The 54,291-nt window shown below is 74.8% G+C and carries 52 protein-coding genes and 1 pseudogene (1 of these 53 only partly in view); 26 read left to right on the forward strand and 27 right to left on the reverse strand.

All coding sequences use genetic code 11. The features are described 5' to 3' along the window. The 3 genes in view from ACIGW2_RS20080 to ACIGW2_RS20090 are tightly spaced (at most 38 nt apart) and all read right to left on the reverse strand, a layout consistent with a single transcriptional unit that may run on beyond the window. Positions 1-5: the beginning of a polysaccharide deacetylase family protein gene (locus ACIGW2_RS20080; RefSeq protein WP_399844781.1), read on the reverse strand. Its footprint begins 877 nt before the window's first position; 5 of the gene's 882 nt are visible here — the first part of the coding sequence; the start codon lies at positions 3-5; its stop codon lies off the left edge, out of view. Positions 6-43: 38 nt separating this feature from the next. Continuing rightward, positions 44-919 carry a PPK2 family polyphosphate kinase gene (locus ACIGW2_RS20085; protein WP_399844782.1) on the reverse strand — a complete coding sequence of 292 codons (876 nt, stop codon included), beginning with the start codon at positions 917-919 and terminating at the stop codon, positions 44-46. 27 nt (positions 920-946) lie between these two features. Then, complete coding sequence (locus ACIGW2_RS20090) at positions 947-1,573, reverse strand: TetR family transcriptional regulator (RefSeq protein WP_399844784.1); 627 nt, start codon at positions 1,571-1,573, stop codon at positions 947-949. Between the two features lie 94 nt (positions 1,574-1,667). Here ACIGW2_RS20090 and ACIGW2_RS20095 point away from each other — a divergent pair, with 94 nt between their 5' ends. Continuing rightward, positions 1,668-2,711, forward strand: coding sequence for an oxidoreductase (locus tag ACIGW2_RS20095; protein ID WP_399844786.1), 1,044 nt, complete (start codon positions 1,668-1,670; stop codon positions 2,709-2,711). Between the two features lie 36 nt (positions 2,712-2,747). Here the strand turns inward: ACIGW2_RS20095 and ACIGW2_RS20100 are convergent, their stop codons facing one another. From ACIGW2_RS20100 to zapE, 3 genes are all read right to left on the reverse strand, one after another. Continuing rightward, positions 2,748-4,148, reverse strand: coding sequence for an alkaline phosphatase PhoX (locus tag ACIGW2_RS20100; protein ID WP_399844788.1), 1,401 nt, complete (start codon positions 4,146-4,148; stop codon positions 2,748-2,750). Positions 4,149-4,271: 123 nt separating this feature from the next. After that, entirely contained in the window at positions 4,272-4,697 is a 426-nt protein-coding gene (locus ACIGW2_RS20105) for an OsmC family protein (protein ID WP_356069808.1), read from the reverse strand. 33 nt (positions 4,698-4,730) lie between these two features. Continuing rightward, positions 4,731-5,810 carry a cell division protein ZapE gene (gene zapE, locus ACIGW2_RS20110; protein ID WP_391653454.1) on the reverse strand — a complete coding sequence of 360 codons (1,080 nt, stop codon included), beginning with the start codon at positions 5,808-5,810 and terminating at the stop codon, positions 4,731-4,733. Between the two features lie 78 nt (positions 5,811-5,888). On the opposite strand from zapE, the gene ACIGW2_RS20115 reads away from it, so the two are divergent. From ACIGW2_RS20115 to msrB, 4 genes are all read left to right on the forward strand, one after another. After that, entirely contained in the window at positions 5,889-6,701 is an 813-nt protein-coding gene (locus ACIGW2_RS20115; RefSeq protein ID WP_391653453.1) for a pyrimidine reductase family protein, read from the forward strand. A gap of 107 nt (positions 6,702-6,808) precedes the next feature. Beyond that, complete coding sequence (locus tag ACIGW2_RS20120) at positions 6,809-7,279, forward strand: indole-3-glycerol phosphate synthase (RefSeq protein WP_356069815.1); 471 nt, start codon at positions 6,809-6,811, stop codon at positions 7,277-7,279. A gap of 123 nt (positions 7,280-7,402) precedes the next feature. Continuing rightward, a complete protein-coding gene (murC, locus tag ACIGW2_RS20125) occupies positions 7,403-8,794 on the forward strand; it encodes a UDP-N-acetylmuramate--L-alanine ligase (protein ID WP_391653452.1) in 1,392 nt (463 codons plus the stop codon). A 12-nt stretch (positions 8,795-8,806) separates the two neighbouring features. Beyond that, positions 8,807-9,214 (forward strand): peptide-methionine (R)-S-oxide reductase MsrB, encoded by a 408-nt coding sequence (gene msrB, locus ACIGW2_RS20130; protein WP_361580968.1) that lies wholly within the window; start codon positions 8,807-8,809, stop codon positions 9,212-9,214. 64 nt (positions 9,215-9,278) lie between these two features. On the opposite strand, the gene ACIGW2_RS20135 is transcribed toward msrB, so the two are convergent. Next, positions 9,279-9,764: a Fur family transcriptional regulator gene (locus tag ACIGW2_RS20135; RefSeq protein WP_391653451.1), complete on the reverse strand. Its 486-nt coding sequence runs from the start codon at positions 9,762-9,764 to the stop codon at positions 9,279-9,281. A 147-nt stretch (positions 9,765-9,911) separates the two neighbouring features. Between ACIGW2_RS20135 and katG the strand changes: the two genes are divergently transcribed. Together katG and ACIGW2_RS20145 are read left to right on the forward strand one after the other, a co-directional pair. After that, positions 9,912-12,137 carry a catalase/peroxidase HPI gene (gene katG / locus ACIGW2_RS20140; RefSeq protein WP_391653450.1) on the forward strand — a complete coding sequence of 742 codons (2,226 nt, stop codon included), beginning with the start codon at positions 9,912-9,914 and terminating at the stop codon, positions 12,135-12,137. Between the two features lie 118 nt (positions 12,138-12,255). Then, positions 12,256-12,516 (forward strand): hypothetical protein, encoded by a 261-nt coding sequence (locus ACIGW2_RS20145; RefSeq protein ID WP_399844793.1) that lies wholly within the window; start codon positions 12,256-12,258, stop codon positions 12,514-12,516. Positions 12,517-12,570: 54 nt separating this feature from the next. Here ACIGW2_RS20145 and ACIGW2_RS20150 read toward each other — a convergent pair whose 3' ends face one another. The 3 genes and pseudogenes from ACIGW2_RS20150 to ACIGW2_RS20160 form a co-directional block, all read right to left on the reverse strand. Then, positions 12,571-13,344: an SDR family NAD(P)-dependent oxidoreductase gene (locus ACIGW2_RS20150; RefSeq protein ID WP_399844929.1), complete on the reverse strand. Its 774-nt coding sequence runs from the start codon at positions 13,342-13,344 to the stop codon at positions 12,571-12,573. Next, positions 13,344-13,589: a DUF397 domain-containing protein gene (locus ACIGW2_RS20155; RefSeq protein WP_399844795.1), complete on the reverse strand. Its 246-nt coding sequence runs from the start codon at positions 13,587-13,589 to the stop codon at positions 13,344-13,346. Before ACIGW2_RS20155 ends, ACIGW2_RS20150 begins: the two co-directional genes overlap by 1 nt. Then, positions 13,586-14,409: pseudogene (locus tag ACIGW2_RS20160) on the reverse strand (helix-turn-helix domain-containing protein). The gene ACIGW2_RS20155 and the pseudogene ACIGW2_RS20160 overlap by 4 nt, the downstream one beginning before the upstream one ends. A 137-nt stretch (positions 14,410-14,546) precedes the next feature. Between ACIGW2_RS20160 and ACIGW2_RS20165 the strand changes: the two are divergent. Further along, positions 14,547-14,978, forward strand: coding sequence for an ATP-binding protein (locus ACIGW2_RS20165; protein ID WP_399844797.1), 432 nt, complete (start codon positions 14,547-14,549; stop codon positions 14,976-14,978). Here ACIGW2_RS20165 and sigJ read toward each other — a convergent pair. Continuing rightward, positions 14,973-15,950, reverse strand: a complete 978-nt coding sequence (gene sigJ / locus ACIGW2_RS20170; RefSeq protein WP_399844800.1) for an RNA polymerase sigma factor SigJ — start codon at positions 15,948-15,950, stop codon at positions 14,973-14,975. The genes ACIGW2_RS20165 and sigJ overlap by 6 nt on opposite strands. 90 nt (positions 15,951-16,040) lie before the next feature. Here sigJ and ACIGW2_RS20175 point away from each other — a divergent pair, with 90 nt between their 5' ends. Beyond that, entirely contained in the window at positions 16,041-16,406 is a 366-nt protein-coding gene (locus ACIGW2_RS20175; protein WP_392173600.1) for a DoxX family protein, read from the forward strand. On the opposite strand, the gene ACIGW2_RS20180 is transcribed toward ACIGW2_RS20175, so the two are convergent. Further along, positions 16,403-17,179, reverse strand: coding sequence for a class I SAM-dependent methyltransferase (locus ACIGW2_RS20180; RefSeq protein WP_391653443.1), 777 nt, complete (start codon positions 17,177-17,179; stop codon positions 16,403-16,405). The genes ACIGW2_RS20175 and ACIGW2_RS20180 overlap by 4 nt on opposite strands. Before the next feature lie 222 nt (positions 17,180-17,401). Between ACIGW2_RS20180 and ACIGW2_RS20185 the strand changes: the two genes are divergently transcribed. Then, positions 17,402-18,151 carry an SDR family oxidoreductase gene (locus ACIGW2_RS20185; protein ID WP_391653442.1) on the forward strand — a complete coding sequence of 250 codons (750 nt, stop codon included), beginning with the start codon at positions 17,402-17,404 and terminating at the stop codon, positions 18,149-18,151. A gap of 30 nt (positions 18,152-18,181) precedes the next feature. Here the strand turns inward: ACIGW2_RS20185 and ACIGW2_RS20190 are convergent, their stop codons facing one another. From ACIGW2_RS20190 to ACIGW2_RS20210, 5 genes are all read right to left on the reverse strand, one after another. Then, positions 18,182-18,535 carry a hypothetical protein gene (locus ACIGW2_RS20190; RefSeq protein WP_399844804.1) on the reverse strand — a complete coding sequence of 118 codons (354 nt, stop codon included), beginning with the start codon at positions 18,533-18,535 and terminating at the stop codon, positions 18,182-18,184. Between the two features lie 115 nt (positions 18,536-18,650). Next, positions 18,651-19,781, reverse strand: coding sequence for an ABC transporter permease (locus ACIGW2_RS20195; protein ID WP_399844931.1), 1,131 nt, complete (start codon positions 19,779-19,781; stop codon positions 18,651-18,653). Positions 19,782-19,903: 122 nt separating this feature from the next. Then, complete coding sequence (locus ACIGW2_RS20200; protein ID WP_399844806.1) at positions 19,904-20,593, reverse strand: ABC transporter ATP-binding protein; 690 nt, start codon at positions 20,591-20,593, stop codon at positions 19,904-19,906. After that, a complete protein-coding gene (locus tag ACIGW2_RS20205; RefSeq protein ID WP_399844808.1) occupies positions 20,590-21,795 on the reverse strand; it encodes a peptidoglycan-binding protein in 1,206 nt (401 codons plus the stop codon). The genes ACIGW2_RS20200 and ACIGW2_RS20205 overlap by 4 nt, the downstream gene beginning before the upstream one ends. After that, complete coding sequence (locus tag ACIGW2_RS20210) at positions 21,792-22,328, reverse strand: hypothetical protein (protein ID WP_391653438.1); 537 nt, start codon at positions 22,326-22,328, stop codon at positions 21,792-21,794. The genes ACIGW2_RS20205 and ACIGW2_RS20210 overlap by 4 nt, the downstream gene beginning before the upstream one ends. Before the next feature lie 222 nt (positions 22,329-22,550). Between ACIGW2_RS20210 and ACIGW2_RS20215 the strand changes: the two genes are divergently transcribed. Both ACIGW2_RS20215 and ACIGW2_RS20220 read left to right on the forward strand, forming a co-directional pair. Next, positions 22,551-23,204: a response regulator transcription factor gene (locus ACIGW2_RS20215; RefSeq protein WP_399844811.1), complete on the forward strand. Its 654-nt coding sequence runs from the start codon at positions 22,551-22,553 to the stop codon at positions 23,202-23,204. Between the two features lie 12 nt (positions 23,205-23,216). After that, the gene (locus ACIGW2_RS20220; protein WP_391653437.1) at positions 23,217-24,467 is read left to right on the forward strand and encodes a sensor histidine kinase; all 1,251 of its coding nucleotides are present in this window, start codon (positions 23,217-23,219) and stop codon (positions 24,465-24,467) included. Between the two features lie 86 nt (positions 24,468-24,553). Here ACIGW2_RS20220 and ACIGW2_RS20225 read toward each other — a convergent pair whose 3' ends face one another. Further along, entirely contained in the window at positions 24,554-26,695 is a 2,142-nt protein-coding gene (locus ACIGW2_RS20225; RefSeq protein ID WP_399844813.1) for an ABC transporter ATP-binding protein, read from the reverse strand. A gap of 110 nt (positions 26,696-26,805) precedes the next feature. Between ACIGW2_RS20225 and ACIGW2_RS20230 the strand changes: the two genes are divergently transcribed. Then, positions 26,806-28,821 carry a S9 family peptidase gene (locus ACIGW2_RS20230; RefSeq protein ID WP_399844815.1) on the forward strand — a complete coding sequence of 672 codons (2,016 nt, stop codon included), beginning with the start codon at positions 26,806-26,808 and terminating at the stop codon, positions 28,819-28,821. A 451-nt stretch (positions 28,822-29,272) separates the two neighbouring features. Here ACIGW2_RS20230 and ACIGW2_RS20235 read toward each other — a convergent pair whose 3' ends face one another. Both ACIGW2_RS20235 and ACIGW2_RS20240 read right to left on the reverse strand, forming a co-directional pair. After that, a complete protein-coding gene (locus tag ACIGW2_RS20235) occupies positions 29,273-30,505 on the reverse strand; it encodes a cupin domain-containing protein (RefSeq protein WP_391653434.1) in 1,233 nt (410 codons plus the stop codon). A 4-nt stretch (positions 30,506-30,509) separates the two neighbouring features. Then, entirely contained in the window at positions 30,510-30,656 is a 147-nt protein-coding gene (locus ACIGW2_RS20240) for a hypothetical protein (RefSeq protein WP_356069862.1), read from the reverse strand. Positions 30,657-30,987: 331 nt separating this feature from the next. Here ACIGW2_RS20240 and ACIGW2_RS20245 point away from each other — a divergent pair, with 331 nt between their 5' ends. Further along, positions 30,988-31,731 (forward strand): helix-turn-helix domain-containing protein, encoded by a 744-nt coding sequence (locus ACIGW2_RS20245; protein ID WP_391653433.1) that lies wholly within the window; start codon positions 30,988-30,990, stop codon positions 31,729-31,731. Between the two features lie 19 nt (positions 31,732-31,750). On the opposite strand, the gene ACIGW2_RS20250 is transcribed toward ACIGW2_RS20245, so the two are convergent. Continuing rightward, positions 31,751-32,167 carry a VOC family protein gene (locus ACIGW2_RS20250; RefSeq protein ID WP_391653431.1) on the reverse strand — a complete coding sequence of 139 codons (417 nt, stop codon included), beginning with the start codon at positions 32,165-32,167 and terminating at the stop codon, positions 31,751-31,753. Between the two features lie 415 nt (positions 32,168-32,582). Between ACIGW2_RS20250 and ACIGW2_RS20255 the strand changes: the two genes are divergently transcribed. Continuing rightward, positions 32,583-33,203 carry a nucleoside/nucleotide kinase family protein gene (locus ACIGW2_RS20255; RefSeq protein WP_391653678.1) on the forward strand — a complete coding sequence of 207 codons (621 nt, stop codon included), beginning with the start codon at positions 32,583-32,585 and terminating at the stop codon, positions 33,201-33,203. An 81-nt stretch (positions 33,204-33,284) separates the two neighbouring features. Here the strand turns inward: ACIGW2_RS20255 and ACIGW2_RS20260 are convergent, their stop codons facing one another. Continuing rightward, positions 33,285-34,064: a hypothetical protein gene (locus tag ACIGW2_RS20260; protein WP_391653429.1), complete on the reverse strand. Its 780-nt coding sequence runs from the start codon at positions 34,062-34,064 to the stop codon at positions 33,285-33,287. A gap of 108 nt (positions 34,065-34,172) precedes the next feature. On the opposite strand from ACIGW2_RS20260, the gene ACIGW2_RS20265 reads away from it, so the two are divergent. The 5 genes from ACIGW2_RS20265 (at position 34,173) to ACIGW2_RS20285 (ending at position 38,659) form a co-directional block, all read left to right on the forward strand. Continuing rightward, positions 34,173-34,748, forward strand: a complete 576-nt coding sequence (locus ACIGW2_RS20265) for a tetratricopeptide repeat protein (protein ID WP_391653428.1) — start codon at positions 34,173-34,175, stop codon at positions 34,746-34,748. Positions 34,749-34,765: 17 nt separating this feature from the next. Then, positions 34,766-35,659 (forward strand): LysR family transcriptional regulator, encoded by an 894-nt coding sequence (locus tag ACIGW2_RS20270; RefSeq protein ID WP_391653427.1) that lies wholly within the window; start codon positions 34,766-34,768, stop codon positions 35,657-35,659. Between the two features lie 57 nt (positions 35,660-35,716). Continuing rightward, the gene (locus ACIGW2_RS20275) at positions 35,717-36,670 is read left to right on the forward strand and encodes a hypothetical protein (protein WP_391653425.1); all 954 of its coding nucleotides are present in this window, start codon (positions 35,717-35,719) and stop codon (positions 36,668-36,670) included. Positions 36,671-36,803: 133 nt separating this feature from the next. Continuing rightward, on the forward strand, positions 36,804-37,424 hold the full coding sequence (locus ACIGW2_RS20280; RefSeq protein WP_391653424.1) for an isochorismatase family protein: 621 nt from the start codon (positions 36,804-36,806) through the stop codon (positions 37,422-37,424). An 80-nt stretch (positions 37,425-37,504) separates the two neighbouring features. After that, positions 37,505-38,659: an aminopeptidase P family protein gene (locus tag ACIGW2_RS20285; protein ID WP_391653422.1), complete on the forward strand. Its 1,155-nt coding sequence runs from the start codon at positions 37,505-37,507 to the stop codon at positions 38,657-38,659. Between the two features lie 26 nt (positions 38,660-38,685). Here ACIGW2_RS20285 and ACIGW2_RS20290 read toward each other — a convergent pair whose 3' ends face one another. Next, positions 38,686-39,618, reverse strand: a complete 933-nt coding sequence (locus tag ACIGW2_RS20290; protein WP_399844821.1) for a helix-turn-helix domain-containing protein — start codon at positions 39,616-39,618, stop codon at positions 38,686-38,688. Between the two features lie 172 nt (positions 39,619-39,790). On the opposite strand from ACIGW2_RS20290, the gene ACIGW2_RS20295 reads away from it, so the two are divergent. Both ACIGW2_RS20295 and ACIGW2_RS20300 read left to right on the forward strand, forming a co-directional pair. After that, positions 39,791-41,611 (forward strand): ABC transporter ATP-binding protein, encoded by a 1,821-nt coding sequence (locus ACIGW2_RS20295; protein ID WP_399844823.1) that lies wholly within the window; start codon positions 39,791-39,793, stop codon positions 41,609-41,611. Beyond that, positions 41,608-43,341, forward strand: a complete 1,734-nt coding sequence (locus tag ACIGW2_RS20300; RefSeq protein WP_399844825.1) for an ABC transporter ATP-binding protein — start codon at positions 41,608-41,610, stop codon at positions 43,339-43,341. Before ACIGW2_RS20295 ends, ACIGW2_RS20300 begins: the two co-directional genes overlap by 4 nt. Before the next feature lie 33 nt (positions 43,342-43,374). Here the strand turns inward: ACIGW2_RS20300 and treZ are convergent, their stop codons facing one another. After that, positions 43,375-45,126 carry a malto-oligosyltrehalose trehalohydrolase gene (treZ, locus tag ACIGW2_RS20305; RefSeq protein WP_391653418.1) on the reverse strand — a complete coding sequence of 584 codons (1,752 nt, stop codon included), beginning with the start codon at positions 45,124-45,126 and terminating at the stop codon, positions 43,375-43,377. A 50-nt stretch (positions 45,127-45,176) separates the two neighbouring features. After that, a complete protein-coding gene (locus ACIGW2_RS20310; protein WP_399844828.1) occupies positions 45,177-46,151 on the reverse strand; it encodes a GNAT family N-acetyltransferase in 975 nt (324 codons plus the stop codon). A 181-nt stretch (positions 46,152-46,332) separates the two neighbouring features. Here ACIGW2_RS20310 and ACIGW2_RS20315 point away from each other — a divergent pair, with 181 nt between their 5' ends. The 3 genes from ACIGW2_RS20315 (at position 46,333) to ACIGW2_RS20325 (ending at position 48,809) form a co-directional block, all read left to right on the forward strand. Next, the gene (locus ACIGW2_RS20315) at positions 46,333-46,890 is read left to right on the forward strand and encodes a DUF1707 and FHA domain-containing protein (RefSeq protein ID WP_356067180.1); all 558 of its coding nucleotides are present in this window, start codon (positions 46,333-46,335) and stop codon (positions 46,888-46,890) included. A 180-nt stretch (positions 46,891-47,070) separates the two neighbouring features. Further along, positions 47,071-48,096: a cytochrome P450 gene (locus ACIGW2_RS20320; protein ID WP_399844831.1), complete on the forward strand. Its 1,026-nt coding sequence runs from the start codon at positions 47,071-47,073 to the stop codon at positions 48,094-48,096. A 74-nt stretch (positions 48,097-48,170) separates the two neighbouring features. Beyond that, complete coding sequence (locus tag ACIGW2_RS20325; protein ID WP_399844833.1) at positions 48,171-48,809, forward strand: nitroreductase family protein; 639 nt, start codon at positions 48,171-48,173, stop codon at positions 48,807-48,809. An 11-nt stretch (positions 48,810-48,820) separates the two neighbouring features. Here ACIGW2_RS20325 and ACIGW2_RS20330 read toward each other — a convergent pair whose 3' ends face one another. Further along, positions 48,821-49,267, reverse strand: a complete 447-nt coding sequence (locus tag ACIGW2_RS20330; RefSeq protein ID WP_361581044.1) for an SsgA family sporulation/cell division regulator — start codon at positions 49,265-49,267, stop codon at positions 48,821-48,823. A 145-nt stretch (positions 49,268-49,412) separates the two neighbouring features. Between ACIGW2_RS20330 and ACIGW2_RS20335 the strand changes: the two genes are divergently transcribed. Next, entirely contained in the window at positions 49,413-51,635 is a 2,223-nt protein-coding gene (locus tag ACIGW2_RS20335) for a hypothetical protein (protein WP_399844836.1), read from the forward strand. A gap of 101 nt (positions 51,636-51,736) precedes the next feature. Here the strand turns inward: ACIGW2_RS20335 and treY are convergent, their stop codons facing one another. Next, positions 51,737-54,088 (reverse strand): malto-oligosyltrehalose synthase, encoded by a 2,352-nt coding sequence (treY, locus tag ACIGW2_RS20340; protein ID WP_399844837.1) that lies wholly within the window; start codon positions 54,086-54,088, stop codon positions 51,737-51,739. Positions 54,089-54,291: the final 203 nt, after the last annotated feature.

Genomic DNA, 54,291 nt, shown 5'->3' on the forward strand with positions numbered 1-54,291 from the left:
GACATTCTTCGTACAGGAATGGTCACCCAAGGAAATTATCTGATCACCCGGCGAGCAGTCGTCTTCGGCACTCCGCCACGTCGAACCCCGCCTCCGGATAGCGCGGGTCCAGCTCCTCCAGGTGTTCCAGCAGGAGCGTGCTGATCGCCCAGTTGCGGTACCACTTGTGGTCCGCCGGGACCAGGTACCAGGGGGTGCGGGCGGTGGCGCAGCGTTCGAGGGCGGTCTCGTAGGCGTGCTGGTACGCGGGCCAGAGGGCGCGGTCCTCGATGTCGCCCGGGCTGAACTTCCAGTGCTTCTCGGGGTTGTCCAGGCGCTCCAGGAGGCGGGCGCGCTGTTCCTCGTAGGAGATGTGGAGGAAGACCTTGATCATCGTGACGCCGTCGTCGGCGAGGGAGCGCTCGAAGCGGTCGATCGCGGTGTAGCGGTCCTCGATCTCCTGCGGCGGGGCGAGTTCGCGGACCCGGGCGACGAGGACGTCCTCGTAGTGGGAGCGGTCGAAGATGCCGATCTCGCCGGGCTCGGGGAGGGACCGGGTGACCCGCCAGAGGAAGGGGTGGGACCGCTCCTCCTCGGTCGGGGCCTTGAAGGCGCGGATGCGGCAGCCCGAGGGGTTGAAGTGGCCGATGACGTGCTTGACCGTGCCGCCCTTGCCGCTGGTGTCCATGCCCTGGAGGACCAGGAGGAGCCGTCGGCGGTCGCCCGCGGTGCTCGCCGCGTAGAGGCGTTCCTGGAGGTCGGCGAGGCGCGGGGCGAGGACCGCGGTGGCCGCGACGCCGGTCTTCTTGTCGTCCGGGCCGCCGGGCCTCGCGCCCGCGTCGTACGAGGAGAGGTCGATCCGCTCGCCGACGGGCAGCCGGAGCCGCTCCCGCAGGGACGTTTCCTCCCGGTCCTCCCGGCCGTGCTTCCTCTTTGGCATCCGCCCGCCCTTCCCGCCCGTCTCGTGCTACCGATCCTGCGCGTCCAGCGCCGGTCCCACCACCGCGAAGGCCCGGTCGAGCAGGTTCAGCGGGTCCTCGGCCGCGTCGCTGGCGCCCCAGCGTTCCAGCGCCGTGTGGAAGGCGACCAGCGCGGTGCCGGCGGCGAGCCGTGGGTAGAGGTCGGCGGCCGGGTCCACGCCCTCGCGGCGGGCCAGCTCGCCCGCCAGCGCCTCGCGCCACTCCGCCTGCCGCTCCAGGAAGCGGGCCAGGAGCGCCGGCGTGCGCAGGATCAGCTGGACCACCCGCAGGGCGCGGGCCGCGTGGTCGGGGTGGCGGTCGGTGCAGGCGAGCAGGGGGACGGCCAGGGCGTGCCGGAGCGCGGCCGACGGGGGCTCGCCGGCCGGGCGGGACGCGAGCGCCGCGTGGATGTCGGTGCCCATCCCGGACAGGAAGCGCACGACCACGTCCTCCTTGGAGGCGAAGTAGCGGAAGAAGGTGCGCTTCGACACGCCGGCCTCGGCCGCGATCTCGTCCACGGTGACCGCGTCGAAGCCCCGGAGCGCGAGGAGCTGGAGCGCCGCCTCGGACAGTTCGTCCGCGACGAGGAGCCGCTTGCGCTCGGCCAGGCTGACGGGGGTGTCGGAGGTCGTCATGCCCCGATCCTAGCGCCCGCCTGTCACTCGACGAAGAAGGTGACCCTTCATGTCGTACTTGACACTGAGTGACACGAGCGGCAGCGTGTGTCGCATGACCGAACCGTCGAACGAGACCGAACCGTCGAACGAGACCGGAGCGTCGAACGAAACCGGAGCGTCGAACAAGAACGCGCCGTCGAACAAGACCACACCGTCGAACGCGCCCGACCCGTCGAAGTGGAACGCCGACCGCATCCCCGACCTCACCGGCCGCGTCTTCGTCGTGACCGGCGCCAACAGTGGCCTCGGCCTCGCCACCACCCGCGCCCTCGCCCGCCGCGGCGCCGACGTCGTCCTCGCCGTCCGCGACGAGGCCAAGGGCCGCGCCGCCGCCGACGCGATCACCCGCGAGCTGCCCGGCGCCCGCCTCGACGTGCGCCGGATCGACCTCGCCGACCTCGGCTCCGTCCGCGCCTTCGCCGCGAAGCTGCGCGCCGAGCGGCCCCGGCTCGACGTCCTCGTCAACAACGCCGGCGTCATGGCCCCGCCCCGCACCCTCAGCGCCGACGGCCACGAGCTCCAGTTCGCCGCCAACCACCTCGGCCACTTCGCCCTCACCGGGCTGCTGCTCGACCACCTCGCCACCACCGGCCACGAGCCCCGGGTCGTCACCGTCAGCAGCATCCAGCACCGCAAGGGCACCCTCGACTTCAGCGACATCCACGGCGCCCGCCGCTACTCGCCGACCGGCCACTACAGCCAGTCCAAGCTGGCCAACACCGTCTTCGGCCACGAGCTGCACCGCCGCCTGACCGCCGCCGGCAGCCCCGTCTCCAGCGTGCTCGCCCACCCCGGCTACACCGCCACCAACCTCCAGAACGACACCCCGGTCGCCCTCGTCCGCTGGCTCTACGGGCGGATCCTCGGCCCGCTGCTCGCCCAGGCCCCGGAGACCGGCGCCCTGCCGCAGCTGTACGCGGCGACCGCGCCCGGCGTGGAGAGCGGCGCCTTCTTCGGGCCGGACGGGCCCGGCGAGCTGCGCGGCGCGCCGAAGCCGGTGGCCTACGCACCGGCGGCGACCGATCCGGAGACCGGCCGCCGCCTGTGGGAACTGTCCGAGGAGCTGACCGAGGTCCGCTACCCGGCCCTCGCCTGACCCGTCAGCCGGTCAGCCGCTCAGCCGACCGTCTGGTCAGCCGACCGGTGGCCGGTACCAGGGACCGGTCACCGCGAACGTCGTCCCCGGCGTGTAGCAGTTCACGTACATCGTCGAGCCGTCCGGCGAGAACGTCACCCCGGCGAACTCGCCCCACTCCGGGGCGTCCGGCGTGCCGATGTTCTGCGCGCCGCGCGCCACCGGGTACACCTCGCCCTTCCGGCTCACCCCGAACACGTGCTGCGCGCCGTCCCCGTCCTCGCAGACCATGAGCCCGCCGGTCGGCGCCAGACAGATGTTGTCCGGCGACTCGCCGGGCAGCCGCACGTCCGTGTCCGGGCCGAAGACCACGACGAGGGTGAGCCGGCGCCGGGCCGGCTCGTACTTCCACACCTGTCCGAAGTGGGTGGCCGCCGAGCCGTCCTTGGTCCGGGCGAAGGAGGACACGAAGTACACGGCGCCCCCGGTCCGGGGGTCGCCGCCCCAGTAGCACCCCTCCAGCTTCTGCGCGTGGGTGATCCCGCGCGGGCCGAAGTCCTGGTGCCGGATCGGCGTGCCGGTGGCCAGCGGGTCCGGTACGGGCACCCACTCGATCCGCTCGAAGCACGTGCCCGGCTCCCTCACCGCCGACAGGTCGGGCACCCCCGGCACCCGCATCGCCTCCAGGGCACCGCCCGCGCGCAGCGAACCGGTGCCGCCGAGCGGCTTCTTGGGCAGGAAGCGGTAGAAGAGGCCGAAGGGGTGCTGGAAGGCGTCCTCCGTCTCGTAGACGATGCCGCTGTCCGGGTCGACGGCGACGGCCTCGTGCTGGAAGCGCCCCATCGCGGTCAGCGGCACCGCGCCGGTGCGGCGCGGATCGGCGCCGTCCACCTCGAAGATGAAGCCGTGGTCCTTGGTGTAGCCGTTGGTGCCGGCCCGGTCCTCGGTCTCCTCGCAGGTCAGCCAGGTGCGCCACGGGGTGGGCCCGCCCGCGCAGTTGACGGCGGTGCCGGCGACGGCGACCCGTTCGTCGAGCACCTCGCCCCGCCCGTCGAGGGTGAGGACCGTGCAGCCGCCCTTGGCGGCCGGGTCGTAGGTCAGGCCGTCGACGACCGGGACGCCGATCCTGCCGGTGACCCGGTTCTCGTGGTTGCGCACCAGGTGCACCCGGCCGCGGCGGCCCGGGAAGGCGCCCATGCCGTCGTGGTTGCTGGGGACGGGCCCCTCGCCGGAGCGGAGCGGGTCGCCCTGCCGGGACAGCACCTTGTACGAGAAGCCGGCGGGCAGGTCCAGCAGCCCGGCCGGGTCGGGGACCAGCGGGCCGTACCCGGCGTGGCCCCCGGAGAGCGGGGCGGCGACGGCGGTGCCGGCGAACAGTTCGGAGAGCGCGCCCGTGAAGGCGATGCCGGCGACGGACGCGCCGGTCCGGGCCAGGATCTGACGTCGTGTTGCGGACATGGAGGCAACCCACTTCCTGTTGGCGGACAGGTGTGTGACGCGTGACCCGCATGTGTGTACCACGCACAGTGGTGACACGTGAACCACGCGGGTCGCACGTCGCCTCGCGAGAACGCCCGCGTATCAGGCCAGTTCGGCCGTCAGCGTGATCGTCGTGCCCGTGAGCGCCTGGCTCACCGGGCAGTTCTTCTTCGCGTCCTCCGCCAGCGCCTGGAACTGCTCCGCGTCCAGGCCCGGCACCTCGCCGCGCACGGTGAGGTGGACGCCCGTGATGCCCTCACCGGGCTGGAAGGTGACGTCGGCCTTGGTCTCCAGACGGGTCGGCGGGTTGCCCGCCTTGGCGAGGCCGTTGGAGAAGGCCATCGAGAAGCAGGAGGAGTGCGCGGCGGCGATCAGCTCCTCGGGGCTGGTCCGGCCCTCCGGCTGCTCGGCGCGGGACGCCCAGGTGACGTCGTAGGAGCCGAGGTTCGAGGAGTCGAGGGTGACGACGCCCTTGCCCTTGAGGAGGTCGCCCTCCCAGACGGTGTGGGCGTGACGCACGGTGGCCATGTGTATCCCTTTCGATCGGGTATGGCCCCCAAGCTACTCGGCGACGAGCCCCTTCGCGTCCCGCGCGAGGGCGGTGAGCCGGGAGATCGCCCGGAAGTACTTCTTCTTGTACCCGCCGTTCAGCATCTCGTCGCTGAACAGCTTGTCGAAGGGCAGCCCGGAGGCGAGCACCGGTATCTCGCGGTCGTAGAGCCGGTCGGCGAGGACCACGAGCCGCAGCGCGGTCGACTGGTCGGGCACCGGCCGCACGTCGGTGAGGCAGACCGCGCTCAGCTCGTCCGTCAGCGCCCCGTACCGGCTCGGGTGAACCCTGGCCAGGTGTTCGAGCAGGTGCGGGAAGTCGTCGAGGGAGGCGCCGGGCGTGGCGTACGCGGTCTTGGTGACGGTCTCGTCGTCGTACGGCGCGGGGGCCTCCGGCAGGCCGCGGTGGCGGTAGTCCTCGCCGTCGATCCGCAGCGGGCGGAAGTGCGCCGACAGGCCCTGGATCTCGCGCAGGAAGTCGGCGGCGGCGAAGCGCCCCTCGCCGAGCTTGCCGGGCAGCGTGTTGGAGGTGGCGGCGAGCGCCACGCCCGCGTCGACCAGCTTGCCGAGCAGGGTGGAGACCAGGACCGTGTCGCCCGGGTCGTCCAGCTCGAACTCGTCGATGCACAGCAGCCGGTGCCCGCTGAGGGTCTGCACGGTCTGCTGGAAGCCGAGCGCGCCCACCAGGTTGGTCAGCTCCACGAAGGTGCCGAAGGCCTTGAGCGAGGGCTCGGCCGGGGTGGCGTGCCAGAGGGAGGCGAGCAGGTGGGTCTTGCCGACGCCGTAGCCGCCGTCCAGGTAGACCCCGCGCGGGCCGGTCGCCGCGGGCTTCTTCGGCGCCCGGGAGAACCAGCGGCGCTTGCCGGCGCCGGTGGCGTGCGCGCCGCCGAGGCCCTCGGCGAAGTCGCTCAGGACCTTGACCGCCTCGATCTGGCTGGGCTGGTTCGGGTCCGGGATGTACGTGTCGAAGCGCACCGCGTCGAACCGCGGCGGCGGCACCATCTCCGCCACCAGCCGGTCGGCGGGGACGTGGGGCTCTCGGGAGCACAGCGAGAGCGGGGCCGTCGCCTCGGTGGAGGCGGCTTCGGTCATGGCACGGGTCGACACAGTTATCCACTGTAAGCGCCGTGTCAGACTGCCGGGATGCGACGCCTGCTTCCTGTGACGGACATGACAGCCCACGATGCGACGGTCCGCGACGCGCCGGCCCACGACACGCCGGCCCCCGACACGAAGTCCGACGACACGCCGGCCGGTGACCGCGAGTGGTCGCTCGACGAGCTCGCCGACGCCTACGCCTACCCTCCGGAGGCGGCCTCCGGGCGCTGGCTGCGGGCCAACATGGTCTCCTCGCTCGACGGCGCGGGCCAGCACGACGGGCGCTCGCAGCCGCTCTCCTCCGAGGCCGACATGAAGATCTTCGGCACCCTGCGCGGGCTCGCCGACGTCGTGGTGGTCGGCGCCGAGACGGTGCGGAGCGAGGGCTACCGCCCGGCCCGGGCGAGGGACGCCTTCGCGGCCCGCCGGGCGGCGGCCGGCCAGGGCCCGGCCCCGGTGATCGCCGTGGTGACCGCCTCGCTCGACCTGGACTTCTCGCTTCCGCTTTTCACCGAGCCACTGGTCCCCACCCTCGTCCTGACCGGGGCCGGATCCTCCGCGGAGCGCCGCGCCGAGGCCGAGCGGGCGGGCGCCGAGGTGGTGATCGCCGGTGACGACCGGGGCGTCGATCCGGAGCGCGCGGTGGCGGCCCTCGAAGAGCGCGGGCTGCGCCGCCAGCTGACCGAGGGCGGGCCGCGCCTGCTCGGGCAGTTCGTGGCCGCGGGGGTGCTCGACGAGCTGTGTCTGACCCTCTCCCCGACCATGACGGCGGGCACCGCGCAGCGGATCGCCGGAGGACCTTCCGTCGCGGTTCCGAAACGCTTCGCCGTGGCGTCGGTGCTGGAGCAGGACGGCTTCCTCTTCACCCGCTACCGTCGGATCTGACAATCGGCGGAATTTGTCGTTCCGCTTAGCGTCCGCTGGGCAGAATCACTCTCGAAATCCCCGTGGGGCCACGGGGAAGGATGGTTTCCGCAGAAGGGCTCCCTGAGGTGTTCACAAGCGTTCTGATGATCGAGAAGCCCCTCACGTCCACCGACGTGGACTTCGTCACCACGCTCCACGGTGACGAGGGCGTCTCGTTCATCGTTCTGATGCAGCCGCGTGGTGACCAGGCCGATGTACTGCTGCGCGCCATCGACGACGTCGCGATGGGCGAACTGAAGGAGGCGGCCCGCGAGGGCGACGAGCCGGAGGGCAAGGAGGCCCGGCCGCTCGCCGAGCAGGCCCTGGAGGTCTCCCTGCAGGGGCTCAGAGCGGCGGGCTGCGAGGCCGTCGGACAGGTGGTCGAGGACCACCCCCTGGACCGGATGAAGACCGTGGTCGAGGACTCCGGGGCGGACGAGGTCATCGTGCTGACCGCCCCGCACTACGTGGAGGAGTTCTTCCACCGCGACTGGGCCTCCCGGGCCCGCCACAAGGTCGGCGTGCCGGTCCTGAAGCTGTTCGCACACAGCGACTGACCGTCACCCGGTGGAGGGGCCCGGCGCCCCGCCCGGCCCCTCCACCCCGAGCCACTAGGCTTGGCCCTCAGGCAACGAGGCCCAACGAGGCACAACGAGACACGCACCCGGGGAGAGAACCGCATGGCACCCGCCATCCCTGCCGCCATGGAACGGCCGCACTTCATCGGCATCGGCGGTGCCGGCATGTCGGGCATCGCGAAGATCCTCGCCCAGCGCGGCGCGAAGGTCGCGGGCAGCGACGCCAAGGAGTCCGCGACCGCCGAGGCGCTGCGCGCCCTGGGCGTCACCGTGCACATCGGCCACGCCGCCGAGCACCTGGCCGACGACGCCTCCGCCGTCGTCGTCTCCAGCGCCATCCGCGCCGACAACCCCGAGCTGGCCCGGGCCGCCGAGCTCGGCATCCCGGTCGTGCACCGCTCCGACGCGCTCGCCTCCCTCATGGACGGCCTCAGCGCGATCGCCGTCGCCGGCACGCACGGCAAGACCACCACCACCTCGATGCTGGCCGTCGCACTCACCGAGCTCGGCCTCGACCCCTCGTACGCCATCGGCGGCGACCTCGCGGGCCCCGGCACCAACGCCCGGCACGGCGAGGGCGAGGTCTTCGTGGCCGAGGCCGACGAGAGCGACCGCAGCTTCCAGAAGTACGACCCGAGCGTGGCGATCGTCCTCAACGTCGAGCTGGACCACCACGCCAACTACGCCTCCATGGACGAGATCTACGAGTCCTTCGAGGCCTTCGCCGCCAAGATCCGCCCCGGCGGCACCCTGGTCGTCGGCGAGCACGCGGGCGCCCGCGAGCTGGCCCGCCGGGTCGCCGGACGCGAGGGCCTGAGCGTCCTCACCGTCGGCGAGGACGAGGGCGCCGACGCCCGCATCCTGAAGATCGTCCCGAACGGGATGAAGAGCGAGGTCACGGTCTCCCTCGACGGCGCCGAGCACGTCTTCACCGTCTCCGTGCCCGGCCGTCACTACGCCCACAACGCCGCCGCCGCCCTCGCCGCCGGCTCCCGCGCGGGCATCGACCCGGCCGCGCTCGCCCAGGCGCTCACCGCCTACACCGGCGTGGGCCGCCGCCTCCAGCTCAAGGGCGAGGCCGCGGGCGTGCAGGTCATCGACTCGTACGCGCACCACCCCACCGAGATGACCGCCGACCTGGAGGCGATGCGCGGCGCCGCCGGGGCCTCCCGCCTGCTTGTGGTCTTCCAGCCGCACCTGTTCTCCCGCACCCAGGAGCTGGGCCGGGAGATGGGCGAGGCCCTGGCGCTCGCGGACGCGTCCGTGGTCCTGGACATCTACCCGGCCCGGGAGGACCCGATCCCGGGCATCACCAGCGAGCTGATCGTCGCCGCGGCCCGCGCGGCCGGCGCCGACGTCACGCCCGTGCACGACAAGGCGGCCGTCCCGGACGTGGTCGCGGGAATGGCGAAGCCCGGCGACCTGGTTCTGACCATGGGCGCGGGCGACGTCACCGACCTGGGCCCGAGGATCCTGGACCGGCTTTCGCAGTAGGGAGCGCACATCATGGCGTACGAGGTCGAGAAGACCGACGAGGAATGGCAGGCCCAGCTGACGCCGTCCGAGTACCAGGTGCTGCGGCTCGCCGGCACCGAGCCGGCCTTCCGCGGCGAGTACACGGACACCAAGACCAAGGGCGTCTACAGCTGCCGGGCGTGCGGCGCCGAGCTCTTCACGTCCGAGGAGAAGTTCGAGTCGCACTGCGGCTGGCCGTCCTTCTACGACCCGAAGGACAGCGAGGCGGTCGAGCTGGTCGCCGACACCTCGCACGGCATGATCCGCACCGAGGTCCGCTGCGCACGCTGCGGTTCCCACCTCGGACACGTCTTCGAGGGGGAGGGTTACCCCACCCCCACCGACCAGCGGTACTGCATCAACTCGATCTCGCTCCGGCTGGAGCCGAGCGAGAGCTGAGCCCCCGCACGGGCACCAGCACCAGCACCACCCGAGCCGATCGGCGCGCCCCGCGCCGGTCGGCTCAGCCGTTTCCGGCCACGGAATCCCCGCCGTCCGGACCGCCGCCGCCCGTACCGCCGTCAGGGCCGCCGTCCGCCGCCCCGCAGACCGGGCACAGGCCCCGGTAGGTGACCTCCACCGCCGTCACCGTGAAGCCGAAGCGCTCCGCCGCCGGCAGGCCGTCCAGGAGGTCGCCCTCGGGGTGCACGTCGCGGACCGTGCCGCAGCCCGCGCAGACCAGGTGCTGGTGGGCCGTGTGGGCGTTGGGGTCGTAGCGCTTGGCGCGGCCCACGCTGGAGACCTCGATCACCTCGCCGAGCGAGACCAGCTCGCCCAGCGTGTTGTACACCGTCGCGCGCGAGATCTCGGGCAGTCTCGCGGTGGCGCGGGCGAGCACTTCGTCCGCGGTCAGGTGGATGTGCTCGCCGTCGAGGACCTCGGCGACCACGCGCCGCTGGGCGGTCATCCGCCAGCCGCGTCGGCGAAGCCGTTCCAGCAGGTTGCTCATGGTCACCAGCCTTGCTGCGCGAGTCGTGCGGCGCGAGAAATCCGTATGAGTCCGGCTGTCATCTTGACTTGGACTCCGTCCAGCATAGGATCGACTCCAGTAGTAGCCAAGAGGGTGCAAGCCGGAATGGTGCGGAAGGAAAGCCCGATGTCTGAGCAGAATCACGATCCCCTCGTCACCGAGGACGAGACGGCGGCGGAAGCCAAGGGCGGCTGCCCGGTCGCGCACGGCCGCGCTCCCCACCCCACGCAGGGCGGCGGCAACCGGCAGTGGTGGCCGGACCGGCTGAACCTGAAGATCCTCGCCAAGAACCCGGCGGTGGCGAACCCCCTCGGCGAGGAGTTCGACTACGCGAAGGCCTTCGAGGCCCTGGACCTCCAGGCCGTGAAGCGGGACATCGCCGAGGTCCTCACGACCTCGCAGGACTGGTGGCCGGCCGACTTCGGCAACTACGGCCCGCTGATGATCCGCATGGCCTGGCACAGCGCCGGCACCTACCGGATCAGCGACGGCCGCGGCGGCGCCGCCGGCGGTCAGCAGCGCTTCGCCCCGCTGAACAGCTGGCCGGACAACGCGAGCCTGGACAAGGCCCGCCGCCTGCTGTGGCCGGTCAAGAAGAAGTACGGCAAGTCCATCTCCTGGGCCGACCTGATGATCCTCACGGGCAACGTGGCCCTGGAGACCATGGGCTTCAAGACCTTCGGCTTCGGCGGCGGCCGCGTCGACGAGTGGGAGCCGGACGAGGACGTCTACTGGGGCCCTGAGACCGAGTGGCTGGGCGACGCCCGCTACAGCGGCGACCGTGAGCTGGAGAACCCGCTCGCGGCCGTCCAGATGGGCCTCATCTACGTCAACCCGGAGGGCCCCAACGGCAACCCGGACCCGATCGCCGCGGCCCGCGACATCCGCGAGACCTTCGGCCGCATGGCGATGAACGACGAGGAGACCGTCGCCCTCATCGCCGGTGGCCACACCTTCGGCAAGACCCACGGTGCCGGCCCGGCCGACAACGTCGGCGCCGACCCGGAGGCCGCGCCGATGGAGCAGCTCGGCCTCGGCTGGAAGAGCTCGTACGGCACCGGCGTCGGCAAGGACGCCATCACCTCCGGTCTGGAGGTCACCTGGACCGAGACGCCCACCCAGTGGGGCAACGGCTTCTTCAAGAACCTCTTCGAGTACGAGTACGAGCTCACCAAGAGCCCGGCCGGCGCCCACCAGTGGGTCGCCAAGGACGCCCCGGAGGTCATCCCGGACGCGTTCGACCCGGAGAAGAAGCACCGCCCGACGATGCTCACCACCGACCTGTCGCTGAAGCTCGACCCGATCTACGGGCCGATCTCCCGCCGGTTCTACGAGAACCCGGAGGAGTTCGCGGACGCCTTCGCCCGCGCCTGGTACAAGCTCACGCACCGCGACATGGGCCCGGTCGTGCGCTACCTCGGCCCCGAGGTCCCCAGCGAGGAGCTGCTCTGGCAGGACCCGCTGCCGGCCGCCACCAGCGAGCCGATCGACGCCGCCGAGGCCGCCGCCCTCAAGGAGCAGATCCTCGCGTCCGGCCTGTCGGTGACCCAGCTCGTCTCCGCCGCCTGGGCCGCCGCGTCCTCCTTCCGCGGCAGCGACAAGCGCGGTGGCGCCAACGGTGGCCGTATCCGTCTGGAGCCCCAGCGCAACTGGGAGGTCAACAACCCGGACGAGCTCGCCCAGGTCCTGCGCGTCCTGGAGGGCGTCCAGGAGTCCTTCAACGCCAAGGGCGGCAAGCAGGTCTCGATCGCCGACCTCGTGGTCCTCGCGGGCTCCGCGGCCGTCGAGAAGGCCGCCAAGGACGCCGGCGTCGACATCGAGGTGCCGTTCTCCCCGGGCCGCGTCGACGCCTCCGCCGAGCAGACGGACGTCGAGTCCTTCGCCGCCCTGGAGCCCACCGCGGACGGCTTCCGCAACTACCTGGGCAAGGGCCACCGCCTCCCCGCCGAGTACCTGCTCGTCGACAAAGCGAACCTGCTCACCCTCTCCGCCCCGGAGATGACCGTCCTGGTCGGCGGTCTGCGCGCGCTGGGCGTCACCCAGCCGCAGACCTCCCTCGGTGTCCTCACCGAGACCCCCGGCAAGCTGACGAACGACTTCTTCGTCAACCTGCTCGACCTGGACATCGCGTGGAAGTCCACCACGGACGACCAGTCCACCTTCGAGGGCCGCGACGCCTCCGGCGCGGTCAAGTGGACCGGCACCCGTGCCGACCTGGTCTTCGGCGCCAACGCCGAACTCCGCGCCGTCGCCGAGGTCTACGCCTCGGACGACGCCAAGGAGAAGTTCGTGACGGACTTCGTCGCGGCCTGGGCCAAGGTCATGGACCTGGACCGGTTCGACCTGCGCTGAGTGTTCCTCGGCCGGTGAAGCACCGGTGAGCGGGCCCCGGGCGGTTCCTCCGCCCGGGGCCCGCTCGCGTGTCCCTGACAGAATGGGGCGCCGCAGAGGAGAGGAAGAGGAAGACCCGATGGTGCAGCTCAGCCCCGACGAATTGGCCGCCGAGTTCCAGGAGGCGGTCGTCGAGCTCTACTTCGCGCGCAAGCGCATCGCGAACCTGGAGGCCGAGAACACGGCCCTCCGCGCCCGCCTGACCACCGTGCCGCCGCAGGAGATGCCGGCCGAGCTCGCCCCCGCGGCCGCCGAGCACGGCCCCGCCGCCGACCCGGCCGAGGCCGGCGGCGAGCAGTGGTTCTCCGGCGGACAGGCCCCCGGCGAGCCGGGGCAGTAGCACCACCGGCCCACCGGGCCCGTCACCGCCGGGCCCGGGCCGGGGCGGGCGCCGTCAGTGGACGGACAGCCCGCCGTCCACGAAGACCGCCTGCCCCGTGACGTACGCGGAGGCCGGGCTCGCCAGGAACACGGCGGCGCCCTCGAAGTCCTCCGCCAGGCCGTTGCGTCCGATCATCGTCCGGGCGGCCAGCGCGGCGACCCGCTCGGGATCGGCGGACAGACGCTCGTTCAGCGGGGTCATCACGAACCCGGGCACGAGGGTGTTCACGGTCACGCCGTACGGGGACCAGGCCTCGGCCTGCGAGCGCGCCAGCGACTCCAGGCCGCCCTTCGACACCCCGTACGCCCCCGACTGGACGAAGGCGCGGTGGGCCTGCTGGGAGGTCACGTGGATGATCCGGCCGAAGCCCCGATCGGCCATTCCGGGCCCGAAGCGCTGCCCCAGCAGGAACGGCGCCTCCAGGTTCACCGCCATCGTCCGGTCCCACACCTCGTCGGTGAGGTCGGACAGCGGCGGCCGGAGGTTGATCCCGGCCGAGTTGACGAGGATGTCCGGCTCACCGCCGAGCGCCTCCACGGCCGCTTCCGCCGCCGCCCGCACGCCCTCCCGGCTGCCGAGGTCCCCGCTCACCCAGGCTGCCGTGCCGCCGAGCGCGGCCAGCTCGTCCACCGTCTCCTTCAGCTCGGCCTCGCGCCGCGCCACGATCACGACGGACGCCCCGGCCCGGGCGAGCGCCCGGGCGATGGCCCGCCCGATGCCCGAACTGCCGCCGGTGACGAGGGCCTTGCGCCCGGAGAGAGAGAACAGCTCGTCCAGATAGGCCATTACAGACTCTCGCAACCGTCGACGAACGCGCTCCAGGCGGCCGGCGCGAGCGCGAGCTGCGCGTCCTCGGGCCGCTTGGAGTCCCGCACGTGGACGGTGGTGGGGCAGGCGGCGACCTCGACGCAGTCGTCGCCGGATCCGCCGCTGTAGCTCGACTTGTGCCAGGAGAGGGCCACTTCCACGCAGTCGCCGCTGCCGCCGCTGCTGTAGCTGCTCTTGAACCAGGCCAGGTCAGTGGTGCTCATGTCGCTCCTCGCATCTGCCGCAACAGGCTCTGGGAGTCTTCCAGGGTAAGAGCCTGTGACCGCATCCTGGCATACCGCATCTGGAGGATGCCGACGACTTTGGCGTCGGAGATGAGCACCCCGCTTTCCTGGCCCTCGGAGTACGCGTACCAGCGGTTCTCGGCAGTCTCAAGTAACCGCATGGACCCATCGAGACCCGCGTGATGACCCCGACTCTGCTCCATCACCTGGATCTCGACGTTGCGGCGCTCGGACATCTTCAGAATGTGCTCGATCTGCTGCCGGTGGACCTCGGGGCCGCCGGTCTCCCTCCGCAGCACGTGCTCCTCGATGATGAAGCTGTACGCGGTGTTGACCCGGTCGGTGAGCAGCTTCTGCCGCTTCACGCGGGCGACGAGATTCTCCTCGATTTCCGCGTCGCCCATCGGCGGCAACTGCCCCTCGAACAGCGTCCGCTGATAGCCCTCCACCTGGAGCAGGCCGGGTACGAGTCGGTTCTCTACGTGTAGAGGCACAGCGCCTTCGCCTCCTTCTCCGCCCACCGGCGGAACCAGTTCGCCAGGCCCGGCTCGCGCGAGAGGTGCTTCGCGGCACCCTTGATCACCCCGAACGCGTCGAAGAACTCCTCCGACCGGTCCACGAACTTGGGCGACGGGAACCGCCGCCCCTGTTCGACGGACGAGACCGTCTCAACGGAGTACCCCACCTGCGGGGCGAACTGCTCCTGCGTCAGCCTCGCCCGCTTGCGGAACGCCTTGACCACCTCCCCGAACGCCTTCAGGCTGTCCGAGGTCTCCGGCTCCGCGTCGCCGTCCGTCATCACGCACCTCCCTCGTGCTTGGTGCGCACATCGTCACGGGCCGTGATGAGTACTGTCTACCCTCCGAGGTCGTACGCTTGCGGAGCGTACGAGTTTCTGACCTGGGGGCGGGCAGCGAAAGTCGCCACATTGACCCCATGACTCCCCCTCAGACCCGCGAAGAGCCGGTCACCGTACGTGTGTTCACCCAGCGCTTCTCCTCCACCCCGCGCGGCGCCCGACTGTCCCGGCTGCTCGCCCAGCACCAGCTCGACCGCTGGGGCCATCCGCACGACGGCGCACTCTCCGCGACCGTTGCGCAGATCGTCGCCGAGCTCGCCGCGAACGCGGTGACCCACGGGCGGGTGCCCGGCCGGGACTTCCAGCTGACGCTCTCGTACACCCCGGGCCGACTGCTCGCCGTGGACGTCTCCGACACCCGCGCCGAGCGCCGGCCCGCGCTGCTCGCCCCGGCCTACCTGTCCGACTCGGGGCGCGGACTGCTCCTCGTCGACGCGCTCGCGAGCCGCTGGGAGATCCTGGACCGCGTGCCCGTGGGCAAGACGGTCCGGGCCGAGCTCGACCTATGAGCGGCGCTCGCCGCGCTCGCGCGGCAGCAGACCCTGGTCCGAGACCGGGCCGAGGTGGCCTAGCTTGTCGGGGTTGGTGAGGGAGTGGACCGCGCCCACCCTGCCGTCCTCGGCGAGGGACAGCTCGACCACGCTGAGGACCCGGTCCTCGGCGTCGTAGAGGACCACGCCGGGCGCGCCGTTGACCCACGCCGGGCGCATGGTCGCGCCGAGGGCGCGCAGCCGGCGGAAGCCGGCCACGAGCAGGGCCGCGGTCTGCTGCGGGTCGTGGACCGTGCGGCTGATGGCCTGCGCCTTGCCGCCGCCGTCGCCGTGGAAGACGACGTCCGGGGCGAGCATGCCGAGCAGCGCGTCGAGGTCGCCGCCCTCGGCGGCGGTGAAGAAGCGCCGGGCCAGCTCGTCGCCCTCGGCCCGCCGCTCCGGGGCGTGGGCGGGGCGGGTGGTCGCGTCCGCCGGGATGCGGCGGCGGACGCGGGCGACGATCTGGCGGCAGTTCGCCTGGGACTTGCCGGTCATCCGGGCGATCTCGCCGTACTCGTGGCCGAAGACCTCGCGCAGCACGAACACCGCCCGTTCCATCGGCGAGAGCGTTTCGAGCAGCACGAGCAGGGCCGTCGAGATCGCGTCGGTCAGCTCGGCGTGCTCGGCCGGGCCGCCCGGGGCGTCGGCGAAGGCCACCAGCGGCTCGGGCAGCCAGTCGCCGACGTACGTCTCGCGGCGCACCCGGGCCGAGCCGAGGTGGTTGATGCTGAGCCGGGTGACGGCGGTGGTCAGATACGCCTTGGGCGCGGTGATCGTCGTGCCCGCCCGCTCGGCCTTGGTCATCCCGAGGAAGGCGTCCTGCACGAGGTCCTCGGCGTCGCCGACGGAGCCCGTCATGCCGTACGCGATCGAGAAGAGCAGCGGCCGGTAGCTCGCCGCCGCCGTCTCCACCGGAGTCCCCGCCGGGGTCCGTACCGGGGTGTGCGCCATTTTTTCTCTCCTCCGTGTCACAGCGCGGGGACGTCCTCTGTCCAAGAGGGCGACAACGGATCGGGACGTCTCCGGAAGAGAGTGAACCCCATGAACATCGCGCTGTGGATCGTGACCGGACTGCTCGCCGTCGCCTACTTCCTCGGCGGCAGCTACAAGTTGATCACGCCGAAGGAGAAGATCACGGCCGGCGGGCCCAACTGGGCCTGGGCGGAGAGCTTCCCGCCGGCCGGCCTCAAGGGCATCGGGGCCCTGGAAGTGCTCGGTGCCCTCGGCCTCGTCCTGCCGGCGGTGCTGGACATCGCGCCGGGGCTGGTCCCGGTCGCGGCCACCGGGCTCGCGCTGATCATGGCCGGAGCGGTGGCCGTGCGCCTGCGCCGCCGCGAGGTCGCCATGACGGCCCTCGACCTGTTCTTCCTGGCGCTGTTCGTCTTCGTCGCCTGGGGCCGCTTCTAGTCCTCCCTGCCCTCCCCGCCCTCCCCGCCCGCCGCGCGGCAGCGCAGCAGCTCCAGCGGCGGGTTGGCGGCCAGGTCGTCCCAGAAGCCCGCGGGGTGGGCGCGGCGGCCGGCCTCCGAGACCTCCAACGGCGCCCACTCCAGCCTTCGGAAGCCGGCCGCCCGCAGCGCGTGCTCGTAGACCTCGCGGCGCGGGGCGGCGCCCACGAAGGAGATCGGGGGGTCGAGCAGCGCGGTGATCCGCACCCGCGGCCCGGTCTCGATCTCCTCGCCGGTCGCCTCGCACAGGAAGCCGTACTTGGCGAGGGACGGGCCGTCGAAGCGGAAGTCGGGCGACTGGCAGAGGACGAGGAACTCCCCGCCCGGTACCAGGTTGCGGTGCACGCCGCGGCACATGCGCTCCATCGCGGCCACGTCCGGCGCGTAGTTGAGCAGCTGCACCCCGAGGGCCAGGTCGTATTTCCGCTCCAGGTCGCCGAGTTCGGCCACGTCGCCGACCGCGTAGCGCAGGCCGAGCGGCTCGGCCTCCTCGAAGGCCCGCGCGGCGGCGACCATCTCGCCGGAGATGTCGACGCCGAACACCTCCGCCGCGCCGCGCCGCTTCAGCTCCCGGCTGTAGAAGCCGGTGCCGGAGGCCAGGTCGAGCACCGTCTTCCCGCGCACGTCCCCGACCAGGGACAGGAAGCTCGGCACCTCCCCGTACCGGGCCAGCGGCAGGGACTTGAAGCCCTCGAACGCCTCGCCGATCTCGTCGTACTGCTGCCGTACGCTCATGGTGTGCCTCCCCGTGGTCGGTGACGCCGAAGCCGACGCCCGCCGCTGCGCCCGACGGCTCCCGCCGGGCCGCGTTCGGCAGTCTCTCCAAGGTCCGGCCCCTCGCCGTACGGGAGGAACGCACGAAGATCGGGGGGTGCGGCCGGGGGATGTCACATTTCCGCGGTCGCGGTCCGTCCGGTTCTCGTCGGACGATGCGAACGGAGAAAGCGAGGCATCGCGATGAGCGAGACGCACACCATCCTGGTCACCGGCGGCACCGGCACCCTGGGCCGGCTCGTCACCGAGCGGCTGCGGGCGGCGGGGCACGAGGTGCGGGTACTGAGCCGCAGCGCCCGGCCCCACGCGGTCGACCTGCGCAAGGGCGGGCCCGGCCTGGACGCGGCACTGGCCGGCGTCGACACCGTCGTGCACTGCGCCAGCAGCCCGCGCGGCGGCGACGAGGACGCCGCCCGCAACCTGGTGGCGGCGGCCGTGCGGGCGGGGGTGACCCATCTGGTCTACATCTCGATCGTCGGCGTCGACCGGGTCCCGCTGCCCTACTACCGGGCCAAGCACGCGGTCGAGCGGATCGTCGAGCGGTCCGGCATCGGCTGGACCGTCCTGCGCACCACCCAGTTCCACGACCTGGTCCACCAGGTCCTCGCCACCCTCGCGAAGTCCCCGGTCATGCCGGTCCCGTCCGGCGTCGCCGACCAGCCCATCGAGGTCGCCGAGGTCGCCGACCGGCTCGCCGCCCTCGCCGTCGGCGCACCCGCCGGCCGGGTGCCCGACATGGGCGGCCCCGAGGTGCGCGACTTCGCCGACCTGGCCCGCGCCTACTTCGCCGCGACCGGCCGCCGCCGCCCGCTGCTGCCCGTACGCCTCCCGGGGAAGACCTACCGGGGCTTCGCGGCGGGCGGCCACCTGGCGCCCGAACGGGCCGTGGGGAAGGGCACGTTCGAGGACTTCCTCGCGACCAGGCCCGCGTAGGCGCCCCGCCGCCGGCGGGCGGGGCGCCGCTCAGCGGAAGGTGTGGACGACCTCGATCGTGCCGACGATGTGCGCGTTGAACTCGTCCAGCTCCTCCGCCGGGACCCACAGCTCCAGGATCGTGCGGCCACCGGCCTGCTGGACCGGGTAGCGGGCCAGGAAGGCGGTGTCGACCTCGAAGCGGGTCACGTACCCCACGCCGCTGTGCCGCACGTTCCAGTCGCGGGCGATCCGGATCGCGTAGTCCTCGTTGAGGACCGGGTAGAAGATCGGCTGCTCGGGCAGCCGGGGCGGCCACGCCTTCCACTCCAGGGCGCGCACCAGCTCCAGCTCCTGCGGGCCCGTGGGGCGCCAGAGGGTCGTGGTCGCGCGGCGGCTGCTCATGGTCTCGCTCTCGGGTACGGGTACGGGGCCGGGGTGTCGGTCCGGGCCGGTACGGATACGGGGAGTCGTGACCGTACCGGCCCGGGGGCGGGCCGGACCAGCGGGTTTCCGGGGCTCAGACCGACCCCAGGGCCTCCGTCGGGGTCAGGCGGGCCGCGCGGGAGGCCGGGTAGAGGCCGGCCGCCGTGCCGATCAGAGCGGCGGCGGCCACGCCCGCGAGCAGGACGTCGACCGGCAGGACCAGCGGCCAGTCCTGGGAGACCGACCAGGCGGCCGTGACCAGCGCCCCGAGCAGCACCCCGGCCGTGCCGCCCGCGCCCGACAGGGCGACCGACTCGGCGAGGAACTGCAGCCGGATCTGGCCGCGGCCCGCGCCCAGCGAGCGGCGCAGGCCGATCTCCGGGCGGCGCTCCAGGACCGAGATCACCATCGTGTTGGCCACCCCGACCCCGCCGACGAGCAGCGCCACCGCCCCGAGGCCCAGGAAGAGCGAGGTGAACGCCGACTTCGCGGCCAGCTGCGCCTCCAGGGCGTCGGAGGGCCGGCTGACCCGGGCGTCCTGCGGGTTCTCCGGGTTCGCGGTGGCCGCGAGGACCGCGCGGACCGCCTCCACGGACTCGTCCGGGGAGCGCTCGTACACCGTCGTCGGATGCCCCTCGAAGCCGAAGAGGCTGGTGGCGGCCTCCCAGCCGATCAGCGCCGAGCGGTCGATCTCGGGCGCGAGCGCCACCGGATCGAGGATGCCGATCACCGTGAACCATCGTTCGCCCAGATAGACCTGACGGCCCGTCCGTTCGATGCCGAGCCGCTGCGCGGCCACCGCGCCGAGCACGACCGCCGGATAGCGCCCGGTCGCCGCGTTCAGGAACTCGCCGTCCCGGACCGTGCCGCCGACCGTGCCGAGCAGGTCCGTGCGGGCCGCGGCGACCCCGATGCCGCCGCCCGCGAGCGGGTCGATCCGGTCGGTGCGGCGCACCGTCACGCCCGGCAGCGCGCCCGTCCCGGTCACGGACTCGACCGGGCCGATCCGGCCCACCATCTCCACCGCGTCCTTCGGCAGCCGGGCCTCCTCGCCGAACAGGTCGCGTCCGGGGGAGACCGTGAGCAGATTCGTGCCCAGGCGGCTGATCCGGTTCATCAGCTCGGCCTGGCCCGCGTTGCTGATGCCGAGCACGGCGACCATCGCGGCGATGCCGATCGCGATGCCGAGCGCGGACAGCACCGCCCGGGTCGGCCGGGCCCGCATGCCCACCAGGCCCACCCGCACGACGTCGGCGACCGGGAGCCGCGCGGGCCGGGGGAGGGGCGTGGTGGCGCCGGCGGGGCCGTGGGCGGTGGCCGCGCCGGGACCGGCGGGCGTACGGGGGCTCACCCGGCCACCTCCAGGGCCGAGTCCGCGCGGATCCGGCCGTCCAGGACCTCCACCCGGCGCGGCAGGCGCGCGGCGAGCCCCGGATCGTGGGTGATGACGACGATCGTCGTGCCCCGCGCGTTCAGCTCGCGCAGCAGGTCGAGCACCCCGGCCCCGGCCGCCGAGTCGAGGTTGCCGGTCGGCTCGTCCGCGAGGATCACCGAGGGGCGGATCGCCACCGCCCGGGCGATCGCCGTCCGCTGCCGCTCGCCGCCCGACATCTCGTGCGGGCGGTGGTGCAGCCGGTGCCCGAGGCCCACCTGGCGCAGCGCCGCCTCCGCGAGCGCGCGGCGCCGACGGGCCGGGATGCCGTGGTAGAGCAGGCCCTCGGCGACGTTGTCGACGGCCGTGCGGCCCGGCGACAGGAAGAACTGCTGGAAGACGAAGCCGATCCAGCGCGCCCGCACCGCCGAGATCTGACGGTCGCTCAACTCGGCCACGTCGTGCCCGCGCAGCAGCACCCGCCCGGTGGTGGGGCTGTCCAGGGTGCCCATCAGGTGCAGCATCGTCGACTTCCCCGAGCCCGAACGGCCCACGACCGCGAGGAGTTCGCCCTCCCGTACGGTCAGATCGGCGTCCCGCAGCGCGCGCACCCCGCCGGGATACGTCTTGGAGACCCCTTCCAGGGTGATCACGGGCTCGCTCATGCCAGCGGGACCTCCACCTTCATGCCCTCGCGCAGCCCCGCGCCCGAGACCTCCACCCGGCCCTGCGCGAACACCCCGAGCGTCACCGGCACCAGCCGCCCCTCCGGGGTCTCCACCGCGTAGCCGCCCTCGGCGAGGGCGAGCAGAGCCGGCACCGGCACCGCGAGCACGTCCTCGCGCCGCTCGCTGGTGAAGTCCACCTGCACCGGCGCCCCGTCCAGGGTGCCGACGTCACCGGGCTTCGCCAGCGTCACCTCCACCGGCACCGTCGCGTCCGCCGCCGACCCCGAAGCCCCGCCGCCCCCGGCCCCGTCGGCACCCGCCGTCCCCGACGGGCGGCCCTCGCCGGACCGCGACGCCGAGCGGGCCACCGTGCCCACCCGGGACACCTTGCCGGACGTGGTCCGCCCGCCCGGCAGCCGTACGGTGACGGGCGCCCCGGCCCGCGCGAGCTGCTGGCGGCCCACCGGCATGTCCACCGTCACCACCCGGCGGGTGGAGGACAGCCGCAGCAGCGGGTCCTCCGCCGGGGCGCCGACGATGCCCGGGATCTCCGTCACCCGGACCGCGTCCGGCTGCACCAGGACGTCCCCCGGCACCACCTTCCCGGTCCGCTCCAGGCCGCGGGCCTCCTGCCAGTCCCGCACCGCCTCCGCCGTCCCGGACGTGAAGTCTCCGTCGTCGGCCAGCTCCGGGCCGTACCCCAGCGCCTTCAGGTTCCGCTTCAGGACCCGCACGTCCGGGCCGTCGTCCACGCCCTCCTCCAGCGTGCGGTAGAGCGGGGTCGCGCCGAGGAACAGCGGGACGTCCACGCCGTCGACCGCGTACGCCCGTCCGCCGCGCGCCACCGTCGCGCCCACGTCCGGCAGCCAGGTCACGATGCCGCCGCCGCGCGGGGCGCTCACCGTGTGGTCGCCCGCGTAGCCGAGGGTGCCGTCGATCCGCTCGCTCTGCACCAGGTCGGTGCGCACCACCGGCGCCGTGCCGGTGCGCGGCCCGGCCGCCGGCGCCTCCGGCCGGTCGTCGCGGCCCGCGAGCACCACCCCGCCGGCCGCGACCGCGCCCAGGACCACCACCGCCGTGCCGAGCAACAGGCTCCGGCGGCCCCGGGACCGGGTCCGCGACCCGTCCGCCGGCTCCGCCCCGTCGAGCACCGGCGCGGGCACGGCTCCCGGCACCGGCGAGGTCTCCGCGTCCGTCATCGGACCGACGCCCGGCACTCGGTGATCGCTTCCCGCGCCTTCGGGTCGTTCGCCGCGCCGCTCAGCTGGAGCGGCTTGCCCGGCTCCGGATCGGCCACGTCCAGGCCCTTCTCGCGCAGACAGCGGGCCAGCCGCACCGCCTTGTCCTGCGCGGAGGCGTCGGTGTTCTCCTTGCCGCCCGCGCCGAGCAGCCCCTGGCACGCGGCCAGCGCCTCCTGGGTGCGGGCGTCGCCCTTGGTGCCCGGCGGCAGCTGCACGTTCTCGTCGCCCGGCGCCGGGTCGGCGACCTCGACGCCCTTCTCGCGCATGCAACGCGCGAAGGCCACCAGCTGGTCCTGCCGGGTGCCGCCCGGCGAGGCCGAGGCGCTGCCGGAACCCGCCGAGGCGGACCCGGCGGAGGCGGACGCGCCGCCGCCGTTGCTCGCCACGCCCGGCGCCTCCGTGCCGCCGCCCCCGCAGGCCGTCGCCAGCAGCGCGAGCGCCGCCACGGCGAGCCCTCCGCGCAGCCGGAGGCCGTACGCCCGTCCCGGCACCCGACCGGGATCCCCGCCCGGGCCCCGCCGGGGGTCCTGTCCTCGTCGCCCGGTGGACGTCCGCGTTCCGCCCGTCATGTGCGCTCCTCTCCTCGGGCCGTTGCCGTGGTGACAGATCTACCGAGGGCGGGGTTGCCGGGCCGTCTCCGGACCCGCATACCTTGACGAAACATCGCGCCGGGTATCACGGAGAACCCCGGCGGGACGAAAGGACGTGCGCACATGCGGGTACTGGTGGCCGAGGACGAGCGGATGCTGGCCGAACTCGTCGCGGAGGGCCTGCGGGCCCACGGCATGGCCGTCGACGTGGCCCTGGACGGAGACGCCGCCCTCGAACGCCTCGCCGTCAACGACTACGACGTGCTCGTCCTCGACCGCGACCTGCCCGAGGTGCACGGCGACGAGGTGTGCCGGCGGGTCGTGGCCTCCGAGGCCCGCACCCGCACCCTCATGCTCACCGCCGCCGGACAGACCACCGACCTTGTCGCCGGACTCGCGCTCGGCGCCGACGACTACCTGGGCAAGCCCTTCGAGTACCCCGAACTCGTCGCCCGCGTCCAGGCCCTGGCCCGGCGCGCCACCCGCGCCCTGCCGCCGGTCCTCGAACGCGCCGGGATCACCCTCGACGTGCCCCGCCGCCAGGCCTTCCGCGACGGGCGCTATCTGCGCCTGTCGCCCAAGGAGTTCGCCGTCCTCGAAGTGCTCCTCGCCGCCGAGGGCGCGGTCGTCTCCACCGAGGAACTCCTCGAACGCGCCTGGGACGAGAACGCCGACCCCTTCACCAGCGCCGTCCGCATCACGATGAGCAAACTGCGCTCCAAGCTCGGCGAGCCGCAGCTCATCGAGACCCTGCCCGGCAGCGGCTACCGCATCTGAGGACGGCCGCCGATGGCTCCCCTTCCCCGACCGGTCCCGCGGCCGTTCCTCCGGCCGTTCCCCCGGGCCTTCTCCCGGCTCTTCCCCCGGGCGTTCCCGCGGCGCGGGCAGCGGTCGCTGCGGCTGCGCCTCACCGCCCTCTACAGCGGCCTCTTCTCCGTCACCGGCCTGCTGCTCCTCGGCCTCACCTACGTGCTCTTCCGCGAGCGCCTGACCGGCACCACCGTCCTCGTCCTGCCCAAGGACGCGCCCTACGCCGACGCCGCGCCGTCGCTGTCCAAGACGCAGATCGCCGCCCTCGCCGACCGGCTCCGCGCCGACGCCCTCGACCAGCTGCTCCTGATGTCCCTGCTGGCCCTGGTCGTCATGCTGGTCGCCTCCGTCGCCCTCGGCTGGCTCGTCGCCGGGCGCGCCCTGCGGCCCCTGCACACCATCGCCGCGACCGCGCAGCGCCTGTCCGCCGCGACCCTGCACGAGCGGATCGGCCTCACCGGGCCCGACGACGAGCTCAAGAACCTCGCCGACACCTTCGACGCCCTCCTCGACCGGCTGCACGCGGCCTTCGAGGCCCAGCGCCGCTTCGTCGCCAACGCCTCCCACGAGCTGCGCACCCCGCTCGCGGTGCAGCGGGCCGCCATCCAGATCCGGCTCGGCCGGGCCGGACCGGACGACCTGCCGCGGATCCAGGAGGAGCTGCTCGACACCAACCGGCGCAGCGAGCGCCTCATCGAGGGCCTGCTCACGCTCGCCACCAGCGACCGCGGGCTCGACCGGCGCGAGCCCGCCGACCTGGCCCGGATCGCGGCCGAGGCCGTCGAGCAGCACCGGCCCGCGGTCCAGGAGGCCGGCCTGCGGCTCGACCTCGACCTGCGGCCCGCGCCGGTGCGCGGCGACCCGGTGCTGCTGCACCAGCTCGCCGCCAACCTGGTGCAGAACGCCACCCGGTACAACGTGCCCGGCGGCACGGTCCAGGTCTCCGTCGCCCCGGCCCCGCCGCGCGGGCGCGGGGAGGGGGGAGGGGGAGGAGCCGGAGGGGACGGGGCCGGGCGCGGGGTGCTCGTGGTGCGCAACACCGGCCCCGTGGTGCCGCCGGAGGAGGCCGACGGCCTGCTCGAACCCTTCCGGCGCCTCTCCCGCGCCGGGGACGGCGCCGGTCTCGGCCTGTCCATCGTCCGCTCCATCGCCCAGGCGCACGGCGGCACCGTGACCCTCACCGCCCCGCCGGACGGCGGTCTGTGGGTCCGGGTCGAGGTGCCCGCGTGAGCCGGACGGCCGGCTCACGGGCCGGGGTGCGGCCCGGTTTACGGCCCGGTTTACGGCCCGGTTTACGGGGCGGCTCACGGCACGGCCTACGGGGCGGGCTTGCCCTTCGCCGCGAGCGCGGCCGCGATGGCGGCGGCCTTCGCGCTCCCGGGGGCGGCGGGTGCGGTCGCGGGTGCCTGCGCGGCCGGGGCGGGGGCCGGCGGGCCGGTGGGCGCCGGTGCGTCGGTGTAGGCCTCGGCCTGGAGGGCGAACAGCCGCGCGTACGAACCGCCCAGCCGCATCAGCTCCGCGTGCGTGCCCCGCTCCGTCACCCGCCCGTCCTCGACCAGGACGATCAGGTCCGCGCGCCGCGCGGTGGAGAAGCGGTGCGAGACGTAGACCGTGGTGCGGCCCGCCGCCAGCTCGCGCAGCCGGGCGAACAACTCGTGCTCGGCCTCCGCGTCGAGCGCCGAGGTCGGCTCGTCGAGCACGAGCAGCCCGCCCTCCCGCATGAACGCCCGGGCCAGCGCGATCTTCTGCCACTCGCCGCCGGACAGCTCCACGCCCGTGTCGAACCACTTGCCGAGCGCCGTCCCGTACCCCTGCGGCAGCCGCTCCACCAGCCCGGCCGCCCCCGCCCGGCGGGCCGCCGCCTCGACCCGCGCCCGGTCCTCCAGACCGGACAGGTCGCCGAGCCCGATGTTCTCCGCGACCGTCGCCTGGTACGTCACGAAGTCCTGGAACATCGCCGCGACCTGGCCGCGCAGCGCCTCCGGGTCCAGCTCGCGGATGTCGGTGCCGTCGAGCAGGATGCGGCCCTCGTCCGGCTCGTACAGCCGGCAGAGCAGCTTGATCAGGGTCGACTTCCCGGCCCCGTTGCGCCCCACCACCGCGAGCGTCGCCCCGGCCGGGATCTCCAGGCTCACGTCCCGCAGCGCCGGCCGCTCGGCGCCCGGGTAGCGGAAGGTCACGTGCTCCAGGACCACGTGGCCGCGCACCGGGCCGGGCAGCGGCCGACCGCCCGACGCGGCCGGCGGGACGGCCAGCAGCTCGTACAGCTTGCGCAGGTAGAGGTGGTGCTCGTACATCCCGGACGCCCCGCCGAACATGCCCTGGACGGCCGCCGTGACGGCGGTGGCCGCCGAGGTGTAGAGGATCAGGTCGCCCAGGCTCAGCCGGCCGCGCACCGCCTGCACCGCCACGTAGAGATAGGTCGCCGCCCCGGCCAGCGTGGTGAGCAACGACCAGGCGTTGCCGACCAGGTGACGTGCCGTCACCACCCCGCGCAGCTTGCGGTACGCGGCGGCGCCGAGCAGCCGGAACCGCTCGGTCAGGAACGGCGCGAGGCCGAGGACCTTGACCTCCTTCGCGTACGCGTCCGTCGACACCAGCCGCGACAGGTACTCCATCCGGCGCCGGATCGGCGAGGACCACAGCGCCACCTGGAAGCCGCGCATGCCGTAGCGCGCGTCGGAGACGAAGGCGGGCACCGGCGCCAGCAGCGCCACCAGCGCGACCAGCGGGCCCAGACCGAAGAGCAGGCCCACCATGCTCGCGAAGGTCACCGTGTGCTGGAGCAGTGTGAACGCGCCGCCGATCATCATCACCGGCCGGGTCGACGCCTCCTGCTGCGCCTGCCGCAGCAGGTCGTAGGAGGCCGAGTCCTCGAAGAAGGACAGCGGCAGCCGGCCCGCGTGCTCCATCACCTTCGTCTGCACGCCCTGCGTGGTGCGCTCCTGGAGCAGCTGTTGCGCGATGCTCCGCACCGCCGTCGCCAGCGCGCCGAGCGCGAACACCGCGCACTGCACCCCGGCGAGCAGGGCGAGCGCGCCGAGCGTCGTGGACGCGGGCGGGTGCCAGGTGAACCCGGGCAGCTCCAGGGTGAGTTCGATCCGGTCCGGACGGCCGGACGCGTGGATCGCGGCGCCGCGCACCACCGTGTCCACGAGCAGCCGGGCCGTCATCGCGACGGCCGCCGGGACCAGGCCGACGAGCACCGTGGACAGCGCGAGCGCCACCGTCAGGCCCCGGCTGGTGCCCCAGACCAGCCCGAGCACCCGGCCGAGCCCGGACACCGTGCGGGCGGTGGCGAGCCCGGCCGCCCGCAGCCGGCGGGCCGGGCCGCCGCCCTCGGGCCCGGTCCGCGCGGTGGGCGGGCCCTCGCCCGGCTCGGGGAAGTCGACGGGCCCGCTGAGCCCGCTGCCGCCGCCGCGCGCCGCCTCCCTGGACGTGAACACCATCTGCCGCATCAGCGGCCCTCCTTCCGCACCCCTGCCCGGGCGCTTCTTCGCGCCCGGGCCACGATCCGGACCCCGGCCCGGGTCCGGCTCCGACCTCCGACGACAGGACGTGATCCGCGATGGACCCCATGGACGCGACGGACGCGATGGACCCGAGGGACTCGATGGACGCAACGAACCCGGTGGGCCCGGCGGACGGTTGGGACCCGGTGGACCCGGTGGACCCGGTGGACCCGGTGGACCCGGCGAGCGCGGCACCCGGGGCGGGCCGGGCGACCGGTCTGCCGCCCCTCATCCCGCGCTCCGTGCTCTTCGGCAACCCGCACCGCATGAGCCCCGCGCTCTCGCCCGACGGCGAACGGCTCGCCTTCCTCGCGCCCGCCGCCTCGGGCGTGCTCAACGTGCACGCCGGGCCCTGGCGCGACCGCGCGTTCCGGCAGGTCACCGCCGACGCAGGACGCGGGGTCCGGGCCTTCGCCTGGTCCGCCGACGGGCGGCACATCCTCTACGTCCAGGACCGCGACGGCGACGAGAACACCCACCTCTACGCCGTCGACCCGGACGCGCGGGACGGCGCCGGGGCGCGCGACCTCACCCCGTACCCCGGCGTGCAGGCCCGGATCGTGTCGGTGGACCCGCGCCGCCCCGACCGCCTGCTCGTCGGGCTCAACCTCCGCGACCCGGCCGTGCACGACGCCTACCGGCTCGACCCGGCCACCGGCGCGCTCGAACTCGCCGCCCGTGACGCCGGGTTCAGCCGCTGGGTGGCCGACGGCGAGCTGCGCGTACGGGGCGCGCTGCGCCCGCACCCGGACGGCGCCGTCAGCCTCCTCGTCCGCGACACGGAGACCGACCCGTGGCGCGAACTCCTGCGCGCCGGACCGGAGGACGCCCCCGCCCTGCGCCCCTTCGGCTTCGAGAGCGACGGCCGGCACCTGCTGCTGCTCTCCTCGCAGGACGCCGACACCGCCCGGCTCCTCCGGGTGGACAGCGTGACCGGGCGGCGCGAGGTGCTGTACGCCGACCCCGCGTACGACGTCGACGGCGTCGGCGTCCGGCCGGGCACCGGAGAGGCGCAGTTCGTGCTGGTCCGGCGCGAGCGCAACGACCTGGAGGTGCTCGACCCGGCCCTCGCCGAGGACTTCGCCGCGCTGCGCGCCGCCGCGCCCGGCGACGTCACCGTCCTCGGCCGCGACCGCGCCGACCGGCACTGGCTCGTCCAGCACAACACCGACGACGCGCCCGCCGGTTACCGGGTGCTGCACCGGGCCCGGGACGGTGCCCCGGCCCGTACCGAATACCTCTTCAGCCACCTGCCCGCCCTCGACGGGCAGCCGCTCGCCCGCGTCGAACCCTTCCGCTTCACCGCCCGCGACGGGCTCACCGTGCACGGCTACCTCACCTTCCCGCCGGGCGCCGGCCGCCACCGGCTGCCGACCGTGCTCTGCGTCCACGGCGGCCCGTGGACCCGCGACCAGTGGGGCTTCCGCGCCGAGACGCAGTGGCTCGCCAACCGCGGCTACCTCTGCGTCCAGGTCAACTTCCGCGGCTCGACCGGCTACGGCAAGGAGTTCACCCGGGCCGGCGACCGCGAATGGGGTGGCCGCATGCAGGACGACCTCCAGGACGCGGTGCGCCACTGCGCCGCCCGCGGCCACACCGACCCCGGCCGGGTCGCCGTCTTCGGGGGCTCCTACGGCGGCTACGCGGCCCTGGCCGGGGCCGCCTTCACCCCCGCCGCCTACCGCTGCGCGGTCGCCGTCGCCGCCCCCTCCTCGCTGCTCACCTTCATCGAGTCCGTGCCCGCCACCTGGGGCCCGATGGCGGCACTGCTGCGCCGCCGGGTCGGCTCCCCGGAGACCGAAGCGGACTTCCTGCGGGCCCGCTCGCCGCTCTTCGCCGCCGACCGCATCCGCATCCCGCTGCTCGTCGGCCAGGGCGCGCGGGACCCGCGGGTGCGGCGCGCGGAGTCGGAACAGCTCGTCGCCGCGCTGCGCCGGAGCGGCGTTCCCCATGAGTACCTGCTCTTTCCCGACGAGGGACACGGATTCGTCCGGCCCCGGAACCGGCTGGCGTTCTACGCGGCGGCCGAGCGCTTCCTGGCGGAGCACCTCGGCGGCCGGTACGAGGAGTAGGGGAGGAAGGGACGGAGGGGGAAGGGGGCGGCTTTGGCCCGGGGGCCGTTTGCCGGGGGCGGGGCCGGGCCGGGTGGCCGGGGGGGGGGCGGGTGTGGCGGGACCCGGCCTCCGGTCGTGGCCCGGCCCGGTCGTACCGGCCCCCGGCCGTGCCCGGCCCTGGGGCGTGCCCGGCCCCCGGTCGTACCCGGCGCCCGGCTGTGCCCGGCGGCCGGTCGTACCGGTGCCCGGTCGTACCGGTGCCCGGCTGTGCCCGGCGGCCGGTCGTACCGGTGCCCGGCTGTGCCCGGCGGCCGGTCGTACCGGTGCCCGGCCGTGCCCGGCGGCCGGTCGTACCGGTGCCCGGTCGTGCCTGGCGGCCGGTCGTACCGGCGCCTGGTCGTGCCCGGCCCGGTCGTACCGGCCCCCGGGTCGCGCCCGGCCCCCCCGCCGTGCCCGGCGGGCCGGGCGTTCACGCCAGGGTGAGCAGCCCCTCCTGGACCAGTCGGCGGACCAGCACCAGCCGGCCCTCGACGTCCAGCGGACCGGTCACGTCCCGGGCCGTGAACGGGCCGCGGGAGTCGAGCACGTACCGCAGCTCGGGCTCGATCCGGGCCGGCAGCCGCACCACCTTGCCGTGGAACTCCAGGTGCAGGCCCGACTCCTGCGGGCTCAGCGCCCACAGCAGCTCCGCCCGGCGCCGCACCCGGGTGTCCGGGCCGAGCGTGCGCAGCGCCTCCAGGTCGAGCAGGTGCCCGTCCAGGACCGGCCGCCGCCCGACCAGCGCACGGCTCGCGGCCCGCTCCACCAGCTCGGCCGGCTCCACCGCCCCCGCCACCGAGGCGAGCAGCTCCGCCAGGGTGGCGGCGGCCCCGGCCCGCAGCTCCGGGTCGAGCGCGAAGCCGGGCGGCAGCGCGCCCCGGTAGCGCGGATCGCCCTCGATCGCCCGGTCCAGGGCGTCCTTCAGGACGGTCGACCAGAGCACCGGCAGCACGCCGAGCGTGATGTGCAGGGATGCCTCGTCGTTGGACGTGGCGTCGTGCACGGTGCCGCGCGGCATGTACATCAGGTCGCCCGCCCGCAGGTCGAACTCGCGGACCGGGGCGCCCGGCCCCTCCTTCGGCCGGCGATACGGCTGGGTCGCGAGCGGCAGCACGTCCCGGGACTCGTACAGCCGCCAGTGCTTCGACCCCCACACCTGGAGCACGAACACGTCGTGGGTGTCGTAGTGGCTGCTGAGTCCCTGCGCGCCGGCCGGGGTGAGATAGGCGTTCGCCTGGAATCCGGCGCTGAACTCGCCCGACAGTGTGCGGCACAGCCGGCCGAGCGGTTCCCAGCGTTCGTGGAGGAACTTGAACACCACGGTCGAACCGCGGCGGTAGAGGTCGTACAGGACTTCGAGCCCGTTGCCCGGTCCGCCCGGTCCGGAGGCCGCCATTTCGACGAGCGGAATCTCCTGCCCGTTCACGACCACCTTCAGTTCCGAGGAACGCACACTGGAGGTGGAAAGAATGTGGTCGACATCGCGGAAACTGAGCGAGGCCGCATAGTGCTCCGGATCCTCCCGGTGCACCACGAGCGGTTTTCGTTCCCAGTACTCGTCCTTGAACTCGGCGGGGGAGACGGGCGACAGGAGGCTGTGGAGGCCGAGCGAAGGCTGCGCCGCCTGGGGCGCAGCCTTCCACCCGCCGTGAGTCACGGCCATCGGGTCAGATCACCGGGTCGGACGGGTCGTTGTCGGCGATGACGTAGACCGGGTCGGTCGGGTCGTTGTCCGAGATCACGAAATCGGGCGTCGCGATCGGGGACGGCGAGACCTCGATTTCGTCCGGCCGCAGCGAATTGCGCTCTTCCATGTTCGTTCTCTCCCGTTGCTTCGAGGTGCCTCAGGAACTCCGTACGGCTGTGCGGAGCGGGGTCGATACTCGTCAGCACCGTCGAGCGGTGTCAATGCTGCCGAAAGCGCTGTCCAATTGTGGTCCGGCGGGCTCCGGTCAATTTTCCGGCGGAATTCCGGGTGCTTCGGTTCCAGGAGTTCCATGACATTCCTGACGGGAGTGGGGGCGGATGCCGGAGGGCGGCCGGGGCCGGGCGGAGACATCGCTGAAACGTGCCGAGGTCTATACCGGATGCCTGGTGGAGTGGGTGCGAGGGGCGGCCCCGGGGGCGGCAGGAGGAGGGGGATCGGTGACCCGTCACGCGAGTGCGGCAGAACGCCACCGGGCCGTGCGGGAGGTGCTGGACGGGCGGCCGGTCGGCGAGGTCGCCCGGCGGCACGGCGTCTCGCGACAGACGCTGCACGCCTGGCGGCAGCGCTACGCGGCGCACGGCGAGGGCGGCCTGCGGGACCGCTCGCGGCGCCCCCACCGCAGCCCCGCGCGGATCGCGCCCGCCGTGGAGGCCCTGATCTGCTCGCTGCGCGAACAGCACCCGGACTGGGGCGCGGGCCGGTTGCGCGCGGCCCTGGTGGACCTCGGCATCGCCGCCCCGCCCTCGCGCTCCACCGTCCACCGGGTGCTGGTGCGCAACCGGCTGCTGGGTGCGGGGGAGGGGGTGAGGGGACCGGCGCCCGGGGCGGGTGCGGCTGCGGGGTCGGGGGCAGGGGCGGCCGGCGGGATCGGCGGCCTGATCGCGGCGGCCCGGGACGCCCTGGACCGGCTGGGCAGCGCCCTGGCCGGGCTGGAGGGCGGGTCGCCGAGAGGCGTGGAGGGCGGTCCGGAGGGTGGCGCGGAGGGCGGGTCGCCGAGAGGTGCGGAGGGCGGTGCGGAGGGGGGCGCCGAGGGGTGCCCGCTGTGCGTGCCGCCGGTGCGGCTCTTCGCCCGGCCGCCGTCAACCATCTCCCGGTACGGCACGGTCATCCCCCAGCCCCGTGAAGTCCCCCTCGCCGAACGCTCGTTGACCGAATCCGCCCGGTGCCGGCCCACGGACTGAGGCGCCCGGCGGGCGCGGTTCAGGCGGAGGCGGCCGGCTGGAGCAGGTCCCAGCGGTTGCCGTACAGGTCCTCGAAGACGGCGACCGAGCCGTACGGCTCGTGGCGCGGCTCCTCCAGGAAGCGCACCCCGGCGGCGCTCATCCGGGCGTGGTCCCGGGCGAAGTCGTCGGTGTGCAGGAAGAACCCGACCCGCCCGCCGGCCTGCGCCCCGACCGCGGCCACCTGCGCCTCGCCCTCGGCGCGCGCCAGCAGCAGTCCGCCGCCGGCCGCGCCCCGGGGTCGTACGACCACCCAGCGGGTGCCGTCCCCGCGGTCGGTGTCCTCGACGAGCGCGAAGCCGAGGGCCCCGGTGAAGAAGTCGACGGCCTCGTCGTAGTCGCGGACGAGGAAGGTGACCAGGGTCAGGGCGGGGAGGGTGGGGAGCGTGGTGTCCATGGGGTCAGGTTATACGTATGACGGGCGGTGGGCGAGCGGTGGGCCGGCATGGGCCGGAGGGCGGCGGCGGTACGCGTGGGGCGGGCGGCCCGCCGGTGCGAGAATGCCGCGCATGGACGCGCGGCAACTCGATCGGCTGGCCGCACGGGCCCGGCGGCTCGCCGAGGGCGGGAGCGCGGGCGCGGGCGACGGCGAGGGCTCAGGCGGGAGCGCCGGCCCGGCCGGGGGCGGGCGCACGGGCCCGGCCAGGGGCAGGTGCGCCGGCCCGGCTGTTGGTGAGGGCACGGGTCCGGCCGGGGGCGGGAGCGCCGGCTTGGCCGTTGGTGAGCGCACCGGCTCGGTCGTTGGCGGGCGCACGGGTCCGGCCGGGGGCGGGAGCGCCGGCTTGGCCGTTGGTGAGCGCACCGGCTCGGCCGTGGGCGGGCGCACGGGCCCGGGCGTTGGCGGGAGCGCCGGCCCGGCCGGGGGCGGGCGGCGGGTGCTCGGGATCGCCGGGCCGCCCGGCGCCGGGAAGTCGACGCTCGCCGCACGGCTGGTCGCCCGGCTCGACGGGCTCGCCGTCCTGGTGCCCATGGACGGCTTCCACCTGGCCCAGGCCGAGCTGGAACGCCTCGGCAGGGCGGACCGGAAGGGCGCGCCCGACACCTTCGACGCCGCCGGGTACGCGGCGCTGCTCAGCCGCGTCCGGGCCGCCGAACCCGGCGTCACCGTCTACGCGCCCGCCTTCGACCGCGGCCTGGAGGAGCCGGTCGCGGGAGCGATACCCGTGCCGCCCGAGGTCCCCCTCGTCATCACCGAGGGGAACTACCTCCTCCACGACGAGGGCCCGTGGGCCGCGGTGCGCCCGCTCCTCGACGAGGTCTGGTACCTGGACCTGGCCGACCGGCACCGGGTGCCGCGCCTGGTCGCCCGGCACGTGCGCTTCGGCAAGGACCCGGCCCACGCCGCGCGCTGGGTCGCCGAGTCCGACGAGGCCAACGCCCGGCTCGTCGCGCGCGGCCGGGACCGCGCGCACCTCGTCGTGCGGATGGACTGAACTCCCGGTCCCGGTCACGGGCGTTTCCCTGGCCGCTCCCTGGCCGCTCCCTGGCCGCCGTGACCCGGGCCCGGCGTTCCCTCAGCCCGCCGCCGGGGCGGCCGCGCGCGTGAAGGCGGCCCGGGCGACGGCCGCGCGGGCCAAGGCGCGGACGATCGGGTGCGGGCGGCTGCCGTCGCCGGCGAGCTCCGGCTGGAAGAGGGTGGCCAGGAAGAAGGGGTGGCCGGGGAGTTCCGCGATCCGCACCTGCCCGTCCTCGTCCACGCCGGTGAAGCGCATCCCGTGCGCCTCCAGGGTGTCCAGATGGCGGCTGTCCGGGCCGTAGTTGCAGTGGTAGCGCTCGGTCGTCAGCTCGGCGCCGAGCACCGCCTCCGCGAGGGAACCGGCCGTCACCCGGACCGCGCCCTCGTGCCCGACCAGGGAGCAGGCGAGCGGCGCGATCAGCAGGTCGCCGGTGTCGGCGGCCGGGTCGTTCTCGGCGTGCGCCGCGCGGGTCAGGCCGCACACGTCCCGCGCGTACTCGATCAGCGCGTGCTGGAAACCGGCGCAGGTCCCGAGGAAGGGGACGCCGTCCTCGCGGGCCGTGCGGATCGCGGCCAGCGCGCCCGCCTCGCTCTCGTACGGGCTGCCCGGCAGCAGCCACACCGCGTCGAAGCCCTCGACCGCGCCGGGTTCGGCCGCGTCCCCGCTGCGGATCCAGTACGCGTCCAGCACGAGGCCCTCGCGCTCGGCGAGCGCGTCGAGCAGGAGCGGGACGCGGACGTGGGACTTGACGTGCGGGGAGCGGTCGCCGACCAGGGCGATGCGGGGGACGGGCGCGTGGGCGGGAGGGGACGTGGGGGCGTGCACGGTGGCGTTCATGCCGTCCATGCTGGGCGCGCCGCCCCGTTCACGTCCAACGATGATTCCTGCACTCTCCATCACGACTGCTGATGACTGAAGGGCGGGGCCGCCGGATAGGGTGCCGCCATGGACAACGCCAGGGACGCCGGGGACGACCGGGACGACAGGGGCGCCGCGGACGACTGGGAGCAGCGCCTCGCCGCCCGCTGGGCCGAGCTCGACGCGTACGAGAAGGACCAGGACCCGGCCGGATTCCGCGCCCGGATCGCCGAACTCGCCGCCGAGCGGCCCGAGGACGACCCGGTCGCCCTCTTCGAGCGGGGCGCCGCCCACGACTCCACGGGCGAGCCCGAGCAGGCCGTGCGCCTCTACCGGCGGGCCCTCGACGGCGGCCTCACCGGGCTGCGCCGCCGGCGCGCCGTCATCCAGCTCGCCAGCAGCCTGCGCAACCTCGGCCGCCCGGACCTCGCCGTCGAACTCCTCACTGAGGAACGCGCGGTCCCCGCCGACCGGCTCGACGCCGACGAGACCGCCCTGTCCGGCGCCGTCGACGCCTTCCTCGCCCTCGCCCTCGCCGACACCGGCCGCGACCGCGAGGCGGCCTCCCTCGCGCTCGGCGCGCTCGCCCCGCTGCTGCCGCGCTACAACCGCTCCCTGGCCCACTACGCGCGCGATCTGCTCAAGACCGCCGGCCCGTCCTGAGCCCCGGCGCGCCGACCGTGGACCCGCACCTCCTCCGTACCTACGTCACCGTCGCCCGGCTCGGCTCCTTCTCGGCGGCGGCCCGCGAACTCGGCTACACCCAGTCCGCCGTGTCCCAGCACATCGCCGCCCTGGAGGCCGACCTCGGGCTCGCGCTGCTCGGCCGCCGCCCGGTCGCGCCGACCCCGGCCGGCGCACGGCTCCTGGAACACGCCGGCTCGCTGCTGCTCCGGCTCGACGCGGCCCGCGCCGACCTCGCGCGCTACGCCGCCCCGCCGCGCCGCACCCTCACGCTGGCCGCCGCCCCGCTCGCCCTGCACCCGCGGGTCCTGGCCGCGCTGCCCGCGACCGGGGTCACCCTGCGCACCCTGCCGGGCGCCGAGGTGCCGGCCGCCGTCGCCACCGGCGAGGCCGACCTCGGCCTGGTCGACGGCGTGGTCGCGCCCAGCGACCCGCTGCGGCTGCCCGACGTCGCCCCGCTCACCACCGGGCCGGTCGCCGAGGACCCCCTCGCCGTCGTCCTGCCGCCCGGCCACCCGCTCGCCGGGCGCACCGGCCTCGACCTGGGCGACCTCGTCGACGCCCGCTGGCTCGACGCGCCCGACGCGGGCCTGCCGCTCGACCGGCTGCGCGCCGCCCACGGGGCGCCCGGCGGCCACGGCTTCCGCCCGTCCCTCCGCTACGAGGGCACCGACCTCCGTACCGCCGCCGCCCTGGCCGCCGCCGGGCACGGGCTCGCCCTGCTGCCCGGTTCGGCCGCCGACGCGGCCCTCGCCGCCGGCGCGGCGCTCGTCCCGCTCACCGCGCCCCGGCTCGTCCACCGCACCGAACTGCTGTACGGCGGCGTGCCGGTGGGCCCGGTGGCCGAGTTGCTCGGCCGTCTCGGCCACCGGGAGGCGGCCGCTCGCTAATCTGGCGGAACGGCCGGGGAGGAACGGCGGAGAACAGGCGACGAAAGGCGGGACGACGTGGGGTGGTTCCGGCGGGGGCCCAGGCGGGACGGCGAGGACGCGCCGCGCGACCCGGAGTTCACGTACTTCTCCGAACGCGAGGCCGCGCTCTTCCGCAGGCTGGTCCGGGCCGCCTTCGCCGAACTCGGCCTCGAAGTCACCGTGTACGCCGACTCCGTCACCGACGACGCCGGCCGCCGCTTCGGCCTCGGCAACCTCGCCGCCGTCTGCCACCAGGACCCCCGCGGCACCCGCATCTGGCCGCGGCTCGTCGAGCGCCACGTCCGGCTCGTCGTCCGCGCCCTCGAAGGCCCCTCCGCCCTCGACACCCTGCCGCCCGAGCAGATCCGCGCCCAGCTCTACCCGCGGGTCGTCAGCGGCGAGGGCATCGACCCCGGCGCCTTCGGCTACGCCCGTACCGTCGCCCCCGGCCTGTACGAGGTGCTCGCGCTCGACCTGCCGGAGAGCGTCATGACCCTCACCGACGAGGCCCTGGAACGCCTCGGCGACCCCGCCCGGCTGCGCGAACGGGCCATCGACAACCTGCGCGGGCTGCCCGTCGAGGGCCACGAGACCGTCAAGGACGCGGACGGCATGCGCTTCGAGGTCATCCTCGGCGACTCCTTCTACACGGCGAGCCGGGTCCTCGACCTCGACGCGGTCGTCCGCCGCGTCACCGGCCGCCCGCTCACCGAGGACGGCGCCCTGGTGGCCATGCCCTTCCGCCACCAGCTGGCCTTCCACCCCATCCGCGACACCACCATCGTCCCCGCGCTCGGCGCGATGGCCTCCTTCGCCGCCTCCGGCTACGAGGACACCCCCGGCGCCATCAGCCCCTACGTCTTCTGGTGGCGCGCCGGCACCCTCACCCAGCTCAGCGAACACGCCGAGGAGGACGGCCGCCTCCGCATCGTGGTCGGCGACGACTTCCAGGCCCTCCTGGAACGCCTCATCGTCCGCGACCCGGACTAGGACCCGTCCGGGGAGCCGGTGAAGGCGACGCGGGCACATCGGGTCAGTCCGGCGCGCGGGCACGGCGGTGCCGTGCCTAGCCTGGCCGGGAGCGGCCGGATCAGCGGGGCCGTGTGCGCAGAAGGGACACCCCATGGCCGGCAGGACCCCCATCCGCCCCGACGACCATCTGCTCAGCCCCGAGAACGCCGCTCTCGTGCTGATCGACTACCAGCCCGAGCAGGTCGGCACGGTGCGGTCGATCGACCGGGACCTGATGATGCTCAACGTCACCGCCGTCGCGCGTGCCGCCACCGCCTTCGGGCTGCCGGTGGTGCTGAGCACCGTCGGGGTCGAGCTGGGTGCGAACAGCGGGACGATCGAGGAGCTGCGGGCCGAGCTGCCGGACGTGGAGGAGATCGACCGGTCGACGCTCAACTCCTGGGAGGACCCGGACTTCCGCGCCGCGGTCGAGGCCACCGGGCGGAAGAAGATCGTCATGACCGGGCTGTGGACCGAGGTCTGCGTCGCGTTCCCGACGCTCGACATGGTCCGCGAGGGCTACGAGGTCTATCCGGTCACGGACGCCATCGGCGGGGTGAGCCGTGACGCCCACGACAGCGCCCTGCGGCGCATGACGCAGGCCGGGGCCCAGCCGGTGACCGCCGTCTCGCTGGCCGCCGAGCTCCAGCGCGACTGGGGCCGGCCCGGCGCCGACCGGCTGCGGGGGATCCTCCGCTGGTACTTCCCCGAGGTGCAGAAGCTCGGAGCGTGAGCGCGCACACCCAGGGGGATCCCGGTCGCGGCGCCGGTCCCGGGCGGGCAGGATGAGTCACGTCGAGGAGGAGATCACCCATGCCCGAGAGCACCGCAGCCGGCACCGACGGCACCGCGCCCGCCCCCTTCACCGCCGAGGACTACCGGGCCCGGATGGCCCGGGCCGCCGACTCCGCCGCCGAGGCGGGGCTCGCCGGGGTCCTGGTCGCGCCCGGACCCGACCTGGTCTACCTGACCGGCTACCAGCCCACCGCGATCACCGAGCGGCTCACCGTCCTGGTGATCGCCCCCGGCCAGGAGCCGGTGCTCGTCGTGCCCACCCTGGAGGCCCCCGACGCGGAGAAGGCCGCGGGCGCGGCGGCGCTCACCCTGCGCGACTGGACGGACGGCAAGGACCCGTACGCCGTCACCGCGCCGCTGCTCGACGCCTCCGGGCGCTTCGGCGTCAGCGACAACGCCTGGGCCATGCACCTGCTCGGCCTCCAGCAGGCCCTGCCCGGCACCTCGTACGTCTCGCTCACCGAGGCCCTGCCGATGCTGCGCGCCGTCAAGGACGCCCACGAACTGGCCCGGATCGAGGCGGCGGGCGCCGCCGCCGACCAGGCGTACGGCGAGATCCTCAAGGTGCGCTTCGCGGGCCGCAAGGAGACCGAGGTCGCCGCCGACCTGGCCGCGCTCCTGCTGCGCTTCGGGCACTCCCAGGTCGACTTCACGGTCGTCGGCTCCGGCCCCAACGGGGCCAACCCGCACCACGAGGCCGGCGACCGCACCATCGAGCGCGGCGACATGGTCGTCCTCGACTTCGGCGGCCTCAAGCATGGTTACGGCTCCGACACCACCCGCACCGTCCACGTCGGCGAGCCCACCGCCGAGGAGCGCGCCGTCCACGACCTCGTCCGCGAGGCCCAGCAGGCCGGCTTCGAGGCGGTCCGCACCGGCGCGGCCTGCCAGGACGTCGACCGCGCCGCCCGCAAGGTCATCACCGACGCCGGCTACGGCGAGTACTTCATCCACCGCACCGGCCACGGCATCGGCGTCACCACCCACGAACCCCCGTACATGATCGAGGGCGAGGAGCGCCCCGTCGTCCCCGGCATGTGCTTCTCCATCGAGCCCGGCGTCTACCTCCCCGGCCGCTTCGGCGTCCGCATCGAGGACATCGTGACCCTGACGCCCGACGGCACGGGCCGCCGCTTCAACAACACCCCGCGCGAGATGGCGATCGTGGAGTAGCACCGCCCTCTCCCGCCCAGCCCCCGTCAGCCGGAGGCGCCCGCTCCCGCGTCCGCGCCCGGTCCCGCTCCCGAGCCCCCCTCGGCCGCGCGAGCGGGCGCGAGCCGCGGCACACGGTCCATCCACGCCAGGTCGGCCGACGCGACGAGCGGTCCGCCGGCCACGGCCGAGGGGGTCACTCCGGTGAACGCCACGACGTCCCGGTGCAGATGCGACTGGTCGGCGTAGCCGCAGTCGGCCGCGACCCCGGCCGCGTCCTGGCCCCCGGCCAGGCGGGTGGCGGCCCGGTCGAAGCGGACGAGGCTCACGGCCCGCTTGGGCGGCAGGCCGAGCTGCGCGTGGAAGCGGGACCACAGGCGCTTGCGGCTCCAGCCCAGCTCGTCGGCCAGCGCCTCGACCCGCACCCGGCCGTGCCCCGCGACGATGCGGTCCCAGGCCCAGGCCAGCTCCGGGTCGATGGCGGGCCCCGCGGCGGACAGCCGGGCGAGCAGCCCCTCGACGAGCGCGAAACGTTCCTCCCACGAGCCCGCCTCGGCCAGCCGCTCGCGCAACCGGGCCGTCCGCCGCTCGCCCCACAGCGCGTCCAGGCCCACCACGGAGTTCTCCAGCTCGGCGGGGCCCGCGCCCAGCACGGTGCGCGCGATGGCGGGGGACAGGCGCACCTGCATCCACTCGACGTTCGCCGCCCGCACCCGCGCCGTACCGCCGACGCCGAACCCGAGTCCGGTGACGAGGCTGCCGCGGTGCCGCCGCCCCGTCGACTCGTCGATGCCGAGCGCCGACTCGCCGCAGGCCAGCGCCAGCGTCACCACGGGGTGCGGGTCGAGCCGGTGGTCGACCGGAGTGGGGCCGAGGTCGCGCAGCCCCGCCAGGACGACACCGGGCACGCGGCCGGGCCGGACCGGGCGGGTGACCCGCCACACGGGGGCAGCGGCCCCTCGGCGCACGGCAGTTGACATGCGTCCATGCTACGGGCCCGCCCGGACGGACACCGGGACGGAACATCCGGCGGAGAACGGCGGGGGCGGAGAACATCCGGCGGAGAACGGCGGGGCGGAGAACGGCAGGGCGGAGAACGTCGGCGGAACATTTCTTCAAGCCGACGGGCCGCCCCGCGGCGAGGGTGGGCGCATGACCTCCACCGCGACCCACGCGCCGCCACCCCCGGGCACGGCCCGCCTCCTGCGCCCTTACGCGGGCGGCTTCGCCCTCGTCGTCGTCCTGCAGACCATCGGAGCCGTCGCCGGCCTGGCGCCGCTGCTCGCGGTCGCCGAGCTCGGCCGTACGCTCCTCGCGCCGGGGCCGGCCGACGGCGCGCACGTGCGCCTCGCCGTCATCGCGGGCGCCGCGGGGCTGCTCGTCCGGCTGTTGTGCACGGCCGCCTCGTCCGCCGTCGGACACCTCCTCGACACCCGGGTGCAGCTGTCGCTGCGCCGGCGGCTCGCCGCGCGGCTCGGGCAGGTGCCGATGGGCCGGCTGGCGCGGTGGCGCACCGGGGAGCTGGTGAAGCTGGTGGGGGAGGACGTCAGCGCCGTGCACCCGTTCATCGCCCACACCCCGGGCGAGCTGGTCTCCGCCTTCGTGGTGCCGCTGGTCTCGCTCGGCTACCTCCTCACCGTGGACTGGCGGTTGACGCTGATCACCCTGGCCCCGGTGCTCCTCGCGGTCGCGCTGGTGCCGCTGATGCTGACCCCCGCCCGGCTGCGCGAGCAGAAGGAGTTCGACGCCGCGATGGGGCGGATCTCGGCGTCGGTGATCGAGTTCGTGCAGGGCATCGCGGTGGTGAAGGCGTTCGGCGGGGCGGAGCGGGCGCAGGGCAGGTTCCGTACCGCCGTGGGCGACTTCACCGCCAGCTTCTCCCGGATGGTGCGCGGGCTCTCCGGGGTCGCCGCCGCGATGCAGACGGCGCTGTCACCGCCGTTCGTGCTGCTCGCCGTGCTGGTCGGCGGTGCGTACCGGATCATCGGGGGCGGCCTTCCCCCGGCGGACCTGCTGCCGTTCCTGCTGCTCGGCCTCGGGCTCACCGCGCCCGTGGCCGCGCTCGGACACGGCTTCGACGACCTGCAGGCCGCGCGGCGCGCCGTCGGCCGCGTCCGGGAGGTGCTCGCCGAGCCGCCGCTGCCCGAGCCCGTCCGGCCGGTGGCGCCCGAGGGACACCGGCTGGAGCTGCGCGGCGTCCGCTTCGCGTACGAGGACGGCGCGGCCGGGCGCGAGGTGCTGCGCGGGATCGACCTGGTGCTTGAGCCGGGGACGGTCACCGCCGTGGTCGGGCCGTCCGGCAGCGGCAAGTCCACGCTGGTGCGGCTGCTGCCGCGGTTCCACGACCCCACCCACGGCTCCGTGCTCCTCGGCGGCGTCGACCTGCGCGAGGTGGGCAGCCGGGAGCTGTACCGGCGGGTGTCCTTCGTCTTCCAGGACGTCCGGCTGCTGCGTGCCTCGGTCGCGGACAACATCGCCCTCGCCGTCCCGCACGCCGACCGCGACGCCGTCGTCCGCGCCGCCCGCCGGGCGAGCATCCACGACCGCATCCTCGAACTGCCCCGCGGCTACGACTCGGTGATCGGCGAGGACGCCCGCCTCTCCGGCGGCGAGGCACAGCGCGTCTCGATCGCCCGCGCCCTGCTCGCGGACACCCCCGTCCTGGTCCTCGACGAGGCCACCGCCTTCGCCGACCCGCAGACCGAACAGGCGGTGCGCGAGGCCCTGGCGCGGACCCGCGAGCAGCGGACGACGCTGGTGATCGCCCACCGCCTGGAGACGATCGCCGACGCCGACACCGTCGTGATGCTGCGCGACGGCGAGATCGTGGAGCGCGGCACGCCGGCCGAACTCCTCGCGCGCGACGGCGCGTTCGCCACGTTCTGGAAGGTCCACACGGGTGCGGCGGAGGCCGGTGCCGCGCAAGCCGATCCCGTCGGAGCCGGTGCCCTGGAAGGGGAGGAGACCCGATGATCAGCACCCTGCTGCACGTGCTCGGCCACGAGTACGCCGGGCCGGTGCGCCGCACCATCGCCCTGATGGCGGCCGCCGCCCTCGCCGAGGGGCTGTCGTACGCCCTGCTGGTACCCGTCCTGCGCGCGCTCCTCGGCAGCGCGCCCGGCGACGCCCGGCCCTGGCTGGCCGCCTTCGGCGCGGCGGTCGCGCTCTGCGCGGTGCTGCGGTACGTCGCCGACCGCTCCGGGTTCCGCGTGGGCACGACGATGCTGCGCGGCATGTACGAGCGCCTCGGCGACCACCTCGCCCGGTTGCCGCTCGGCTGGTACGGAGCCGGCCGCACCGGCGAGGTGTCCGTCCTCGCCGGCCAGGGCGTGCTGCGGGCGATGAGCGTGATCGCCCACATCCTCGCGCCGTTCGTCTCCGCCTGCGTGACGCCGCTGACGATCGTCGCCGTGATGCTCGCCTTCGACTGGCGCCTTGGAATCGCCGCCCTGGCCGCCGTGCCGTTGGTGGCCGTGGTCCAGCTGCGCACCGCCCGCGCGACGGCGGCGACCGACACGGAGCGCGGGGAACGCGAGCGCGCGGCCACCGGCCGCGTCATCGAGTACCTCCAGGCCCAGCCGGTGCTGCGGGCCGGCGGCCGCACCGGCGAGCGGTTCGGTCTGCTGGACGAGGCCCTGGAGGAACTGCGCCGCGCCTCGCGCCGCTCCGCCGTCGCGGCGGTGCCGGGTGTGCTGGGGCTCGCGGCCACCGTGCAGGTGGCGTTCACCGCCCTGCTCGCCCTCGGCGCGTACCTCGCCCTCGGCGGGAACACGGGTGGGGGCGTCGGCGCGGCCGAGGTGCTCGCGGTCCTGGTGCTCGCCGCCCGCTGCGCCGACCCGCTGCTCTCCCTCGCCGAGATGAGCGGCGGCATCCGCGCCGCCCGCGCCGAACTCACCCGCCTCGACGAGGTCCTCCGCACCGAGCCGCTGCCGGAGCCCGCGGTGCCCCGCGAACCGGCCGGCCACGACGTCGTGTTCGACGCGGTCACCTTCCGGCACGGCGGCGGACGCGCGGTCGCCGACGGGGTGACGCTGTCCGTGCCCGAGGGCGGACGGCTCGCCGTCGTCGGGCCGTCCGGCGCGGGCAAGACGACGCTGCTGCACCTGCTGGCCCGCTTCCACGACGTCGACGCGGGCGCGGTGCGGATCGGCGGTGTGGACGTACGGGAGATGGACCCCGCCGCGCTGATGGCGCGGATCGCGATCGTCTTCCAGGACGTCCACCTCTTCGACGGCACGATCGAGGAGAACGTGCGCCTCGGCCACCCGGACGCCACGGACGCCGAGGTACGGGCCGCGGCCGCCGCGGCCCGGCTCGACGAGGTGGTCGAGCGGCTGCCCGGCGGCTGGTCCGCGGACGTGGGCGAGGGCGGGGCGCTGCTGTCGGGCGGCGAACGGCAGCGCGTCTCGATCGCCCGGGCCCTGCTCAAGGACGCGCCGATCGTCCTGCTCGACGAGGTCACGTCGGCCCTGGACCCGGTGAACGAGGCGGCCGTGCACGCCGGCATCGAGCGGCTGATGGCCGGCCGGACCGTGGTGATGGTGGCGCACCGCATGGCGACCGTGCGCCGGGCCGACCGCGTGGCCTTCCTGGACGCCGGGCGGGTGGTCGAACAGGGCGGCCACGAGGAGCTGCTGCGGCGCGCCGGCCGGTACGCCGCGTACTGGGAACTGTCCCTGGCCGGGGCGGCGGCGCGGGACTGACACGGCGGTGCCCGGTGCGGCGGGGAGCCGGGCTCAGCCGTCCGACAGGAGCACCGCCGACTCGCCCGGGAGGGTGAGGAGGCCGTCGCGGGTCGGGGGCTTCACGGGTTCCCAGGAGGCGAGGACCCGGTCGCGGCCGTTGGAGCCGAGGGCGATCGTGGCCGGGGCCTCGCCCAGGTTGACCGCGACGCGGATGTCGCCGCGCCGGAAGACGAGCCAGCGGGCCTCCTCGTCGTAGGCGACCTTGACGCCGGCCAGGTCCGGGTCGGTGAGGTCGGGGAGGGTGCGGCGGAGGGCGATGAGTTCGCGGTGCCAGGCGAGCAGGCGCCTGTGCGGGTCGCGCTCGCGCTCGGTCCGGTCGAGGACGGAGCGGTCGCGGGTGGCCGGCTCCTGCGGATCGGGGACGTCCTCCTCCGCCCAGCCGTGCGCCGCGAACTCCCGGCGCCGGCCGCGCCGTACCGCCTCCGCGAGCTCCGGGTCCGTGTGGTCGGTGAAGTACATCCAGGGCGTCGAGGCGCCCCACTCCTCGCCCATGAACAGCATCGGCACCGACGGGCCGGTCAGCACCAGCGCCGCCGCGCACGCCAGCAGGCCGGGGGAGCAGGACGCGGAGAGCCGGTCACCGGTGGCCCGGTTGCCGATCTGGTCGTGGGTCTGGGCGTAGCCCAGGAAACGGTGCGCCGGGGTGCGCTCGCGGTCCACCGGGCGCCCGTGGTGCCGGCCGCGGAAGGACGAGTACGTGCCGTCGTGGAAGAAGACCCGGGTCAGCGTCTTGGCCAGCGCGGCCATCGGGGCGCGCGCGAAGTCCGCGTAGTACCCCTGCGACTCGCCCGTGAGCGCCGTGTGCAGCGCGTGGTGGAAGTCGTCGTTCCACTGCGCGTGGATCCCCAGCCCGCCGGCGGTGCGCGGGGTCGTCGTCCGCGGGTCCGCGAGGTCCGACTCGGCGATCAGGAAGTGCTGCCGGCCCTGCTCCCTGGCCAGTTCGTCGACCGCTGCCGACAGCTCCTCCAGGAAGGTCAGCGCCCGGGTGTCCGCGAGCGCGTGCACCGCGTCCAGCCGCAGTCCGTCGATCCGGTAGTCCCGCAGCCAGGCCAGGGCGCTGCCCAGGAAGTACGCGCGGACCTCGTCCGAGCCCGGCGCGTCCAGGTTCACCGCCGCGCCCCACGGCGTGTGGTGGGTGTCGGTGAAGTACGGCCCGAAGGACGGCAGATGGTTCCCCGACGGGCCCAGGTGGTTGTGCACCACGTCCAGGACCACGCCCAGGCCGAGGCCGTGCGCGGTGTCGACGAAGCGCTTCAGCGCGGCCGGCCCCCCGTACGGCTCGTGCACCGCCCACGGCGCCACCCCGTCGTACCCCCAGCCGTGCACCCCGGGGAACGGGCACAGCGGCATCAGCTCCACATGGGTGACGCCGAGGCCCGCCAGCTCGCCGAGCCGCTCGGCCGCCGCGTCGAGGGTGCCCTCCGGGGTGTACGTGCCGACGTGCAGCTCGTAGACCACGCCGCTGCGCAGCCGCAGCTTCGGCGTCTCGTAGCGCCAGGCGTACGTGTCGTGGTCGACCACCGCCGCGAGGCCGTCCGGGCCGTCCGGGAGGCGGCGGGCCCGCGGGTCGGGCAGCACCGGCCCGTCGTCCAGGGCGTAGCCGTACCGGTCGCCGTCGGCGGCCGGGAGGACGCCGGACCACCAGCCGGCCCGCTCGGCGTCCCGCTCCAGCGGATGCCGGACGCCGTTCAGCTCCAGCGTCACCCGGTCACGGGCGTGCGGCGCCCACACCTCGAACAGCACGCGAAGGTCCCCTCGTCGACCGATCAACGGCTACGGGGACATCCTTGCAGTCAGGAGGCCTCCGTGCCCGGCGCGTCCCACACGAAGTTGATCGAGCGCTCGAAGTTCACGTAACCGGCCCGCGCGAAGGACCGCGCCATGGGCACGTTCCCGACGTCGGTGGCCGCCCGGATCCGCGGCACGCCCTCGGCCGCCAGCACCCGGGTGCCCTCCGCGAGGACCTCGTCGACCAGACCCCGGCCGCGGTGGGCGGGCAGCACGCCGATGTACGCGATGATCGCGTGGTAGTTGTTGCGCGCGGGCACCACGAAGCCGACCGGCTCGCCGGTCTCCGGCAGCTCGGCGATCCGCCACCACTCCCGGGGCGTCGTGTAGTGCGCCAGCTCCTCGTCGTAGTGCAGCTCGGCCGCCCGGCGCGGGGACAGCCCGGAGGCGAGGTCGGCCTGCCCGTGGGCGTCGAGGGTGCCCTCCATGACCGGGGTCATCAGCGCGAGCAGGTCCTCGCGGTCGCGCACCGGCCGGAAGGCCAGCCGCCCGGTCGGCTCCGGCACCGCCGTCCCGGCCCGCCACTCCAGGCGCAGCCGTTCCACCAGCGGCCGGGCGCCGGACGCCGCGAGGACGTCGAAGAGCCGCTCCAGGCGGGCCCGGGTCGCCGGGAGCTCACGCCAGTCGGCCGGCAGGAAGCGCCCGTACTCGGGCCGGCGCCCGCCCGCCGGGACCACGGCGGCGGTCGCCGTCTCGAGCAGGCGCAGCCCGGTCTCCGCGGCCTCCTCGGGCGGCAGCTCCGGGTCCAGGTCGAAGAAGTCCAGCGCCTGCGGGCCGGTGCCGGGCCGCCCGGTCCACCAGGCGATCCGCCCGACGAGCCGCTCGCCGCGCAGCGCCACCCACATCCACTCGGGCAGGCGGCGGCCGGCGGCGAGGTCGTCGGGGAGCTCGTGGTCGAGGACGTAGTCGAGCCGGTCGAAGAGGCCGAGCTCCTGCGGTCCGGCGAGCGGCCGGACGACGAGCACGGGGTCAGGCGTCATGTACGGGTTCCCCCAGGGGGTGTGGGCGTGCGGGTGCGGCCCTCGCGGGCGGCCGGTCGGCGGCCGACCGTAGCAACGATCCGGCGCCGGGGCACCCGAGTTGTGGGGTGCTCCGGGCGTCCAGGCCGGGCGGCGACGGCCCTTCTGGACACCCCGGTGCCTCACGTCGGACAATCACGATGTGACGACCCCTTACGAGCTGCCGGCCGGACCGCCGGACGCCCCTCGGCTGACGGACGCCGAGCGGGAACGCGCGCTCGCGGTGCTCCGCGAGGGCGCGGCGCAGGGACGTCTGTCGCACGACACGTTCCTCTTCCGCATGGAGCGCGCCCTCGTCGCCCGCCGCTCCGACGAACTCGCCCTGCTCACCGCCGACCTGGCGACCGAGTCGCCGTGGACCCGCCGGGTGGTGGGCGCGGTCGGCAGGATGTCCGCCTTCACGGCCCGGCTCGGGCGCGCCTGGCAGACCGAGCGGCTGCCGAAGCTGCTGCTGCCCGCGCCCGGCCCGTACCCGTTGCGCATCGGCCGCGACCCCGTGAACGGGCTCCGCCTCAGCCACGAGACGGTCTCCCGGCTCCACGCGGAACTGTCCTCGCAGTCCGGCACCTGGATCCTCCGCGACCTCGGCTCCACGAACGGCACCACGGTCAACGGGCGCCGGGTCACGGGCGCGGTCGTCGTCCGGGCGGGCGACGCGGTCGGGTTCGGACAGATGTCGTTCCGGCTGTCGCTGAACTGATCCGCCCGGCGCGATCCGCCCCCCCGCGTCCCCCTCGCGCCCCACGCCGACCCTTTTCCCCCCTTTCCGGCCTTTCTGCCCTTTCTCCGAAATTCACCGGTTCAGCGGTGTACGTGGTGCGATGTCACTCGATCGGTGGTGTCCTGGGTGGACCGCACCAGCGACCACCGAGGGGGCCCGATGAGCCACGAGCCGCAGCGGAGCGAGGGCGGGCGGCGCGCCCGCTGGGGCGTGCTGCCCGCGATGGCGCCCGCCCGGTCGGCGGCGGCCGTCGCCGCGGCCGACCGCCCGCCCCGACGGGTCGCCCCCAGCCCCCTGGAGCCGGGCGGCGCGCGGGACCCGTACGGCACGTACCGGGTGCTGCGCGAGGAGTTCCCGCTCACCCACGACCCGCTGCTGCGGGCCTGGGTGCTCAGCCGGTACGCGGACGTGGCCGGGGCCCTCACCGACGCGCGGTTCACCCACGGGCACCGGCCCGGCGACCCGCCCTGCGCCGAGACCCACACGGACGTGGACGAGGCCGAGCTGCGGGCCGTCGCCGAGCGCACCGCCTTCGTGCTCGCCCGGCGGATCGCCGACCGGTCGCGCGCCGACCTGGTGGCGGACTTCTGCCACTGGCTGCCCGCGGGGACCGTGGCGGCCGCCGTCGGCGTGCCGTACCGGGACATGATGCGGCTGGTGCGCGGCCGGGCCGCGTCCGCGCTCGCGGGGCAGTGCACCGGACAGATCGCGGTACGGGAGAAGGCCCTGGCCGGCTTCCTCGCGGACGTGCTCGCCGATCCCGACCTCGTCGAGGCCCTGCGCGACGCGCCCGCCGGGCTGGTCGCCAGGGCCTGGAACGAGTCGCTGCGCCGCGAACCCCCGGTGCAGATCATGATGCGCCGCACCCGCGGGGAGATCACCGTCAGCGGCGGCACCCTCCCCGACGGCGCCCCGGTCGCCCTGCTGCTCGGCGCCGCCGGCCGCGACCCCGAGCGCTTCCGCGACCCGGACCGCTTCGACCTGCTGCGCGACGACCCCGGCCAGCTCACCTACGGCCCCGGGGCCTGCCCCGCCGTCACCCTCGCCGGCCTGGAGGCGGAGTACGCCCTGCGCGCGCTGTTCGAGGCCATGCCGAAGCTGCGCCTCGCCGAGGGCTTCCGCCCGGAGCGCACGGGAGTCATCACCCGCGCCCCGCGCACCCTGATCGTCCGCCCCGGCGGATAGCCGGCATCCGACGGCGGAGAAAGGACCTCGGGCACGCGGAATACGCCCGCCACCGGCGGGCGTTTCAGCCCGGCATGCGACGTGATCAAGGGGAACCGCGCCTGCCGGGGCCGCGCCCCGAGCCCTCCGGCGGCGGCCTCCACCCCCTCCTGGCGGGCCGCCACAGCCCCGCCCGCTTCGACCCGGCCGGCGCCGTGGACGACCGCGCCCTCGCGCTGCTCCTGGAAGCCGCGCGCTGGGCGCCGTCCGCCGGCAACTCCCAGCCGTGGGGCTTCTTCGCCGCCCGGCCCGGCGAACCGGACCACGAACGGCTGGTCCGGCACCTCGCGCCCAGCTCGGCCCGGTGGGCACCGGACGCCGGGGTGCTCCTGGTCACCGCGACCCGCCGCCACGTCGACGACAGCGGGCTGCTCTACTCCGAGTTCTCCGACCACGACCTCGGCCAGGCCGTCGCCCACCTGACCCTCCAGGCCGAGGCGCTCGGCCTCGCCTCGCACCAGTTCCGGGCCTTCGACCTGGACGGCCTCACCAAGGAGCTGGAGCCCGAGCCGGGCTGGGAGATCGTCTCCATGATCGCCGTGGGCCGCGCGGCCGGCGCCCCGCCGGAGCACCGCGACCGGCGCAGCGTGGCGGACCTGCTGGCCGCCCCCTGGTCCCGGGCCGCGCGGGAGACCCCGTGGGAGGCCTCGCGGGAGACCCCCTCACGCCGTTAGGGCCCCGGGCCTCAGGCCTCGGCGCCGAGGCGCCGCAGCTCCGCCGTCCAGTCCACGTGGTCCGGCTCCGTGCCCGGCGGGACCGCCTCGAACGTCGTGGCCAGCCAGGCGCGCAGCGCGCGCCGGTCGACGTCCACGAGGACCGGCGAGCCCGTGCCGCCCAGGCGGATCCGGAGCCGGCCGCCGCGTCCGCCGCGCCGGACCGGCCACAGCTGGACGTCGCCCAGTCCGCAGGAGGTGCGGACGCCGGTGCGGAGCAGTTCCCGGGAGAGCGTCCAGTCCGTGGTGAGCCCGAGGTGCGCGAACGACACCCGGACCGCCCACGGGTCGCCCGGATCGTAGGAGAAGGTGACGTCGATCGGGATCTCCAGGTCGGCGTTCACCTGTCGCCGGCCGCTCGTCCGCCAGGGCTCCACGAGGGCCGCTGCCCGGTCGTCGGGTCGCCGTGCCTCGGACATGTCGCTCTCCTCCGCTGTCGTCCGCACTCGTGCTGTTCCGCTGCGTTCCCTTGCGCTCCTGTGCGCCTTACCCCTGTCGCGCGGCCCATGCCTCTCCGTCGAAATCCGTGTGCGACGGCCCGCCCCCGCCTGGAACGATGCGCGCATGGTCCACACCCTCGAACGCCTGGTCGTACGCCACACCCTCCGCGTCCCCGTTCCCTCCCGGAAGGGCCAAGGAGCGTCCGCCGCCCGGCAGTTCGACATCGCGCTGATGTCCGTCGGCTTCAAGCTCTCGGGCGAGCTGTTCACCGCGCTGTCCGGGTGCGAGGAGCAGACCGTGACCGCGCTCGCCACCCGCACCCTGGAGACCGTCCGCGAGCTCGTCGGGGACCACGTCCGGCACAACGCCTACTTCCTGCGCTTCCCGGCGGGCGTCCCCGACACCGTCGAGTTCTGGACCGAGTGCCTGGTCAAGGCGCTCGCCGACGAGGAGGCCCGGCCCCTCGTGCTCGACCGGCTCGGCGACGGGGTGCTCGACCTGCTGACCCTGCCGGCGTACGGGCGTTACCCGCACACGTACGAGGAGCTGCTCGCCGCCCACGACGAACTGGTCGCCGCCACCGGCGACCGGGTCACCGTGCTGCACCCCGGCGGCGCCCTCCTCGACGAGGTGAGCGCGCTCTACCTCGCCCTCGCCGGCAGCCGCACCCCGCTCGGTGACGAGCACCTCGCCGACCTGGCCGTGCTCGCCAAGCGCCAGGCGCACGGGCCGCAGCCGACGGAGATCCCCGTCCGCGAGGTGCGCGCGGTGGTCAACAAGGCCCGCCTCCAGGCCGGGGCAGGGCTGCTCCTGGACACCGTCACCGACGTGCTGCGGCTCGCCTGCGCGCTGTCCGACGGCGACGTCACCCTGGCCCTGCCCACCCGCTTCCGCGCGCCGTCCCGGCCGCACCGGCGCGCGCTGCTCGCCTCGCTCGACGCGGTCGTGGCCGGGCAGCCGGCCAAGCTCGCGGACGTCCCCCGGCACCGCGAGGCGTGGAAGCGGCTCGGGGAGCGGCTGCACCCGCACGAGTACCCGCAGTGGCCGCACGCCGCCGAGGTGTTCGCCGTCGCGCGCGGCGAGCTCCGGGCGCCCTCGCTCGCCGGCCGGGTCGAGGCACTCCTTGCCGCCGGCGACGTCAGGGGTGCCGCCGGGCTGCTGGCCGCCACCGCGCCCGGCGCCCTGTTCCGCGCGCTGGACCGGCTCGTCCGCACGGCGACGGAGGAACCGGAACGCGAGGCCGTCCTCGCCGCAGCCGAGCGCACCGCCGGCCAGGTGTCCGGCCGGGTGCTGCTGTCCCTGCGCGAGCACGTGCAGAACCGCGCCACCGAGGTTCCCGCCCACCTCACCGACTCCACCCACCTCACCGACCCCGAAGGGACCGCTCCCCGCCGCGTGTTCGTCAACCGGTCCGGCGGCGCCTGGGTCACCGAGGAGACCCGCGCCCCGCTGCCCGGGGCCGCGGCCGCGCGCCTGACCGCGCTTCTCGACGCCGAGGTCCGGCGCCGGCTCGACGTCCCCGGCCGCGTCCTCGTCGACCCCGACATGCTGGACGTGGCGCTGCCGCTGAGCGGCCGGGCCGCCGCGGCCGGGCTCGGCACGCTGCCGCGCGGCTCCGTCTCGCGGATCGACGGCGAGCTGCTGCGCTTCTTCACGTACTGGAAGCAGGCCCGGTACAGCACCGACCTCGACCTGACCGCGCTGCTCATGGACGCCGGCTACGACACCGTCGGCTGGCTGTCGTACACGAACCTCGCCTCCGTCGAGGGAGCCCACTCCGGGGACGTCACCGACGCCACGGACGGCGCCTCCGAGTTCATCGACCTGCGGCTCGGCGCGGTGCGCGGCGACTTCATCGTGCCGCAGGTGCACGTCTACAGCGGCGAGGGCTTCGAGCGGCTCGACGAGTCCTTCTTCGGCTTCATGCTGCGCGGCGCCGAGCAGGGCGGCCGGCCCTTCGAGCCGCGCACCGTGCGCATGAAGTCGGACCTGCGCGGGCCCGGCCGGATCGCGCTGCCGCTGGTCTTCCAGCGGGACGCCGAGGGCGGCTGGCACGCCCGCTGGCTGCACCTCCACCTGCGCGGCGCGCCGTCCGGGAACCGGGTCGAGGAGAACCGGGTGACCTTCGCCGTCCTGGTCCGCGGCCTGGTCGAGCGCACCCCGCTCACCGTCCGGCACCTCGTCGGCCTGATGGCCGGGGCGGGCGCCCGGACCGAGCTGTGGGACGGCCGCACCCCGGCGCCCGGGGAGCCGGTCACCTACCTGGGCCTGGAGCGGCCCGAGGGGCTCGCCGCGGGCTCGCGGGTGATCACACCCGGAAATCTGCGCGACCTGATCCCCGCCTGACTGCTAGGTTCTTCCGGGGGCGAGGCCATGAAGGGGCTTCCTTCTATTCGAAACCAATCGATGCGTTAGTCCCTTCGCTTCCCTCGCCCCCCTTCTCTTCCCTAGGCACGCACGAGCAGCGCCACCGGCCGCTCCTCGAACAGCTCCGCCAGCTTCACCGGGGTCGGCGCGCCGCCGGTGAACTCCCGGACGCCGTCCAGGACGTCGAGCCAGCGCCCGTCCGGCAGCGTCAGCGCCGTGTCCTGCCAGCCGCCCGCCTCCGCGAGGCGGAGCGACAGCCGGGTCACCGCCGTGAGGACCCGGTCCGCGCGGGTGAAGGCCAGACAGTGCGGGGCCGTCGGGCCGGTCGCCGGCAGTGCCGTGTAGTGCCCGGCCGGGCCGAAGCACCCGGGGTGCGCCCGGCGCAGGCCGAGGGCCGCCCGGACCAGGGCCGTCTTCTCGTCGTCCGGGCCCGGCGCGTACGGCGCCCGGTTGTCCGGGTCGACGAGCGCCCGGTACTCCCGCTCGGTGTTCTGGTAGAGCTCGGGCACGCCCGGCATGGTCAGCTGCACCAGCGTCGCGCCCAGGGCGTGGGCGCGGATGTGGGGTTCGAGCGCGAAGGCCGCCTCGGAGGCGGTGCGCAGCGGGATCCGGCCCGGTCCCGCCGCCACGAACTCGCCCACCGCCCGCTCGTAGGCCGGATCGGGCTCGGTCCAGCTGGTGTGCAGGCCCGCCTCGCGCACCGACTTGAGGACGGCGGGCCCGAGTCGCTCGGGGTCGGGGGTGCCGAAGCCGAAGGCGGTCTGCCAGGCCGTCCACGCCAGGTGCGGATCGGGCGCGGGCACCCCGGCGACCTCCTCCAGGAGCTCCGCCCAGGTCTGCGGGCACTGCGACAGGACCGCGATCCCGGCCCGTACGTCCGCGCTGCGCTTGGTGTCGTGGGTGGTGAGCACCGTGCCGGTGCCCGGCCAGTCGCGGGCGATCCGGGCGCAGTAGGCGTGGAACTCGTCGGGGGTCACCGCCGGGCGGCCCGGGTCGCCGCCGACCTCGTTCGCCGAGAGCAGCGGGGTGTAGCGGTAGAAGGCGGTGTCCTCCACGGACTTGGCGCGCAGCGCGGACGAGGTCTGCGCGAACCGGGCCCGGAACGCCCGGTGTTCGGGACCGTCGCCGCGCAGGCCCAGCGCCAGCTCGCGCACCACGTCCACGGCCGTGGCCTCCTCCGGCACCGCGAACGCCGCCTTCGCGCCGCGCGCCGCCTCCGGGGTGAGCACGTGCTCGCCGCCGGTGCGGTAGGGGCGGTAGACCGGGACGCGCACGAGGAGTTCCCGGACCGCGGTGTGCAGGGCCCACGGCGCGTGGTCGCGCAGCGCGGGGTCGGCGGCGCAGATCCGCTCGGCGATCCGGGTCAGGGCGGCGGTCTCGGAGGCCAGCTCGTGGGTGACCACCTTGTACGCGGCGCGCCGCGCGGTCGCCGCCCAGTAGCCGCCCCGGTCCCCGGCCCGCCCGGCGAACTCGCGGTACACGTCGGCGAGTTCGTCGGCGCCCACCGGGTCGGTGAAGAGGCCGTCCACGTGGCGCAGGGCGTCGTAGCCGGTGGTGCCGGCCACCGGCCAGGAGGCGGGCAGCGGTTCGCTGCCGGTGAGGATCTTCTCCACCACCGTCCAGCAGCGCCCGCCGGTCGCCTCCGCGAGGCGCTCCAGATAGCCCTCGGGGTCGGCCAGCCCGTCCGGGTGGTCGATCCGCAGCCCCTCGACGACGCCGTCGGCGACCAGCTGGAGGACCTTCGCGTGGGTGGCGGCGAACACCTCCGGGTCCTCGACCCGCACCCCGATCAGGTCCGAGATGGTGAAGAAGCGGCGGTAGTTGAGCTCGGTGCGGGCCAGCCGCCACCAGGCGAGCCGGTACCACTGGGCGTCGAGCAGCTCGTCGAGCGGCAGCCCCTCGGTGCCGGCGCGCAGCGGGAACTCCTGCCCGTCCAGGGTGAGCAGCCCGTCTGCCACCCGCAGCCGGTCGCGCACCTCGGAGAGCCGGGCCGGGAGCACCGGCAGCAGCATCCGTCCGTCGCCCGCCGCCCAGTCGACGTCGAACCAGCGCGCGTACGGCGAGTGGGGGCCTTCTCGCAGCACCTCCCGCAGGGCCCGGTTGTGCCGGGGCGAGGCCGCCATGTGGTTGGGCACCAGGTCGAGGACGAGGCCCAGGCCGTGCGCCCGGGCCGTCGCCGCGAGCGTCCGCAGCCCCGCCTCGCCGCCCAGCTCCTCCCGTACCCGGCCCGGGTCGGTCACGTCGTAGCCGTGCGTCGAACCGGGCAGCGCCTCCAGGACCGGCGACAGGTGCAGGTGCGAGACGCCGAGCGCGGCGAGCCGGGGCACGGCCGCCTCGGCGGCGGCGAACGGGAACTCCGGCTGCAGCTGGATCCGGTAGGTCGCGGTGGGCAGCGTGCGGTCGGCGGACGAGGCCGGCGAGAAGGACGTCATGCGAACGTACGTACCCCGCGCGAAGGGTTCCGTGTCATCACCCCCTGCGTCCGTTCGGGTGAGCTGCGTTACGTTCGGGGGGGTGCTCCGGGTGTACGGCGACACGCTCCGGCCGCTCGGCCCGGTCCTGCCGGCCCCCCCGCCCGGCCGCCGACGCCACCCGATCGGGTGCCGCCGAACGGACGCGGCCGGGGGCGCGCGGT

It is taken from the genome of Streptomyces sp. NPDC053541, from assembly GCF_044544705.1.
GTDB lineage: Bacteria > Actinomycetota > Actinomycetes > Streptomycetales > Streptomycetaceae > Streptomyces.

Excerpts from the sequence above, each read along its gene's own strand:
- ACIGW2_RS20335 (WP_399844836.1), top strand. The coding sequence starts at position 49,413 with ATGGTCCACACCCTCGAACGCCTGGTCGTACGCCACACCCTCCGCGTC.
- zapE (WP_391653454.1), bottom strand. The coding sequence starts at position 5,810 with ATGACCGAAGCCGCCTCCACCGAGGCGACGGCCCCGCTCTCGCTGTGC.
- ACIGW2_RS20300 (WP_399844825.1), top strand. The coding sequence starts at position 41,608 with ATGATCAGCACCCTGCTGCACGTGCTCGGCCACGAGTACGCCGGGCCG.
- msrB (WP_361580968.1), top strand. The coding sequence starts at position 8,807 with ATGGCGTACGAGGTCGAGAAGACCGACGAGGAATGGCAGGCCCAGCTG.
- ACIGW2_RS20195 (WP_399844931.1), bottom strand. The coding sequence starts at position 19,781 with ATGCGGGCCCGGCCGACCCGGGCGGTGCTGTCCGCGCTCGGCATCGCG.
- ACIGW2_RS20260 (WP_391653429.1), bottom strand. The coding sequence starts at position 34,064 with ATGAACGCCACCGTGCACGCCCCCACGTCCCCTCCCGCCCACGCGCCC.
- ACIGW2_RS20285 (WP_391653422.1), top strand. The coding sequence starts at position 37,505 with ATGCCCGAGAGCACCGCAGCCGGCACCGACGGCACCGCGCCCGCCCCC.
- ACIGW2_RS20330 (WP_361581044.1), bottom strand. The coding sequence starts at position 49,267 with ATGTCCGAGGCACGGCGACCCGACGACCGGGCAGCGGCCCTCGTGGAG.
- ACIGW2_RS20240 (WP_356069862.1), bottom strand. The coding sequence starts at position 30,656 with ATGGAAGAGCGCAATTCGCTGCGGCCGGACGAAATCGAGGTCTCGCCG.
- ACIGW2_RS20310 (WP_399844828.1), bottom strand. The coding sequence starts at position 46,151 with ATGACGCCTGACCCCGTGCTCGTCGTCCGGCCGCTCGCCGGACCGCAG.
- ACIGW2_RS20325 (WP_399844833.1), top strand. The coding sequence starts at position 48,171 with ATGCGACGTGATCAAGGGGAACCGCGCCTGCCGGGGCCGCGCCCCGAG.
- ACIGW2_RS20100 (WP_399844788.1), bottom strand. The coding sequence starts at position 4,148 with ATGTCCGCAACACGACGTCAGATCCTGGCCCGGACCGGCGCGTCCGTC.
- ACIGW2_RS20225 (WP_399844813.1), bottom strand. The coding sequence starts at position 26,695 with ATGCGGCAGATGGTGTTCACGTCCAGGGAGGCGGCGCGCGGCGGCGGC.
- ACIGW2_RS20320 (WP_399844831.1), top strand. The coding sequence starts at position 47,071 with ATGAGCCACGAGCCGCAGCGGAGCGAGGGCGGGCGGCGCGCCCGCTGG.
- ACIGW2_RS20205 (WP_399844808.1), bottom strand. The coding sequence starts at position 21,795 with ATGACGGACGCGGAGACCTCGCCGGTGCCGGGAGCCGTGCCCGCGCCG.
- ACIGW2_RS20115 (WP_391653453.1), top strand. The coding sequence starts at position 5,889 with ATGACAGCCCACGATGCGACGGTCCGCGACGCGCCGGCCCACGACACG.
- ACIGW2_RS20145 (WP_399844793.1), top strand. The coding sequence starts at position 12,256 with ATGGTGCAGCTCAGCCCCGACGAATTGGCCGCCGAGTTCCAGGAGGCG.
- murC (WP_391653452.1), top strand. The coding sequence starts at position 7,403 with ATGGCACCCGCCATCCCTGCCGCCATGGAACGGCCGCACTTCATCGGC.
- ACIGW2_RS20090 (WP_399844784.1), bottom strand. The coding sequence starts at position 1,573 with ATGACGACCTCCGACACCCCCGTCAGCCTGGCCGAGCGCAAGCGGCTC.
- ACIGW2_RS20085 (WP_399844782.1), bottom strand. The coding sequence starts at position 919 with ATGCCAAAGAGGAAGCACGGCCGGGAGGACCGGGAGGAAACGTCCCTG.
- ACIGW2_RS20235 (WP_391653434.1), bottom strand. The coding sequence starts at position 30,505 with ATGGCCGTGACTCACGGCGGGTGGAAGGCTGCGCCCCAGGCGGCGCAG.
- ACIGW2_RS20230 (WP_399844815.1), top strand. The coding sequence starts at position 26,806 with ATGGACCCCATGGACGCGACGGACGCGATGGACCCGAGGGACTCGATG.
- ACIGW2_RS20295 (WP_399844823.1), top strand. The coding sequence starts at position 39,791 with ATGACCTCCACCGCGACCCACGCGCCGCCACCCCCGGGCACGGCCCGC.
- ACIGW2_RS20105 (WP_356069808.1), bottom strand. The coding sequence starts at position 4,697 with ATGGCCACCGTGCGTCACGCCCACACCGTCTGGGAGGGCGACCTCCTC.
- ACIGW2_RS20165 (WP_399844797.1), top strand. The coding sequence starts at position 14,547 with ATGACTCCCCCTCAGACCCGCGAAGAGCCGGTCACCGTACGTGTGTTC.
- ACIGW2_RS20185 (WP_391653442.1), top strand. The coding sequence starts at position 17,402 with ATGAGCGAGACGCACACCATCCTGGTCACCGGCGGCACCGGCACCCTG.
- ACIGW2_RS20190 (WP_399844804.1), bottom strand. The coding sequence starts at position 18,535 with ATGAGCAGCCGCCGCGCGACCACGACCCTCTGGCGCCCCACGGGCCCG.
- ACIGW2_RS20280 (WP_391653424.1), top strand. The coding sequence starts at position 36,804 with ATGGCCGGCAGGACCCCCATCCGCCCCGACGACCATCTGCTCAGCCCC.
- ACIGW2_RS20150 (WP_399844929.1), bottom strand. The coding sequence starts at position 13,344 with ATGGCCTATCTGGACGAGCTGTTCTCTCTCTCCGGGCGCAAGGCCCTC.
- ACIGW2_RS20155 (WP_399844795.1), bottom strand. The coding sequence starts at position 13,589 with ATGAGCACCACTGACCTGGCCTGGTTCAAGAGCAGCTACAGCAGCGGC.
- ACIGW2_RS20265 (WP_391653428.1), top strand. The coding sequence starts at position 34,173 with ATGGACAACGCCAGGGACGCCGGGGACGACCGGGACGACAGGGGCGCC.
- ACIGW2_RS20220 (WP_391653437.1), top strand. The coding sequence starts at position 23,217 with ATGGCTCCCCTTCCCCGACCGGTCCCGCGGCCGTTCCTCCGGCCGTTC.
- ACIGW2_RS20135 (WP_391653451.1), bottom strand. The coding sequence starts at position 9,764 with ATGAGCAACCTGCTGGAACGGCTTCGCCGACGCGGCTGGCGGATGACC.
- treY (WP_399844837.1), bottom strand. The coding sequence starts at position 54,088 with ATGACGTCCTTCTCGCCGGCCTCGTCCGCCGACCGCACGCTGCCCACC.
- ACIGW2_RS20250 (WP_391653431.1), bottom strand. The coding sequence starts at position 32,167 with ATGGACACCACGCTCCCCACCCTCCCCGCCCTGACCCTGGTCACCTTC.
- sigJ (WP_399844800.1), bottom strand. The coding sequence starts at position 15,950 with ATGGCGCACACCCCGGTACGGACCCCGGCGGGGACTCCGGTGGAGACG.
- ACIGW2_RS20290 (WP_399844821.1), bottom strand. The coding sequence starts at position 39,618 with ATGTCAACTGCCGTGCGCCGAGGGGCCGCTGCCCCCGTGTGGCGGGTC.
- ACIGW2_RS20215 (WP_399844811.1), top strand. The coding sequence starts at position 22,551 with ATGCGGGTACTGGTGGCCGAGGACGAGCGGATGCTGGCCGAACTCGTC.
- katG (WP_391653450.1), top strand. The coding sequence starts at position 9,912 with ATGTCTGAGCAGAATCACGATCCCCTCGTCACCGAGGACGAGACGGCG.
- ACIGW2_RS20200 (WP_399844806.1), bottom strand. The coding sequence starts at position 20,593 with ATGAGCGAGCCCGTGATCACCCTGGAAGGGGTCTCCAAGACGTATCCC.
- ACIGW2_RS20180 (WP_391653443.1), bottom strand. The coding sequence starts at position 17,179 with ATGAGCGTACGGCAGCAGTACGACGAGATCGGCGAGGCGTTCGAGGGC.
- ACIGW2_RS20095 (WP_399844786.1), top strand. The coding sequence starts at position 1,668 with ATGACCGAACCGTCGAACGAGACCGAACCGTCGAACGAGACCGGAGCG.
- ACIGW2_RS20175 (WP_392173600.1), top strand. The coding sequence starts at position 16,041 with ATGAACATCGCGCTGTGGATCGTGACCGGACTGCTCGCCGTCGCCTAC.